The 51,790-nt window shown below is 67.4% G+C and carries 48 protein-coding genes and 1 pseudogene; 19 read left to right on the forward strand and 30 right to left on the reverse strand.

Translation table 11 applies throughout. From position 1 onward, the window contains the following. The coding region (locus DIE02_RS35730; protein WP_185702675.1) for a hypothetical protein at positions 1 to 345 on the forward strand (345 nt) is incomplete at its 5' end. 115 nt (positions 346 to 460) lie between these two features. Here DIE02_RS35730 and DIE02_RS32425 read toward each other — a convergent pair. The 7 genes from DIE02_RS32425 to phnS are packed head-to-tail and all read right to left on the reverse strand — an operon-like array spanning position 461 to position 7,752. After that, on the reverse strand, positions 461 to 1,012 hold the full coding sequence (locus DIE02_RS32425) for a phosphonate degradation HD-domain oxygenase (protein WP_124530193.1): 552 nt from the start codon (positions 1,010 to 1,012) through the stop codon (positions 461 to 463). A gap of 4 nt (positions 1,013 to 1,016) precedes the next feature. Beyond that, the gene (gene phnY, locus DIE02_RS32430; RefSeq protein ID WP_124530194.1) at positions 1,017 to 2,471 is read right to left on the reverse strand and encodes a phosphonoacetaldehyde dehydrogenase; all 1,455 of its coding nucleotides are present in this window, start codon (positions 2,469 to 2,471) and stop codon (positions 1,017 to 1,019) included. Then, positions 2,468 to 3,778 carry a phosphonoacetate hydrolase gene (gene phnA / locus DIE02_RS32435; RefSeq protein WP_124530195.1) on the reverse strand — a complete coding sequence of 437 codons (1,311 nt, stop codon included), beginning with the start codon at positions 3,776 to 3,778 and terminating at the stop codon, positions 2,468 to 2,470. Before phnA ends, phnY begins: the two co-directional genes overlap by 4 nt. Beyond that, positions 3,775 to 4,635, reverse strand: a complete 861-nt coding sequence (gene phnV, locus DIE02_RS32440; RefSeq protein ID WP_044845723.1) for a 2-aminoethylphosphonate ABC transport system, membrane component PhnV — start codon at positions 4,633 to 4,635, stop codon at positions 3,775 to 3,777. Before phnV ends, phnA begins: the two co-directional genes overlap by 4 nt. After that, the gene (locus DIE02_RS32445) at positions 4,625 to 5,545 is read right to left on the reverse strand and encodes a 2-aminoethylphosphonate ABC transporter permease subunit (RefSeq protein WP_124489363.1); all 921 of its coding nucleotides are present in this window, start codon (positions 5,543 to 5,545) and stop codon (positions 4,625 to 4,627) included. The genes phnV and DIE02_RS32445 overlap by 11 nt, the downstream gene beginning before the upstream one ends. Beyond that, positions 5,523 to 6,626 carry a 2-aminoethylphosphonate ABC transport system ATP-binding subunit PhnT gene (gene phnT / locus DIE02_RS32450; RefSeq protein ID WP_124530196.1) on the reverse strand — a complete coding sequence of 368 codons (1,104 nt, stop codon included), beginning with the start codon at positions 6,624 to 6,626 and terminating at the stop codon, positions 5,523 to 5,525. Before phnT ends, DIE02_RS32445 begins: the two co-directional genes overlap by 23 nt. A 34-nt stretch (positions 6,627 to 6,660) precedes the next feature. After that, a complete protein-coding gene (gene phnS, locus DIE02_RS32455) occupies positions 6,661 to 7,752 on the reverse strand; it encodes a 2-aminoethylphosphonate ABC transporter substrate-binding protein (protein ID WP_044845726.1) in 1,092 nt (363 codons plus the stop codon). A gap of 255 nt (positions 7,753 to 8,007) precedes the next feature. Here phnS and DIE02_RS32465 point away from each other — a divergent pair, with 255 nt between their 5' ends. Then, positions 8,008 to 9,117 carry a 2-aminoethylphosphonate--pyruvate transaminase gene (locus tag DIE02_RS32465; protein WP_124530198.1) on the forward strand — a complete coding sequence of 370 codons (1,110 nt, stop codon included), beginning with the start codon at positions 8,008 to 8,010 and terminating at the stop codon, positions 9,115 to 9,117. 102 nt (positions 9,118 to 9,219) lie between these two features. Here the strand turns inward: DIE02_RS32465 and DIE02_RS32470 are convergent, their stop codons facing one another. The 3 genes from DIE02_RS32470 to aroQ are packed head-to-tail and all read right to left on the reverse strand — an operon-like array spanning position 9,220 to position 11,908. Then, positions 9,220 to 10,560 (reverse strand): MFS transporter, encoded by a 1,341-nt coding sequence (locus tag DIE02_RS32470; RefSeq protein WP_124530199.1) that lies wholly within the window; start codon positions 10,558 to 10,560, stop codon positions 9,220 to 9,222. Between the two features lie 41 nt (positions 10,561 to 10,601). Further along, positions 10,602 to 11,456 carry a shikimate dehydrogenase gene (locus DIE02_RS32475; protein WP_124530200.1) on the reverse strand — a complete coding sequence of 285 codons (855 nt, stop codon included), beginning with the start codon at positions 11,454 to 11,456 and terminating at the stop codon, positions 10,602 to 10,604. Continuing rightward, positions 11,453 to 11,908 (reverse strand): type II 3-dehydroquinate dehydratase, encoded by a 456-nt coding sequence (gene aroQ, locus DIE02_RS32480; RefSeq protein ID WP_044845730.1) that lies wholly within the window; start codon positions 11,906 to 11,908, stop codon positions 11,453 to 11,455. The genes DIE02_RS32475 and aroQ overlap by 4 nt, the downstream gene beginning before the upstream one ends. Before the next feature lie 257 nt (positions 11,909 to 12,165). Here aroQ and DIE02_RS32485 point away from each other — a divergent pair, with 257 nt between their 5' ends. Together DIE02_RS32485 and DIE02_RS32490 are read left to right on the forward strand one after the other, a co-directional pair. After that, entirely contained in the window at positions 12,166 to 14,058 is a 1,893-nt protein-coding gene (locus DIE02_RS32485) for a bifunctional sugar phosphate isomerase/epimerase/4-hydroxyphenylpyruvate dioxygenase family protein (RefSeq protein WP_124530201.1), read from the forward strand. Positions 14,059 to 14,344: 286 nt separating this feature from the next. Next, positions 14,345 to 14,608, forward strand: coding sequence for a hypothetical protein (locus tag DIE02_RS32490; RefSeq protein ID WP_044845732.1), 264 nt, complete (start codon positions 14,345 to 14,347; stop codon positions 14,606 to 14,608). Between the two features lie 62 nt (positions 14,609 to 14,670). Here DIE02_RS32490 and DIE02_RS32495 read toward each other — a convergent pair whose 3' ends face one another. Beyond that, on the reverse strand, positions 14,671 to 15,465 hold the full coding sequence (locus tag DIE02_RS32495) for an AraC family transcriptional regulator (RefSeq protein ID WP_044845733.1): 795 nt from the start codon (positions 15,463 to 15,465) through the stop codon (positions 14,671 to 14,673). Between the two features lie 648 nt (positions 15,466 to 16,113). Between DIE02_RS32495 and DIE02_RS32505 the strand changes: the two genes are divergently transcribed. After that, positions 16,114 to 17,250, forward strand: coding sequence for a branched-chain amino acid ABC transporter substrate-binding protein (locus DIE02_RS32505; protein ID WP_044845855.1), 1,137 nt, complete (start codon positions 16,114 to 16,116; stop codon positions 17,248 to 17,250). Between the two features lie 321 nt (positions 17,251 to 17,571). Next, positions 17,572 to 18,882 (forward strand): MFS transporter, encoded by a 1,311-nt coding sequence (locus tag DIE02_RS32510; RefSeq protein WP_044845735.1) that lies wholly within the window; start codon positions 17,572 to 17,574, stop codon positions 18,880 to 18,882. Positions 18,883 to 19,008: 126 nt separating this feature from the next. On the opposite strand, the gene DIE02_RS32515 is transcribed toward DIE02_RS32510, so the two are convergent. The 4 genes from DIE02_RS32515 to garD all read right to left on the reverse strand — a co-directional run bounded on the left by DIE02_RS32515 (position 19,009) and on the right by garD (position 22,378). Next, positions 19,009 to 19,446: a DoxX family protein gene (locus tag DIE02_RS32515; protein ID WP_044845736.1), complete on the reverse strand. Its 438-nt coding sequence runs from the start codon at positions 19,444 to 19,446 to the stop codon at positions 19,009 to 19,011. A gap of 225 nt (positions 19,447 to 19,671) precedes the next feature. Beyond that, positions 19,672 to 20,127 carry an RbsD/FucU family protein gene (locus DIE02_RS32520; protein WP_124530203.1) on the reverse strand — a complete coding sequence of 152 codons (456 nt, stop codon included), beginning with the start codon at positions 20,125 to 20,127 and terminating at the stop codon, positions 19,672 to 19,674. 79 nt (positions 20,128 to 20,206) lie between these two features. Continuing rightward, complete coding sequence (locus DIE02_RS32525; protein WP_124530204.1) at positions 20,207 to 20,599, reverse strand: nuclear transport factor 2 family protein; 393 nt, start codon at positions 20,597 to 20,599, stop codon at positions 20,207 to 20,209. Positions 20,600 to 20,824: 225 nt separating this feature from the next. After that, positions 20,825 to 22,378 (reverse strand): galactarate dehydratase, encoded by a 1,554-nt coding sequence (garD, locus tag DIE02_RS32530; RefSeq protein ID WP_124530205.1) that lies wholly within the window; start codon positions 22,376 to 22,378, stop codon positions 20,825 to 20,827. A gap of 233 nt (positions 22,379 to 22,611) precedes the next feature. On the opposite strand from garD, the gene kdgD reads away from it, so the two are divergent. After that, positions 22,612 to 23,526: a 5-dehydro-4-deoxyglucarate dehydratase gene (kdgD, locus tag DIE02_RS32535; protein ID WP_124530206.1), complete on the forward strand. Its 915-nt coding sequence runs from the start codon at positions 22,612 to 22,614 to the stop codon at positions 23,524 to 23,526. A gap of 120 nt (positions 23,527 to 23,646) precedes the next feature. On the opposite strand, the gene DIE02_RS32540 is transcribed toward kdgD, so the two are convergent. Next, complete coding sequence (locus DIE02_RS32540) at positions 23,647 to 24,201, reverse strand: hypothetical protein (protein WP_044845741.1); 555 nt, start codon at positions 24,199 to 24,201, stop codon at positions 23,647 to 23,649. A gap of 289 nt (positions 24,202 to 24,490) precedes the next feature. Continuing rightward, positions 24,491 to 26,068: an aldehyde dehydrogenase (NADP(+)) gene (locus tag DIE02_RS32545; protein WP_124530207.1), complete on the reverse strand. Its 1,578-nt coding sequence runs from the start codon at positions 26,066 to 26,068 to the stop codon at positions 24,491 to 24,493. A 278-nt stretch (positions 26,069 to 26,346) separates the two neighbouring features. On the opposite strand from DIE02_RS32545, the pseudogene DIE02_RS32550 reads away from it, so the two are divergent. Then, positions 26,347 to 26,560: pseudogene (locus DIE02_RS32550) on the forward strand (MFS transporter); the annotation flags it as partial. A 132-nt stretch (positions 26,561 to 26,692) separates the two neighbouring features. Then, positions 26,693 to 27,541, forward strand: a complete 849-nt coding sequence (locus tag DIE02_RS32555; RefSeq protein WP_124489348.1) for a helix-turn-helix domain-containing protein — start codon at positions 26,693 to 26,695, stop codon at positions 27,539 to 27,541. A 6-nt stretch (positions 27,542 to 27,547) separates the two neighbouring features. Here the strand turns inward: DIE02_RS32555 and DIE02_RS32560 are convergent, their stop codons facing one another. Further along, entirely contained in the window at positions 27,548 to 28,174 is a 627-nt protein-coding gene (locus tag DIE02_RS32560) for a LysE family translocator (RefSeq protein ID WP_044845744.1), read from the reverse strand. A 174-nt stretch (positions 28,175 to 28,348) separates the two neighbouring features. Here DIE02_RS32560 and DIE02_RS32565 point away from each other — a divergent pair, with 174 nt between their 5' ends. Both DIE02_RS32565 and DIE02_RS32570 read left to right on the forward strand, forming a co-directional pair. Beyond that, a complete protein-coding gene (locus DIE02_RS32565) occupies positions 28,349 to 28,813 on the forward strand; it encodes an Lrp/AsnC family transcriptional regulator (RefSeq protein ID WP_044845745.1) in 465 nt (154 codons plus the stop codon). A 206-nt stretch (positions 28,814 to 29,019) separates the two neighbouring features. Then, positions 29,020 to 30,048 carry a hypothetical protein gene (locus tag DIE02_RS32570; RefSeq protein ID WP_124530208.1) on the forward strand — a complete coding sequence of 343 codons (1,029 nt, stop codon included), beginning with the start codon at positions 29,020 to 29,022 and terminating at the stop codon, positions 30,046 to 30,048. A gap of 166 nt (positions 30,049 to 30,214) precedes the next feature. Here DIE02_RS32570 and DIE02_RS32575 read toward each other — a convergent pair whose 3' ends face one another. From DIE02_RS32575 to DIE02_RS32600, 6 genes are read right to left on the reverse strand one after another with little or no spacing between them, the layout of a single operon-like run. Continuing rightward, on the reverse strand, positions 30,215 to 31,426 hold the full coding sequence (locus tag DIE02_RS32575) for an acyl-CoA dehydrogenase family protein (protein WP_124530209.1): 1,212 nt from the start codon (positions 31,424 to 31,426) through the stop codon (positions 30,215 to 30,217). After that, complete coding sequence (locus DIE02_RS32580) at positions 31,423 to 32,280, reverse strand: hypothetical protein (protein WP_124530210.1); 858 nt, start codon at positions 32,278 to 32,280, stop codon at positions 31,423 to 31,425. The genes DIE02_RS32575 and DIE02_RS32580 overlap by 4 nt, the downstream gene beginning before the upstream one ends. 53 nt (positions 32,281 to 32,333) lie before the next feature. Further along, a complete protein-coding gene (locus DIE02_RS32585) occupies positions 32,334 to 32,990 on the reverse strand; it encodes a methionine ABC transporter permease (protein WP_044845749.1) in 657 nt (218 codons plus the stop codon). Then, entirely contained in the window at positions 32,983 to 34,191 is a 1,209-nt protein-coding gene (locus DIE02_RS32590; protein WP_124530211.1) for a methionine ABC transporter ATP-binding protein, read from the reverse strand. The genes DIE02_RS32585 and DIE02_RS32590 overlap by 8 nt, the downstream gene beginning before the upstream one ends. 18 nt (positions 34,192 to 34,209) lie before the next feature. Further along, entirely contained in the window at positions 34,210 to 35,628 is a 1,419-nt protein-coding gene (locus tag DIE02_RS32595) for an LLM class flavin-dependent oxidoreductase (protein WP_124530212.1), read from the reverse strand. An 11-nt stretch (positions 35,629 to 35,639) separates the two neighbouring features. After that, the gene (locus DIE02_RS32600) at positions 35,640 to 36,470 is read right to left on the reverse strand and encodes a MetQ/NlpA family ABC transporter substrate-binding protein (protein ID WP_124530213.1); all 831 of its coding nucleotides are present in this window, start codon (positions 36,468 to 36,470) and stop codon (positions 35,640 to 35,642) included. 434 nt (positions 36,471 to 36,904) lie between these two features. On the opposite strand from DIE02_RS32600, the gene DIE02_RS32605 reads away from it, so the two are divergent. The 6 genes from DIE02_RS32605 (at position 36,905) to DIE02_RS32635 (ending at position 43,459) form a co-directional block, all read left to right on the forward strand. Further along, positions 36,905 to 38,269, forward strand: a complete 1,365-nt coding sequence (locus DIE02_RS32605; protein WP_124523783.1) for a 2-hydroxycarboxylate transporter family protein — start codon at positions 36,905 to 36,907, stop codon at positions 38,267 to 38,269. Between the two features lie 174 nt (positions 38,270 to 38,443). Continuing rightward, positions 38,444 to 40,330, forward strand: a complete 1,887-nt coding sequence (locus DIE02_RS32610) for an ATP-binding protein (protein WP_124530214.1) — start codon at positions 38,444 to 38,446, stop codon at positions 40,328 to 40,330. Next, positions 40,320 to 41,681 carry a sigma-54 dependent transcriptional regulator gene (locus tag DIE02_RS32615; RefSeq protein ID WP_124530215.1) on the forward strand — a complete coding sequence of 454 codons (1,362 nt, stop codon included), beginning with the start codon at positions 40,320 to 40,322 and terminating at the stop codon, positions 41,679 to 41,681. The genes DIE02_RS32610 and DIE02_RS32615 overlap by 11 nt, the downstream gene beginning before the upstream one ends. Before the next feature lie 25 nt (positions 41,682 to 41,706). Next, the gene (locus DIE02_RS32620) at positions 41,707 to 42,042 is read left to right on the forward strand and encodes a DUF3579 domain-containing protein (protein WP_124530216.1); all 336 of its coding nucleotides are present in this window, start codon (positions 41,707 to 41,709) and stop codon (positions 42,040 to 42,042) included. Between the two features lie 272 nt (positions 42,043 to 42,314). Further along, a complete protein-coding gene (locus DIE02_RS32630) occupies positions 42,315 to 42,611 on the forward strand; it encodes a hypothetical protein (RefSeq protein WP_124489338.1) in 297 nt (98 codons plus the stop codon). Further along, entirely contained in the window at positions 42,608 to 43,459 is an 852-nt protein-coding gene (locus tag DIE02_RS32635) for an alpha/beta fold hydrolase (RefSeq protein WP_124530217.1), read from the forward strand. The genes DIE02_RS32630 and DIE02_RS32635 overlap by 4 nt, the downstream gene beginning before the upstream one ends. Before the next feature lie 115 nt (positions 43,460 to 43,574). Here the strand turns inward: DIE02_RS32635 and DIE02_RS32640 are convergent, their stop codons facing one another. Then, positions 43,575 to 44,015, reverse strand: coding sequence for a PACE efflux transporter (locus DIE02_RS32640; protein WP_124530218.1), 441 nt, complete (start codon positions 44,013 to 44,015; stop codon positions 43,575 to 43,577). A gap of 98 nt (positions 44,016 to 44,113) precedes the next feature. Between DIE02_RS32640 and DIE02_RS32645 the strand changes: the two genes are divergently transcribed. Together DIE02_RS32645 and DIE02_RS32650 are read left to right on the forward strand one after the other, a co-directional pair. Beyond that, positions 44,114 to 45,004 carry a LysR family transcriptional regulator gene (locus tag DIE02_RS32645; RefSeq protein WP_124530219.1) on the forward strand — a complete coding sequence of 297 codons (891 nt, stop codon included), beginning with the start codon at positions 44,114 to 44,116 and terminating at the stop codon, positions 45,002 to 45,004. A 168-nt stretch (positions 45,005 to 45,172) separates the two neighbouring features. Further along, positions 45,173 to 46,090, forward strand: coding sequence for an AraC family transcriptional regulator (locus DIE02_RS32650; protein ID WP_124530220.1), 918 nt, complete (start codon positions 45,173 to 45,175; stop codon positions 46,088 to 46,090). Here the strand turns inward: DIE02_RS32650 and DIE02_RS32655 are convergent. From DIE02_RS32655 to DIE02_RS32675, 5 genes are all read right to left on the reverse strand, one after another. After that, complete coding sequence (locus DIE02_RS32655; protein WP_260441543.1) at positions 46,053 to 47,480, reverse strand: hypothetical protein; 1,428 nt, start codon at positions 47,478 to 47,480, stop codon at positions 46,053 to 46,055. The genes DIE02_RS32650 and DIE02_RS32655 overlap by 38 nt on opposite strands. Before the next feature lie 109 nt (positions 47,481 to 47,589). After that, positions 47,590 to 48,918, reverse strand: coding sequence for a DUF6765 family protein (locus DIE02_RS32660; RefSeq protein WP_260441544.1), 1,329 nt, complete (start codon positions 48,916 to 48,918; stop codon positions 47,590 to 47,592). 5 nt (positions 48,919 to 48,923) lie between these two features. Further along, a complete protein-coding gene (locus tag DIE02_RS32665) occupies positions 48,924 to 50,558 on the reverse strand; it encodes an LVIVD repeat-containing protein (protein ID WP_124530222.1) in 1,635 nt (544 codons plus the stop codon). A 46-nt stretch (positions 50,559 to 50,604) separates the two neighbouring features. Continuing rightward, positions 50,605 to 51,045 (reverse strand): hypothetical protein, encoded by a 441-nt coding sequence (locus tag DIE02_RS32670; protein ID WP_260441545.1) that lies wholly within the window; start codon positions 51,043 to 51,045, stop codon positions 50,605 to 50,607. A 253-nt stretch (positions 51,046 to 51,298) separates the two neighbouring features. After that, on the reverse strand, positions 51,299 to 51,790 hold a 492-nt coding region (locus tag DIE02_RS32675), incomplete at its 5' end, for a transposase (protein ID WP_148093147.1).

A 51,790-nucleotide genomic window follows, 5' to 3' on the forward strand; every position in this document is an offset into this window, starting at 1 on the left:
AATCACTTCATAAACCTGACTTACTTTAGTGTGAGACTCTTGATACTTTCGCTATCTGATCCGAAGATCAGCTCGCTGCCATCAAGCGCCCACACTTATCGGCTGTTAATTTTTAAAGAGCATTTCTGCGAGGACCCGGAGGCCTTCTCAGCAGCGCTGCGTTTTCAGCAGCAGAGAAGCGAGATTATGAACCGTCTTTTTCAGTTCGTCAACAACTTTTTAACTGCTTCGTTGCGACGGCTGGGGTTCAACTTCCTGCACCGCCGAGGCCGCTACGACCAGCCCGACAGCACCGCTTCCCTTCTTCTCCCGCGCCGCGTTTGCGTTAGCGCGAAAGAGGCGTGATTCTAAGCACCTGCCGGCAATCGCGCAAGGGGGTTTCGTGAAAAATATAAGGCCCCGCACGCTGCCGCGTGCGGGGCCTTATATTGCGGGGCCTTATATGGATGCAGCCGAATCGTCAGCTCACGCGCACCTGGCGCGCCACGATCTCCATATAGTGATCGAGATCCGGCGTCGCCTTGCCCTCTTCCTTGGCCGTATCGTCCCAGCGGCGCAGGCGTAACGCGTCTTCGGCGAACGGGCGCTGCAGGAATGCCACCGTCTCCGCTTCACTGAAGATGCCGCCCTGCAGCGCGAGGCTGCGCACCGAATCCGGCGACAGGCTCTCGAAGTAGCCGGCGTCCGTGCGGCACAGGCAACGCTTCGCGTCGACGTGCAGCCGGATCGGCTCCAGAACCGCGTCCGAAAACAGCGGCCGCAGGAACGGCAGCACGTAATACTGATGCAGGTCGTCGATCCCGCGCGCGCTCGGCGTCTCGCCCTGCCGATTCAGCAAATGCCCGAGGTCATGCAGGAACGCCGCCGCGACCAGCGCCTCGTCGGCGCCCGCCTCCTCCGCCAGCAAGCCGCTCTGCAACGCATGCTCCAGCTGCGTGACCGGTTCGCCGCTGTACGCGACATGGCCGTGCTCGCGATACAGTCCGTCGATCTCTTCCACCGTCAATGCCATCCGCTCACTCCCAAGGCAGCGAAAACGTCTTCAGGTTCGTGAAGCTCTTCATCGCTTCCTGAACGCCTTCCTTATAGCCGAGCCCCGAATCCTTGATCCCGCCGAACGGCGACAGCTCGATCCGGTAACCGGGCACCTCCCAGACATTCACCGTCCCGACGTTCAGCTCGTTCACGAACCGCACGACCGCGGCCGTACTGTCCGTACAGATACCCGACGACAGCCCGAACGCCGTGCCGTTGCTGATCCGGATCGCGTCGTCGATCGTGTCGAACGCGATGACGGGTGAAACGGGGCCGAAGGTCTCCTCGCGCACGAGCGTCATCGACGGATCGACGTTGTCGAGCACGGTCGGCGAATAGAGCGCACCGCGCCGCACGTTGCCGGTCAGCAGGCGCGCCCCCTGCGCGACCGCCTCGCCGACCCGGGCCTCGAACAGCCGCGCCGCGACGTCGTCGATCACCGTGCCCATTTCGTTTGCGGGATCGAACGGATCGCCGTACCTCCAGGCGCGCGTCTTCTCGACGAGCAGCTCGGTAAACGCCGGCGCGACCGAGCGCTGTACCAGGATCCGCTTGACGGCCGTGCAGCGCTGCCCCGAATTCCGGTACGAACCGAGCACGGCCAGCGATGCCGCACGTTCCAGATCGGCATCGTCGAGGACGATCAGCGGATCGTTGCCGCCCAGTTCCAGCACGATGCGCCGGTAGCCCGCCCGCGCGGCGATCGCCTTGCCGATCGATACGCCGCCCGTAAAGGTGATCAGCGATGCATGCGGATGCGTGACGAGTTCGTCCGCGATTTCGCGCGGGTCGCCGGTCAGCACCTGCAGCATCGGCTCCGGCAAACCGGCTTCATACAGCAGGTCCGCCAGATAAAACGCCGACAGCGGCACCTTCTCCGACGGCTTCACGATCACGCGGTTGTTGGTCGCAATCGCCGGCGCGATCTTGTGCGCGACCTGGTTCATCGGGTGATTGAACGGCGTGATCGCGACGATCACGCCGTCGAGCGGCTGGCGCTGCGAGAACACGCGGCGCGCCTTGCCGTGGGGCGTCAGGTCGCACGAGAAGCTCTGCGCGTCGTCGCGCAGCGCTTCGACCGAAGCAAACTTCAGCACGTCGGCAACGCGACCGATCTCGTAGCGCGAATCCTGTTTCGACAATCCCGACTCGAGCGTGATCAGGTCGGACGCCTCCTCGGCACGCTCGCGCAGCAGCGCGGCCGCGCGCTCGAGGATCTGCGAACGCTCGTAGCGCGTGAGCGCGGGCCGGTATGCCATCGCGTAGTCGAACGCGGCGCGCACATCGTCGACGCTCGCCAGCGGCGCCGTACCGACGCGCGTGCCGGTGTACGGATCGGCGACGTCGAGCACACGGTCGCGCGTCGCGCGCGTGCCGCACCAGCGCAGCGCCTCGGCGCGGAACGCGGGGTGATCCTGTCGGGGGTGAGCCATCATGTCGCGACCCGATTCAGCACGAAATCGAAGACGTCGAAGTTGCGCGGACGACGTGCAGGGTCGTCCCGCTCGATCCGACGGTTGAACAGCAACGGCACCTCCTGCTCGGACACGCCGCCGTGCGAACGCAGCGGCACGGTCAGGCCGGACAGGTCGTGTTCGCGCTCGCGCGTGCCGAGCGTCATGTCGCGCCGACCGATCACGACGAGATCCCCGATCCGGTCGGCCGGCAGTTCGAAGCGCGCGGCCGCTTCCGCGTTGTCGAGTACGAGCTCGACGCCGTCGAGCCCGCCGACGCGCCACATCGCTTCGATCCGGTCGACGCCGGGCGCCAGGTAGACGGTTGCGAACGAGCCGAGCGCGCCGTGGTGCACGACGTACGGATCGGTGATCGGCAGGATCACGCGTGCGGCCCGCGCACCGAACCAGCCGTCGAACGCATCCTGAAGATAGATCACGTTCGGGCGGCCCGTGGCCGGATCGTGCTTCGCGTTCATCCCGTGGTCGGCCGTGAGCCCGATCGCCCAGCCGAGCGCGTCGAGCTGCGTGAGATAGCCGTCCATCATTGCGTAGAACGCGTTCGCGCCGGCACTGCCCGGCTCGCACTTGTGCTGCACGTAGTCGGTGGTCGACAGGTACATCAGGTCGACCCGGCGCGTCTGCGCGAGCCGCACGCCGGCCGCGAACACGAATTCGGACAATGCCGCGCTGTACACGTCCGGCGACGGCAGGCCGACCCAGTCGAGCACGTCGACGATCCCGTTTTCCGCGAGATTCGCCTGCGCGGCCTTCTCGGCGGAAAAACAGATGCCGTTCATCTGCCAGCCGAGCAGCCGGCGCAGCTTGTCCTTCGCCGTGACGACGGCCACCCGCGCGCCGGCGTCGGACGCCGCCGCGAGCAGCGTGCCGGCCCGCAGGTAGGCCGGGTCGTTCATCATCACTTCGCCGCCGCGACCGCCGTCGGCGGCCGGATCCCAGAAGTAGTTGCCGCAGATCCCATGAACCGACGGCGGCACGCCGCAGACGATCGACAGGTTGTTCGGGTTGGTGAAGGTCGGCACGACGCAGTCGGCGCGCCACGCGGTGCCTTGCGCGATCATCCGGCCGATGAACGGCGCGACGCCCGCTTCCACCGCACGCTCGAGATAGTCGTACTCGCAGCCGTCGACGCAGATGACGACGGTCGGTTCGACCGGTAGCCGGTAGCGTCGGCCGTTGACGTCGACGGAACGTCCCGCGAGATCCGCCGAACCCTTGCCCGCGGCCGATTGCTCGCCGGGCTGTCGCAATGCGAACGCGGCGTTCATGATGCCGCCCGCTTGCCGCGCGGCACGCGCGCGGCGATCAGCAGCAGCGCCGCGAGCGACGCGCCGAGCATCAGCAGCGACAGCGCCGAGGCGGGCAGGTAATAGCCGCGCTCAACCTGGCCGATCACGACGATCGGCACGGTCGCGAAACCGGGCGGATAGACGGTCAGCGTCGCGCCGAGTTCGCCGAGCGACAGCGCGAAGCCGAGCGCGAGGCTCGCGCGCAGCGCCGGCACGAGCTGCGGCAGCAGCACGCGGCGCAGCACCATCGCGGGCGGTGCACCGAGGCTCGCCGCCGCTTCGCGCAGCACGGTCAGCTCCGGACGCAGCGCGGCGGCCGCGCAGCGATAGCAGAACGGCAGGATCAGCGCGAGCTGCACGAGCACGACGATCGCCGCGGAGCTCGACAGGTCGAGCGGCTTCTGGTGATACGCGATCAGCACCGCGAGCCCGAGCACGACGCTCGGCACGCCGTTCGGCACCATCACGAGCGCGTCGACGACCGCGCCGAGACCGCGCCGGTCGCGCCCCTCGAGTGCAAGCGCAAGCCACAGCCCGAGGATCGTGCCGATCGCCGACACGCCGAAGCCGATTTCGAGGCTCGTCAGCAGCGCGTCGTATTCCGGCGACCCGAGCCGCTCGAACCAGCGCAGGCTGTAGCCGGCCGGCAGGATCGTGCCCGACCACTGCGTCGACACGCTCGACAGCGCGACGACGATGACCGGCAGCACGAACAGCCAGAAGCAGGCGAACGCGGCCAGCGCGAGCGCGGCGCGCGACGCATGCTTGAGCAGCGTGTCGCTCCAGCCGATCCGATGACGCGGCACGGCTTGCCCGATATGGAATTCAGCGGACATCGTTCCCTCCCGTCGCACGCCGGTTCACCCGGCGATAAACCGTATAGAGCGCCAGCGACAGCGCGAGCATCACGACCGCGCCGGCCGACGCGGTCGGCAGGTCGAGGTCGACGGTCGCGCTGCTGTAGATCGCGACCGGCAGCGTGACGAGCCGCGCGCTGCCGAGCACGAGCAGGATCCCGAACTCGTTCAGCGTCAGCAGGAAACACAGCACCGTGCCGGCGGCGATGCCCGGCCACGCGATCGGCAGCACGACGCGGCGCGCGAGCATCCAGCCGGACGCTCCGAGGCTGCGCGCCGCTTCGATCAGGCGCAGGTCGAGCGTCGCGAACGACGCGAGCGTCGGCCGCACGACGAACGGCGTATAGAACACGGTCTGCGCGAGGATCACGCCGCCGATGCCGAACAGGAAGTCGAGCGGCGGGTTCTCGAGATGGAACAGGTGCTGCAGCGCGATGCTGATCGAGCCTTGCGAGCCGTACAGGAAGATCAAGGTGAACGCGACGAGGAACGACGGGAACGCGACGTACAGTTCCAGGAAGCGCGTGACGAGCGACGCGCCCGGGAACGGCTTGAAGAACAGCAGCGCGGCCAGCAGCACGCCGAGCACCGATGCGGTGCCGGCGCTCGCGAACAGCACGCCGACCGTCGTCAGCAGCACGTTGCGCGTATCGGGGTTGCCGAAGAAGGTCCGGTACGCTGCAAAGCTCAGCCCGTGATCGCCGGAGACGCTCAGCAGCACGAGCCGCACCAGCGGATAGACGACGAGCGGGCCGAGCACGACGATCGCGAGCGCGGCGAGGTGCAGGTCGCCCATGCGCTTGCGGCGCCGCGCGGCGGCGGCATGCGCGGCGGCCGACGCGAGCACGTGCGGCGGCAGGCCGGCTTCAGGGCTCGATAAGGACGACATCGTCTGCCTCGCAATGCAGGGACACGCGCGCACCGCGCTCGGGAGCCGCGCCGCGGCCGCGTTGCATCGTCACGCGCACGGGTTCGTCGGGCGCCGCGTCGATCATGACCGCGATCGACAGTTCCGCGCCCTGCCATTCGACCGACGACACCGTGCCGTGCAGGCCGCCCGCCGCGAGCGGCATCACGGTCAGCCGCTCGGGGCGCACGCACGCGACCTTGCCGCGCACGTCGTGACGCGGGTCGCCGAGCGGGAAGATCACGTGCGGCGGCAGCAGGTTGGCCGGGCCGAGATAGCGCGCGACGTAGCCGTCCCGCGGCGCGTCGTACAGCTGCTGCGGCGTGCCGAGTTGCGCGATGCGGCCGTCGCGCATCAGCAGCGCGCGGTCGGACAGCACGAGCGCGTCGTCGCGGTCGTGCGTCACGCAGACGACGGTCAGGTTCGGCAGGCGCTCGTGCAGCGCCTTCAGTTCGCTGCGCACCGACGCGCGCAGATTGGCGTCGAGCGCCGACAGCGGCTCGTCGAGCAGCAGCACGTCCGGCTCGATCACGAGCGCGCGCGCCAGCGCGACGCGCTGCTGCATCCCGCCGGACAGTTGCGCGGGCAGATGGTGGCCCGCGTCGCCGAGTTGCACGAGCTTCAGCGCGTCGGCGACGCGGCGCGTCACCTCCGGCGACGCCATGCCGCGTGCGCGCAGCCCGAATGCGACGTTCTCGAACACCGACAGGTGCGGGAACAGCGCGTAATTCTGGAACAGCAGACCGAGGTTGCGCTTGTGCGGCGGCGCATGGGTCAGGTCGCGTCCGGCCACGGTCAGCGTGCCGGTCAGGCCGTCGGCCTTCACGAACCCGGCGATGAAGCGCAGCAGCGTGGTCTTGCCGCAGCCGCTCTTGCCGAGCACGGTCAGAAATTCACCGGCGCCGATCGACAGCGACAGATCTTCCAGCACCGTGCGTGCGCCGTAGCGCACGCTGAGGTGCTCGATCTGCACGCCGCCCGGCGCGCCGGACCGCAGCGTTGCTTGCGGTTCGGCGGCGCCGAAAGCGCCGGGATGGGTCAGGGTGGTTTCCACCGGGTTCATCCTCTTGCTCACTAATACAGGCAGCTTGCGCCGATCACTTTGGCTTGACGACGTCGAGCTGCTTGCCCGAGCTGCCGATCACGTCCTTCTTCCAGCGCTCGATCCACACCGGCTTCTTCGCCATCACCTGGGTCCAGTCGACCGGGATCAGCTTCACGCCCGCGATCGCCTTCTTGACCGCCTCGCCGTTCTTGCCGGCCAGCGGCACGTCCGTGCGGCCCGGGATGCCGTACATGTCCGGCACCTTCGACTGCACGTCGGTCGACATCAGGTAGTCGATCAGCTTCTTGCCGGCGTCCTGGTTCGGGCCGCTCTTGATCAGGCCGATGCCGTACGGGAGCTGGAACGTGGTCGGCTGGTCGCCGTCCTTCGCCGCCAGGAAGATCGGCTTGACGGACAGCGCGCCGTGCTCGGCGTCGTCGAGGTCCATCTGCAGGTCGCCGTTCGCGACGCTGATCTCGTTACGCGACAGCAGCACATTCAGGTAGCCGGTGCCCTTCGTGTGGAACTTCACGCTCTGCGACAGCTTCGCGAGGTAGTCGAACGCCTTGTCCTCGCCCATCAGCGACGTCGTCAGGATCAGCACGGCCATCCCGTCGCCGGCGGTGGCCGGGTTCGAGTACGCGACCTTGCCCGCGTAGGCCGGCGACAGCAGGTCGGCAAACGTCTTCGGCTGGTTCTTCACGACGTCCGGGTTGATCGCGAACGAGAAGTAGTTGTTCACGAACGTCGCCCAGGTGCCGTCTTCCGCCTTCGCGATCGCCGGCACGTTCTTGTAGTTCACGCTCTGGTACGGCTGCAGCAGGCCCATCTGGCCGGCTTGCTGGATGAACGGCGGCAGCGTGACGATCACGTCCGCCTTCGGCGAATTCTTTTCGATGTTCGCGCGGTTGACGACCTCGCCGCTGCCCGCCGTCACGATGTTGACCTTGACGCCTTCTTTCTTCTCGAACGCCGGCAGCACATCGCGATAGAGGTTCTCGAGACCGTCCGCCGTATACAGCACGACCGCGTTCGCCGCGTGCGCGGGCATCGCGGCGCCTTGCAGCAGACCGGCGGCGCAGGCGGCCAGCGCGAGCTTGCGGAACGCGCCGGCAGCGGCGCGCGAGGAATTCTGCAGTGTCATCTCACTTCTCCGTAGGCGGAACACCAAACGACCGGGGCACGATCCGGCTCCTTTCAGTCGGACAGACCGACAACCGGCCCGTCTCGCTGCCGCGCTGCAGGTGGTCTCGCGCGGCAACCGAAGGATCACAGCGTTCGATGACAACGCCGTGACGTGTGCCACAATTTCCAAAAAATGACACATTTTGCCAATATCATGCAAGTCATTCAGAAATGCCGCCCTGGTGTTTCATCCGACCTTTGCTGGAGAAAAATCATGTCGGACCCGATTCTGCTCACGCCCGGCCCGCTCACCACGTCCGCCACAACACGCCACGCAATGCAACACGACTGGGGCTCGTGGGACGCCGCTTTCAATCAACTGACAGCGAGCGTCTGCGCGGATCTCGTCGCGATCGCGCGCGGCGGCGACGCATACGTGTGCGTGCCGATGCAAGGCAGCGGCACGTTTTCGGTCGAAGCCGCGCTCGGCACGCTGGTGCCGCGCGACGGCGTCGTGCTGGTGCCGGACAACGGCGCGTATTGCGCGCGCATTCTGAAGATCCTCGGCCGGCTCGGCATCGAGTCGATCGCGCTGCCGTTCGGCGAGAACGCGGCGGTCGACCCCGGCGCGGTCGAAGCCGCGTTCGCGCGCGAGCCGCGCATCACGCACGTCGCGCTGGTGCACCTGGAAACAAGTGCCGGCATCCTGAATCCGCTCGACGCGATCGCGGCCGTGTGCCGGCGGCACGGCAAGCGGCTGATCGTCGATGCGATGAGTTCGTTCGGCGCGCTGCCGGTCACGCTGGCGGACAGCGGGATCGACGCGCTGATTTCGGCGAGCGGCAAATGCCTGGAAGGCGTGCCGGGGATGGGGTTCGCGATCGTGCGGCGCGCTGCGCTCGACGCGTGCGAAGGCAACTCGCGGTCGCTCGCGCTCGACCTCCACGATCAGTACGCGTACCTGTGCAAGACGGGCCAGTGGCGCTTCACGCCGCCGACCCACGTGATCGCCGCGCTACGCTCCGCGCTCGACCAATACCTGGCCGAAGGCGGCCAGCCCGCGCGCGGTGCGCGCTATGCGGAAAACTGCCGGACGCTGGTCGAATCGATGCGTGCGCTCGGCTTCACGCCGTTCCTCGACGCCGGCGTGCAGGCGCCCGTGATCGTCACGTTCCATGCGCCCGACCATCCGGCCTACGATTTCCGCCGCTTCTACGACGCGGTGCGCGACGCGGGCTTCATCCTGTATCCGGGCAAGCTGACGCAACTCGAGACGTTCCGCGTCGGCTGCATCGGCGCGATCGATGCCGGCGACATCCGGCGGGCGGTCGCGGCGATCGCACAGGCGGTCGAATCGCTCGGGATCACGATGCGGCACGCGTGAGCGCGGCGGCCTGAACCGCTTCGCAGTCGCGAGCGGATACAAAAAAGCCCGGCGACCCGCAGGTCGCCGGGCGAACGCACCGAGAGTGCGTGGAGCCGGTGCTTACAGTTCGATCCGCTTGATGTCGCCGACGACGAAGATGTACGACAGCGCACCGATCAACGCGATCACGCCGATGAACACCAGCGCACCGACGAACGAGCCGGTCGACGCGACGATGAAGCCGACGACGAGCGGCGTGATGATGCCGGCCAGGTTCGCCGCGAAGTTGAAGATGCCGCCGGTCACGCCGAGCAGGCCGTCCGGCGCGATGTCGGACACGAGCGTCCAGCCGAGCGCGGCCATCCCCTGCGCGAAGAACGCGACCGACATGATCGCGATCACGGCTTCGTTGCTTTGCACGTAGTTCGCGAGAATGATCGTCGACGCGAGCAGCAGGCCGGCGATGATCGGCAGCTTGCGTGCGAGGTTCGCGGACTTGCCGCGGCGCAGCAACCAGTCGGAGAAGATGCCGCCGAACATCACGCCGACCGACGCGGCGATGAACGGCATGATCGCGAAGAAGCCGATCTTCAGCCAACCCATGTGGCGCTCGGTCGCGAGATAGGTCGGGAACCAGGTCAGGAAGAACACGAGCGTCGAGTTGCCGGCGAACTGGCCGAGGCAGATCCCCGCGAGCTGGCGCTTCTTCAGCAGCTGGCCGGCCATCGCCCAGCTGAACTTGGCCTGGGCGGGCTTGCCGCCCTTGTCGCCGTCCTTGCGCGCGCCGTGCACGAGACCGCCGCCCGCTTCGATGTACGCGAGTTCTTCCGAATTCGCGGCCGGATGGTTGCGCGGCTCGTGATAGAACTTCCACCAGACCAGGCCGAACACGATGCCGACCCCACCGACGACCCAGAACAGCGAACGCCAGCCGAACGCACCCATCAGCGCGAACAGCACGGGGCTGAAGAACGCGAGACCGATGTACTCGCCGACGGTGTAGGTGCCGGTCGCCATCGCACGTTCATTCTGCGGGAACCACGTCGCGACGACGCGGCTGTTGGTCGGGAAACACGGCGCTTCCGTCACGCCGAGGCCGAGCCGGCATGCGAGCAGCGTCCCGACGCCGGGCACGAAGCCCTGCAGGAGCGTGCACAGCGACCACAGCGTCATCGACCAGTAATAGGTGATCTTGCTGCCGAAGCGGTCGAGGAACAGGCCGCCGGGCACCTGCATCGCGACGTACGTCCACGAGAACGCGGAGAACATGATGCCCATCACGGCCGCGTTGATGCCGAGCTCCTTGGTGAGCTGCGGCGCAGCCACCCCCAGCACGGTACGGTCGAGATAGTTGATCATCGTGCCGATCGCGAGCAGCGCGAGGATCTTGTAGCGCGCCGAGGTCCGCCGGACCGTACCGGCCACCGCGGGCGCGGCGTTCGTGTGGGTGGTGTGCTGCATGGTTGTCTCCTGGTCTATTTTTCAGCTGGTCGCTAGAAGGGTCAGCGTGCGACGAGCGACTGAAAGTGTTCGAACATCCGTTCGTCGTCCGGCGTTCGTCCGGTGAAGATCTCGAACGCATCGACGGCCTGGTACACGGCCATCCCGCCGCCCGGCAGCGTCGCGCAGCCGGCCGCGCGCGCGGCGCGGATCAGCTCGGTTTCGAGCGGGAAATACACGATATCGGCGACCCACATACCCGCGCGGAGCAGCTCGGCCGGCAGCGGCAGGCCCGGATGCTTGGCCATGCCGGTCGGCGTGCAATGGATCAGGCCGGTCGCGGCCTGCATCGCGGCCGCGAGATCGCTGCCCGGCGTGACCCGGGCGGCCGGGAAGCGCTGCTGCAGTTCACCCGCGAGCGCGGTGGCGCGCGTGCCGTCGACGTCGAAGATCGTCAGGTCGGCGGCACCCATCTGCAGCGCCGCATGCGCGACGGCCGCACCCGCGCCGCCCGCGCCGAGCTGCACGACACGTTCGAGCGACGCATCGGGCAGCCCGCGGCGGAACGACTTCGCGAAACCCGACCAGTCGGTGTTGTGGCCGATCCGCTTGCCGTCTTTGAACAGCACGGTGTTGACCGCGCCGAGTGCGCGCGCGTCGTCCGACAGTGCGTCGAGGTGCTCGATCACGCGCTGCTTGCAAGGATGCGTGATGTTGAGCCCGTTGTAGCCCATCCGCTGCGCGGCATCGAGCAGTTCCGGCAGCGCGTCGGCGGTCACGCCGAGCACGTCCAGATCGATGCGCCGGTACACGTAGCCGAATCCCTGGCGGAAGCCTTCTTCCTCGTGCATCGCGGGCGACAGCGAACCGCCGATGCCCTGGCCGATCAGGCCGATCAGAAAAGACGGGCGGCTCATCGTGCGGCTCCTTGGGCAAAAATGGTCGACAGGCGCTGCAGCGCGAATACGTAGCCTTCGGTGCCGCAGCCGCAGATCACGGCTTCGGCCACCGCCGACACATAAGAGTGGTGACGGAATGCCTCGCGGCGATGCACGTTCGAGATATGCACCTCGATCACGGGTTTCGCGATCGCGGACAGCGCGTCGGCCAGCGCGACCGACGTGTGCGTGTAGGCGGCCGGGTTGATCACGATGCCGTGCGTGTCGTGACGCGCGGCATGCAGCCAGTCGATCAGCTGGTGCTCGGCGTTCGACTGGCGGAAATCGATCTCCAGCCCGAGCCCGTCGGCCGCCGTGCGGCAACGCTGCTCGAGGTCGGCGAGGGTTTCCGCGCCGTAGATATGGGGCTCGCGGGTCCCCAGCAGATTCAGGTTCGGGCCGTTCAGCACCAGCACCTTGTGCTTGCTCATGGTGTTTCTGCTCCTAAAACAGGGGCGAATCGCTAGTCGACTTCGCCCTCTGACGTCAAGATTTGGCGCTAGTGTGCGCTTGCGCAAGCGCAATGTCTTTTCGGGTTTTCGCTAATTTGTACCACCTAGTTAGTTTGTATAATTTCACTCACTCCCCTAGTAAATTCGGGATATGGCGCTCACCGGTAATTCAACGACTGGTTCATTCCGGCCCGATCCGGCCGACGCCACACCCCGCTCATCCGCAGGATTCGCCCATGCAGCGCTCGATCGCCACCGTGTCACTGTCCGGCACGCTCGCCGAGAAGCTCGCCGCCATCCAGGCCGCCGGCTTCGACGGTGTCGAAATCTTCGAGAACGACCTCGTCTACTTCGACGGATCGCCCGCCGACGTGCGGCGCATGGCCGCCGATCTCGGCCTCGACATCGTGCTGTTCCAGCCGTTTCGCGACTTCGAGGGAGTGAGCCCGGCCCAGCTCGCCCGCAATCTCGACCGCATCCGCCGCAAGTTCGACGTGATGCACGCGCTCGGCACCGACCGCATCCTGGTGTGCAGCAGCGTGTCGCCCGACACGATCGCGGACGACGCGCTGCTGGTCGACCAGCTCGGCGCGCTCGCCGAAGCCGCGCGGCAGGCGGGCGTGGTCGCCGCGTACGAGGCGCTCGCGTGGGGCCGCGTCGTGAACCGGTACGGCCATGCGTGGCGGCTCGTGAACGCGGTGAACAGCCCGCACCTCGGCCTCGCGCTCGACAGCTTCCATACGCTGTCGCTCGACGATTCGCCGGACGCGATCGCCGACATCCCGGGCGACCGGATCGCGTTCGTGCAGATCGCCGATGCGCCGAAGCTCGCGATGGACGTGCTCGAATGGAGCCGTCACTACCGCTCGTTCCCCGGCCAGGGCGACTTCGACCTCGCGCGCTTCACCGCCCGCGTGATCGAGTCCGGTTACAAGGGGCCGCTGTCGCTCGAGATCTTCAACGACGGCTTCCGCGCCGCGCCGACCGCGATCACGGCCGCCGACGGCCACCGCTCGCTGCTCTATCTGGAAGAACTGACGCGCGCGCGACTCGCGCAGGACGGCCGCGCGCCGGCCGCCGACCAGCCGCTGTTCGCGCCGCCGGCACCGCCCGCACACGTCGGATTCCAGTTCATCGAATTCGCGGTCGACGCGCAGGCGGCGGCCACCGTCGGCGAATGGCTCGGCCGGATGCGGTTCCGGCTCGCAGGCCGTCATCGGTCGAAGGACGTGACGCTGTTCCAGCACGGCGCAGCGTCGATCGTGCTGAACGCCGAGCGCGACTCGTTCGCCGACGCGTTCTTCCAGCAGCACGGGTTGTCGCTGTGTGCGTCGGCGTTGCGCGTCGACGATGCGAAAGTGGCATTCGAGCGCGCGGCCGGCTTCGGCTACGCGCCGTTTTCCGGGCGCGTCGGCCCGAACGAGCGCGTGCTGCCGGGCGTACAGGCGCCGGACGGCAGCCTCGAATACTTCGTCGACGAGACGCCGAACGCACCGACGCTGTATGAATCGGATTTCGTGCTGACCGACATCGACGGCCCAAGCGAGGTCGGCCCGCTGACGGGCATCGACCACGTCTGCCTCGCGCTGCCGGCCGACGCGCTCGACACGTGGATCCTGTTCTTCAAGACCGCCTTCGGCTTCGAGGCCGAGCGCAGCTGGCTCGTGCCCGATCCGTACGGCCTGATGCGCAGCCGCGCGGTGCGCAGCACGGACGGTTCGGTGCGGATCGCGCTGAATGCGTCGGTCGACCGTCATACGGCCGTCGCCGAATCGCTCGACCGCTATCACGGCACAGGGCTGAACCACGTCGCGTTCCGGACCGACGACATCGTGAAGACGGTCGCCGCGTTCGCGGCCGACGGCGTGCCGTTCCTGCGGATCCCGCCGAACTACTACGACGATCTGGCCGCGCGCTACGCGTTGCCGGACGAGCTGATCGACACGCTGAGCGCCCACCACCTGCTGTACGACCGCGACGAAAACGGCGGTGAATTCCTGCACGCGTATACCGAGCTGGTCGATAACCGCTTCTCGCTCGAAATCGTCGAGCGGCGCGGCGGCTACGACGGCTACGGCGCGGCCAACGCGGCCGTGCGGCTCGCCGCGCAGGCCCAGCGCAGGAAATAAGGGGGCAAGGGAATTTCGTCCAGGGGTCGAATCGAATCAGAAAAACACGACGACCCTGCGACGCGCGCCGCGCAACCGCACCATCGTGGTGAATCCCGCCGCGGCGCCCCGCCCGGCAAGGCCGGCCGCCGGCGGCCGGAAACGGCCGCCCGGCGGGCGTTACATCCGGTAACGCAGACCGCACCGCAGCATTCGCGCGGCCGCGGCCGTTTTAAGAATCGCTTAAGTCTCCGACGGCACCATCCGCAACCAGTACCCGATGGATACCCCGAAAAGGAGGACAGCGATGAGCGCCGTAGATACACCCGCGGGCCGCCCGGCCGCCCCCCCAGTGAAAAAGACGATGCTGCGCCGTTTGCTCAGCCATCATGAAATCGCGACGCTGCTCGTGCTGCTGCACGCGCCGATCGGCGCGAACGCCAAACCCGAATTGCCCGCGCTGCAGGAAGCCGGCCTCGTCGAGATGATCAAGCTCGATGCCGACACGGCGCCGAGCTTCCGGCTGACCGAAGACGGCACGGCCGTCCTGAAAGGGCTCGGCTACCGCTGAGCCGCCGCACGCCGAATCCCGTCCCGCCCCTTCAGATCCGCCGGCCCGGCCGGCGCGTCACTTCACCCTGCCCGGTCCTGCAGCATCAGCCGGTATTCCGTCGGCGTCACGCCGACCGTCGCCTTGAACTGGCGCGTGAACGCGCTGTGATCCGTATACCCGCATAGCGCCGCGACGTCGGTCACCTTGTCGTGCGTGACCAGCAGCGCCGTGGCCGCATCGAGCCGCGTCTTCAGCAGCACCTGGCGCGGCGTCAGGTGAAACACCTTGTGGAAGTAGCGCTCCAGCTGCGCGACCGACATCCCCGCCATCTGCGCGAGCTGCTTCAGGTTCAGCGGCTGCACGTAGTGATCCTGGATGTGCTGCACCACGTCGGCGAGCTTGCTGTAGGCTGGATGCGAGCCCTCGTGCGCCTTCAGGTCGCGCGAGATGCCCGCGAGGCCGACCACCTTGCCGGCCGCGTCGCGCAGCGGCTCCTTGCAGGTCAGGCACCAGCCCGGCTGGCGGCCCGGATACAGATGCAGCTCGAGCTGGTCCATCAGCTGCTGGCCCGCGGTGATCGTCGCCATGTCCTGCTCGAAATAGGTCTTGCCGAAGCGGCGCGGAAACACTTCGTCGGTCGTCTTGCCGAGCAGGTCGCGCTTGTCCTTGTAGCCGCAGCGCATCGCCAGCGTGCGGTTGACGAGCGCGTAGCGGCCGTTCGCGTCCTTCACGAAGAACGCGACGTCGGGCAGCGCATCGAACACCGGCTCGAGCAGGCGGAAGTGCGCGAGCATCGCGCCGAGATCGGCGTTGTCGGGCTGGTAGCGCAACGTATCGGACAGGCTCATGGGCGGTGCGGCAAGCAAGGTCGTCATCCCGGCATCTGCGAAGGGGGTGGCTGATGGCGTCGATTATAGGAGCGCCGTCTCGAACGCGTCGTGGCGATCGGGCGGCCCGGCGAATGGCGGCAAGCGCAACCCGCCGTCGCTCGGCACCGATCGGGCGATTCGCATGGGCCGGCAAGCACGTCATGCGCCGTGCGGTTGTGCGCGCAACCACTGCGCCGCACGCACGTCCGGCGGGCATGATTTCGCATCGGCACTTTGCGTGCGTCGCGCACGGCCGGCGCTGCCGACGCTATCGGCTCACCCCGCCGGCGCCGAGACTACGCGCGCCCGAACCCGCCATCCTAAAAATGCCGGCGTGTCGCGTCTTGGCGCGTTTGCGCACTCGTCATGACGATTTCAGCATATATCAGGGTTATCGACGATATGCCGAAATCGTCGCCGGCTGCGCTCCGAACGCGCAAGACGCGCGCATTTTCGCTACCTAGACTTCGATCAACGGTTACGAGACGACATCCCGCCGCCGCCGCGCACGCCGATTCCGGCACAACCCGCGCAGCGCATGGCACACCCCGCACGGCTTTCCGAAACGCCTGCAACCCGATACGTCTCGCCCGGTTTACCGCGCCGGCCGGCTGGCCGGCGGCGGCCCAACCATGCCATCAAGGGGAAGTGAAAGTGAAGCTGAAGGTATCGCACGTCGCGCTGGCTGCTGCCTGCGCACTGTCGGGCGCACACGCCATCGCCGCCGACGTCGTCAAGATCGGTTTCGCCGCACCGCTGACGGGGCCGCAGTCGAACTACGGCTCGGACATGCAGAAGGGCGTGCAACTCGCGATCGCCGATTTCAACGCGACGAATCCGACGATCGGCGGCAAGCCGGTCACGTTCCAGCTCGACTCGCAGGACGACCAGGCCGACCCGCGCACCGGCACGACGGTCGCGCAGCGGCTGATCGACGACAACGTCCGCGGGGTCATCGGCCACTTCAACTCGGGCACGAGCATTCCGGCGTCCGACCTGTACGATCGCGCGGGGCTGCCGCAGATCTCGATGGCGACGTCGCCGCAATACACGGCGCGCGGCTACAAGACGACCTACCGGCTGCTGACGAGCGATGCACAGGCCGGCCGCATCGTCGGCACGTATGCGGTGAAGACGCTGCACTTCAAGCGCATCGCGATCATCGACGACCGCACGGCCTACGGCCAGGGCATCGCCGACGAATTCGCGAAGGCCGTGCAGGCCGCGGGCGGCACGATCGTCAAGCGCGACTTCACGAACGACAAGGCGCTCGACTTCTCCGCGATCCTGACCAACCTGAAGGGCATCAACCCGGACGCGATCTTCTACGGCGGCGGCGATGCGCAGTCGTCGCCGATGATCCGCAAGATGCGCCAGCTCGGGATGAAGTCCGCCTTCGTGACCGGCGAGATGTCGCGCTCGCCGACGTTCCTGAAGGTCGGCGGCGACGCGGCCGAAGGCGCGATCGTCTACATGGGCGGGCTGCCGAAGGAAAAGATGCCGGGCTTCGCCGGCTACGCATCGCGCTACAAGGCACGCTTCAACGAAGACGTGATCACCTATTCGCCCTACTCGTACGACGGCACGATCGCGCTGCTCACCGCGATGAAGGACGCGAACTCGACCGACCCGAAGGTCTATACGCCGTATCTCGGCAAGGTGTCGATCAAGGGCGTGTCGGCCCCGAGCATCGCGTACGACGCGAAGGGCGACCTGAAGGATGCGCCGGTGACGATCTACAAGGTCGAGCACGGCGCGTTCAAGCCGGTCGACACGATCGCCGGCAACTGATCGCACAGACCCTGTCACACGCGGCGCGGCAAGCGGTTCTCCCGCCTGCCGCGCCGCGTGCGTTTCGGGCTCGACGAAGTTCGAAGCATGCCTCGGCGCAGCCCCGCGCGCGCGCATTTCGCGCTCCTGTAGAATCCCCCCACCCGCTTTGACGCTTCGTCTGCGTCGTGCCCCATCCCGGTGCGACGGTGCGTGTCACATGCCCCATCCGGCACTCGACGCACGCTCGACGACGCAGGCCGCGCCTTGCCAGTCCATGCCGATAGCGGGTTCTGGAGACGCAGCACCGACAACTACATTCGAAAACCGATCGTCCTGACCATGCAAGCTTCCGAATTGAGCGGCGTGCCTCGCGCCGCCGAACGCGCGCTCACGCGCAGCGACTACAAGACCCTTGGCCTTGCCGCACTCGGCGGCGCCCTCGAGTTCTACGACTTCATCATCTTCGTGTTTTTCGCACCCGCGATCGGGCAGCTGTTCTTCCCGCACGACATTCCCGACTGGCTGCGCCAGTTGCAGACGTTCGGCATCTTCGCGGCCGGCTATCTCGCGCGCCCGCTCGGCGGCGTGATCATGGCGCACTTCGGCGACCTGTTCGGCCGCAAGCGGATGTTTACGCTGAGCGTGCTGATGATGTCGGTGCCGACGCTGCTGATGGGCCTGCTGCCGACCTACGACTCGATCGGCATCCTCGCGCCGGTGTTGCTGCTGCTGTTCCGCGTGCTGCAGGGCGCGGCGGTCGGCGGCGAAGTGCCGGGCGCATGGGTGTTCGTGTCGGAACACGTGCCGTCGCGCCACATCGGCTATGCGTGCGGCACGCTGACCGCGGGCCTCACGGCCGGCATCCTGCTCGGCTCGCTGGTCGCCGCGGGCATCAACAGCCGTTACTCGGGCGCCGAAGTCACCGCGTTCGCGTGGCGCATTCCGTTCCTGCTCGGCGGCGTGTTCGGCCTGTTCTCCGTGTACCTGCGCCGCTGGCTGCACGAGACGCCGGTGTTCGCCGAGATGAAGGCGAAGAAGGCGCTCGCGGCCGAGATTCCGCTGAAGGCCGTGCTGCGCGACCACGGCCGCGCGGTGATCGTGTCGATGCTGCTCACGTGGATGCTGTCGGCGGCGATCGTCGTCGTGATCCTGATGACGCCCGCGCTGCTGCAGAAGCAGTTTCACCTGACGCCCGCGACCACGCTGTTCGCGAACAGCGTCGCGACGCTGTGCCTGACGGCCGGCTGCATCACCGCCGGCTCGCTCGCGGGCTGGATCGGCGCGAAGCGCGTGCTCGGCATTGGCGGCCTCGTGCTGGCCGCGTGCTATTACCTGCTGTTCGCGCAGGTCGCGGCCGACGCGTCGACGCTGCCGCTGTACTACGGAATCGCCGGCTTCATGGTCGGCACGATCGGCGCGGTGCCGTTCGTGATGGTCAAGAGCTTCCCGCCCGTCGTGCGCTTCTCGGGCATCTCGTTCTCGTACAACGTCGCGTATGCGATCTTCGGCGGCCTCACGCCGGTGATCGTGTCGCTGATGATGAAGTCGAATCCGCTCGCGCCGGTCGTGTACGTCGCGGCGATCTGCGTGCTCGGCGCGATCGCCGTGCAGTTCTCGAAGGATGCGAAGGACCCGAAGGACACGCGCTGAACGTCGGCGCGCACGCGCCCGCTGGATGAACAAAGGGCCGAATCCCGCGGCGTGCGGGATTCGGCCCTTTTGTTTGGGTTTCAGCGCGGCGACGTGCGCGCGTCGCGCCGTTCAACCGGGTTCAATTCAGCGCAGCGCGCCGTACGACGAACTCGGCCGGCGCAGCGCGTCGATGCTTGCGCCGCCGGCGCCGGTCACGAACAGCAGCAGGAAACCGCCGGCGATCGCGACGTTCTTCCAGAAGTGGATCACCATGTCGTGCTGGACCGCGGCGTCCGTCGCGTCCCAGAAATTGTGTCCGACCATCGCGGTCGCGATCGTATAGAACGCCATCAGCAACGCGAGCGGCTTCACCTTGTAGCCGACGATCAGCAGCAGGCCGCCGAGCGCCTCGATCGTGACGACGACCGGCCCCGTCACCTGCGGATAGGGCACGTTCAGCCCGTGCAGATAGCCGATGAAATCGCTGTAGCCGAGCAGCTTCATCACGCCGCCCCACAAGAACAACGCCGCCAGCGCCAGGCGCGCGAAAAAAATGACGCCGGAATCGACGGAACGCGTCATGCCTCTCTCCTCGTATGCAATTCGGCCGTCCGCACGAGGCGTGCCCGTGCGGTTCGGGGTCGCGCGGCCCTGCCGGGCCGGCGGCAAATGGGCCAGCATAGAGGGTCTTTCCGCGGTGTCCAAGAAAAAGGTTGTAGCAAATCTTTACACTGCGGCGGTCATTCAAGCGCGGCGGCACCGCGAAACACGGTGTTCGGCCCTGGCGGACAAATAACGGAACAGGCCCTAACCGGCGTCGCTCAACAGCACGCCTTTCTTGAAGATGAAACAGCCGTAGCCGCGCGTCTCGCCGGTGACGATCACCGCATACGCCTGCTGCGCGCGCTCGTAGAACGCGAAACGGTCAACGCCCATGAGCGGCACCGCGCGCCCTTCCGCACGATCGATCTCGGCCTGCACTTCGCGCTGCACGGGCGGCACCGCGGCCGGATCGCCGACGACTTCCATCCGCCAAGCGGGTGTGTCGACGAACGTGTCGAGCGGCAGCACCGACAGCACCGCGCGCGCGACACGCGCCGAGTCGGCGCCGTCGATGCGCAGCGCGCGGCCGACCACCGTGTGCCCGGCGACGGATTCCGCCGGAAAATTCGCATCGCAGATCACCACTTCATCGCCGTGGCCCATCGCGCGCAGCGCGTGCAGGACGTCGGCGTGCAACAGCGGATCGAGATTCTTCAACATGTGGGAAAGGCTCCGGGATCGGGAACGAATCGCATAACGTTACCCGATCCCGGCCGCCGCCGGGCATGCGTCGCTCGCATCACGACGCCGCGGCCGGCATTTCGTCGATGAAACCCGTGACCGACTTCAGGCGGCCCGACGCATCGACGGTGCCGAAGTCCGAACCTTTCACGACCGCCGCGCCGTCGGGCGACACGAGCGCCCACGAGAAGCGCAGGTGCTGGCCGAACCCGTCGACGTCGGTCGTGCGGCGAAAGCGATACGCGGGGAAACGCTCCTGCACCGCGGCGATCATCGTGTCGATGCCCGCATGGCCGTCGCCGGCCATCAGCGGATCGCGATAGGCCGCGTCGCTCGCGTAGGTCGCATCGATCAGCGCGCGCCGGCGTGCGACGTCGGGTTCGTTCCAGGCATCGAAATAGCGGTCGATCAGGTCGGCGTGAGCCGACTGGGCGGTTTCGGCGGTATTCATGGCGAGGCTCCTTGTGTCGATGGGGGGGACTATGTCGCAAACGTTTCGTGTTCGCGTGCCACCATCGTCGCCGGCCTCGCGTGGGTGGTCGATTACGTGCGAGGTAAGGAATTCGTGCCGGCCGCGGAAAATACGCATGCGCCGAACCGCGAACCCGCCGCCGCCATCAAAAACGGGCGCCCGAAGGCGCCCGCATCGCATCGTCTGCCGCCGTCGCGGCGCGCGTCAGGTCACCGGCGCCGGATTGAACAGCGTCAGCGCATTCGCGAGCTTCCATTGCTCGGCCCACGTGCGGCGCTTGCCGCTCGCGACGTCGAGCATCAGCCGGAACAGTTCCCAGCCCACGTCCTCGATCGACGCCGCGCCAGTGGCGATCTGCCCCGCGTCGAGATCCATCAGGTCGTGCCAGCGGCGCGCGAGATCGCTGCGCGTCGCGACCTTGATCACCGGCACCTGCGCAAGGCCGTACGGCGTGCCGCGCCCCGTCGTGAAAACGTGCAGGTTCATTCCCGCCGCGAGCTGCAGCGTGCCGCAGATGAAGTCGCTCGCGGGCGTCGCCGCGTACAGCAGCCCCTTCTGCCGCGCCCGGTCGCCGGGACGCACGACGCCCGCGATCGGCGCGCTGCCCGACTTCACGATCGAGCCCATCGCCTTCTCGACGATGTTCGACAGGCCGCCCTTCTTGTTGCCGGGCGTCGTGTTCGCGCTGCGGTCGACGCGGCCGCGCTGCAGGTAGCGGTCGTACCAGTCCATCTCGCGGATGATCTCGCGGGCGACGTCCTCGTTCGCCGCGCGCGACGTGAGCTGCGCGACGCCGTCGCGCACTTCGGTCACCTCCGAGAACATGATCGTGGCGCCCGCCCGCACGAGCAGGTCGGCCGCGAAGCCGACCGCCGGGTTCGCGGTGAGCCCCGAGAACGCGTCGCTGCCGCCGCACTGCACGCCGACGACGAGATCCGACGCCGGGCAGGTTTCGCGACGGCGGCGGTTCAGCCGCTCGAGATGCGATTCGGCCATCTTCATGATCGAGTCGATCATCGAGTTGAAGCCGACGTGCGCGGCGTCCTGCAGGCACACGACGCCGCCGTTGTCCGGCGCGCCGTCGGCCGCCACCGGAATCGAGCCCGGCGGCAGCAGGCGCTCGGGCTGCAGCTTCTCGCAGCCGAGGCTCACCGTCATCACCTCGCCGCCGAAGTTCGGATTCAGGCTGATGTTGCGCAGCGTGCGGATCGGAATGTCGGCATCGGGCGCATCGATCGCGACGCCGCAGCCGTATGTGTGCTCGAGCCCGACCACGTCGTCGACGTTCGGGTAACGCGGCAGCAGTTCGTCCTTGATCCGCTTCACCGCATGCTCGACGACGCCCGACACGCATTGCACGGTCGTCGTGATCGCGAGGATGTTGCGCGTGCCGACCGAGCCGTCGGCATTGCGGAAGCCCTCGAACGTATAGCCTTCGAGCGGCGCCAGCGGCGGCGCGGCACGCGTGGCGAGCGGCAGGTCGTCGAGCCCCGGCGGCTCGGGCATGCGCATCGTGCGCTCGTTGACCCAGCTGCCGCGGCGCAGCTCGACGAGCGCGTAGCCGATCACGACGTTGTAGCGGACGATCGGATCGCCGGCCGCGAGGTCGACCAGCGCGACCTTGTGCCCTTGCGGCACGCCTTCGCGCAGCGTCAGGCCGTCGGCGAACGTCGCGCCCTCGGGCAGGCCGCCGTCGTTGACGACGATCGCGACGTTGTCGTCCGGATGCACGCGGATATAAAGCGGGGAAGCAGTCATCGGAATTCCTGGGAGGCTACCGGTCAAATCGTTAGTCATCATATGACATTCAACACCAAGCCGCGATGCTGCGTAAACCCTTATCCGGAAAGACCCTATCTCTCGCCGGCCGGCAAACCGCTTGCGCCGCGCTTTTCCGCGTTGTACGATGACATACAACGACATCGCCAATATGGCCCGGATGCCGTACCCGACGAACCCATCAGCACTCGCGCTGGACGGACGACCCAACCATGACTTCACCGCAAGAACTCAAACAGATCATCTCCCACGGCCTGCTGTCGTTTCCGCTGACGGATTTCGACGCGGACGGCAGCTTCCGCCCGGCCACCTATGCCGAGCGTCTGGAATGGCTGGCGCCGTATGGCGCGACCGCGCTGTTCGCGGCCGGCGGCACCGGTGAATTCTTCTCGCTCACGCAGCGCGAGTATTCGGACGTGATCCGCGTCGCGACGGAAACCTGCAAGGGCAAGGTGCCGATTCTGGCCGGTGCCGGCGGTGCGACGCGCGTCGCGATCGAATACGCGCAGGAAGCCGAGCGCCTCGGCGCGAGCGGCGTGCTGCTGATGCCGCACTACCTGACCGAAGCCAGCCAGGAAGGCATCGCCGAGCACGTCGAGCAGGTGTGCCGCGCGCTGAAGATCGGCGTCGTGGTGTACAACCGCGCGAATTCGAAGCTGAATGCCGACATGCTCGAGCGCCTCGCCGATCGTTGCCCGAACCTGATCGGCTTCAAGGACGGCGTCGGCGAAATCGAGAGCATGGTCACGATCCGCCGCCGCCTCGGCGACCGCTTCGCGTACCTCGGCGGCCTGCCGACGGCCGAAGTCTACGCAGCCGCGTACAAGGCGCTCGGCGTGCCGGTGTACTCGTCGGCCGTGTTCAACTTCATCCCGAAGACGGCGATGGCATTCTACGAAGCGATCGCGAAGGACGACCACGCAACGGTCGGCCGCCTGCTCGACGAGTTCTTCCTGCCGTACCTGAAGATCCGCAACCGTCGCGCGGGCTACGCGGTCAGCATCGTGAAGGCGGGCGCGAAGCTCGTCGGCCACGACGCCGGCCCGGTGCGCGCGCCGCTCGTCGACCTCACCGACGCCGAAATGGCCGAACTCGACGTGCTGATCAAGAAGATGGGGGCGCAGTAAGCGGCGGGCTGACCAACGGCACGCGATCCAGTGCGTGCCGGCCCGCGCGGGACCGGCGGTTCCGCCCGGCGCCCCCCCTTTTCGACGGCCGCCCCGTGCTTCGCGGGTCGGCCGTTTTCATTACATCTGTGCGATGGTTCCGACGATCCGGTAGCGCAGGCTGCCGAGCCTGAGACGGGTCGCGGCGATATCGGTGCCGGCCGCCGACCGCCGGAAGCGCGTGTTCGGATCGTCGGCGAGAATCTGATCCAGCACGTCGGGATCCACGACCGCATCGAAAAACCGGCCGAGCGTGAGCGTCGCATACTGTTTCGCGGTCGCGAGCTGGCTGTTGGCCTGCATCAGCGCCTCGGTGCGCAGGCCCGGATCGCGTTCATCGATGCTGCGGCGATGCTTCAGCGCAAACACCAGCGCCTCCATGTCGAGCCGGAACCGCTTGACGGCCTGGCCGAACCCGAGCGAATGCGGATCGGCGCCGGTGACGGGCCGCCCCTGATTGATCGTCACGTCGAATTCACTGCCGCCCAGGTCGCGCTGCAATTCGAACAGCGCATTGGCCAGCACGCGCCCTTCGCTGGTCTCGCCGATCTGGGTGCGCACCGATTTCGCGACGTCGCCGATCGCTTTCCACAATCCGGCCGCGAACAGGTGGTCGCCACGCTTGCTGATATTCATCGGAGGGCTCCTTGTTGGTTTTTGTCGGTCTCTCAGGCTCGCCTGCGGACCGGCGGGTCCGAGGCCTCGCTAATGTAGGAGAAATTCCGGCGGCGTGGAAGCCGCCATCCATCTCGTCAAGGCGGCGCATCATGAGAAGCATCATTCGATGCCCCCCGCTCTCTAATCGAGCAAAACCGGCCCTCCATCAAAAAGGCGGCGGGGTACCCGTGGGCACCGTGCGCCGCCTTGTTTCAACCTTGCCGGAACGCGCCCCTCCCGGGACGCGGACTTCAGTCGTCCTGCGCCTTCACTCCGCCTTCCCGTCCCGCAGCCGCGGAATGTCGAGCGGATTGCGTTCCTGCAGCCCTTCGGGCAGCAAGTCGTCCGGGAAGTCCTGGTAGCACACGGGCCGCAGGAAACGGTCGATCGCGGTCGCGCCGACCGACGTGACGGCCGGGTTCGACGTCGCCGGGAACGGCCCGCCGTGCACCATCGCATCGCACACCTCGACGCCGGTCGGGTAGCCGTTGACGAGCAGGCGCCCGGCCTTGCGTTCGAGGATCGGCAGCAGGCGGCGCGCGAGCGGCTTGTCGTCGGCGTCCAGTTGCAGCGTGGCCGTCAGCTGGCCCTCCAGCGCGTCGAGCACGCGCGCGACTTCGTCGAGATCGCGGCAGCGCACGATCAGCGACGCCGGCCCGAACACCTCGTGGCCGAACGCCGGTTCGGCCAGGAACGCCTGCGCGGCGACTTCGTACAGCGCGCCGCCTGCCTGGCATTCGGTCTGCGCCGCCTCGCCCGCGCCGATTTCGCGCACGCCCGGCAGTTCGGCCAGCTTGCCGCGGCCGCTGCGATACGCGTCGGCGATGCCGCGCGTCAGCATCACGCCGGCCGGCTTCTTCGCGAGCGCCTGCGCGGCGACGGACTCGAAGCGATCGAGATCGGGGCCGTCGACCGCCAGCACGAGACCCGGGTTCGTGCAGAACTGGCCGGTGCCGAGCGTCAGCGAATCGACGAAGCCGGTCGCGATCGCGTCGCCGCGCGCGGCCAGCGCGGCCGGAAACAGCACGACCGGGTTGATGCTGCTCATTTCCGCATAGACGGGAATCGGTTGCGGGCGCGCGTTCGCGAGCTGCACGAGCGCCATGCCGCCCTGCCGCGACCCGGTGAAGCCGACGGCCTGGATCGCCGGATGGCTGACGAGCGCCGCGCCGATCACGCGGCCGGGGCCGATCAGCAGCGAGAACACGCCGGCCGGCATCCCGCATTTCGCCACCGCCGCGCGGATCGCGCGGCCGACCAGCTCGGACGTGCCGAGGTGCGCCTCATGGGCCTTCACGATCACCGGGCAGCCGGCCGCGAGTGCCGACGCGGTATCGCCGCCGGCCACCGAGAACGCGAGCGGGAAGTTGCTCGCGCCGAACACGGCGACGGGCCCGAGCCCGATCTTCTGCAGCCGCAGGTCCGAGCGCGGCAGCGGCGTGCGCGCGGGCTGCGCGGGATCGATCGACGCGGCGAGGAAGCGCCCGTCGCGCACGACGCGCGCGAACAGCCGGAGCTGGCCGACGGTGCGGCCGCGCTCGCCCTGCAGCCGCGCGACGGGCAGGCCCGTTTCGGCGTGCGCGCGTTCGATCAGCGCGTCGCCGAGTGCGACGATTTCGTCGGCGATCGCCTCGAGAAACGCCGCGCGGGCCGCGAGCGGCTGCGTGCGATACGCGTCGAAGGCGTCGCGCGCGAGTTCGCACGCGCGCTCGACATCGGCCTGCGTCGCGACGCCGAAGGCCGGCGCATCGATCGGCGCGCCCTTCGTCGGGTCGAACGCGCGCAGGGTACCGGCCGAGCCGGCCACCGCGTCGGCGCCGATCAGCATCTCTCCAGTCAGTTGCATGGGTGTGCTCCGTGGTTCGGAAATGGTTCGCTCATTGTAGCCCAACAGATATGATGTCTGCTGACGACATGACGATATTCCCGTTGCTCCACAGTTACTCGACCGCAGGCCACAAACCCTTATCCATTCGGCACAAGCAGGAAATTCTTGCCTCTCCTTCGGCCGTCCGAAGGGAAAACCCGAGGTGTCCGCGCGCCTTCGTTGCAGGTAAGTTTTGGCCCGTGTCATACGACGACATATATTAAGCATGCAATCGGCGCACCTCTAGATATCTTCCGATCAAACTCGCCGGCAGCGCGCGCGCCGCACCGCCGTGCGCTACTGGATCCGGGCGCCGCTGTCCGTCGTCACGACGCTCAACGATGCGGACCGCACGACGCCATCGGTCACCGGCATGCCGATCCGCAAGGCGTTCGGCATGATCCGGTGACGACGGGCCGGATCTTCCCGGCGCTCAGCCGGGCGTACGTGCTCGCGCAACTGCCGAGCGGCCGGTTCCCCGATTCGTCGATCGAGTTGCCCATCGGGCGCAGGCAGCGGGCAGCATCGGCGCTGCACACCGATCCGGAATGCTTACCTCGCAGGTAATGCCCGGCGCGCGCGGGATTGCCTATCATCTTCGTCATGAACTCGACCGCCACCCTCCAATCGCTGCCCCCGTCCGCCGGCCGCGCGTCCGGCATCGGCTCGCTGCTGCGCACCTGGCGTCAACGCCGCCGCCTGAGCCAGATGGCCCTCGCGCTGGAGGCCGAGGTGTCCGCGCGGCACCTGAGCTTCGTCGAATCGGGGCGCGCGCAGCCGAGCCGGGAGATGGTGCTGCATCTCGCCGAGCGCCTCGACGTGCCGCTGCGCGAGCGCAATGCGCTGCTCGTCGCGGCCGGCTATGCGCCGCTGTTTCGCGAGCGGCCGTTCTCCGATCCGCAGCTCGATGCAGCGCGCCAGGCGGTCGAAGCCGTGCTGCGCGGCCACGAGCCCTACCCGGCGCTCGCCGTGGATCGCCACTGGACGCTGCTCGCCGCGAACCGGATGCTCGGCGCGCTGGTCGCGCAGGCCGATCCGGCGCTCCTGCGGCCGCCCGTCAACGTGTTGCGGCTGAGCCTGCATCCCGACGGCCTCGCGCCGCGGATCGTCAACTGGCACGAGTGGCGCGCGCATATCCTGCACCGGCTGCAACGGCAGATCGACGCGAGCGGCGACCGAACGCTGCATGCGCTGCGCGACGAACTCGCGAACTATCCGGCACCGGCCGGCCAGCCCGCCGACACGCAGGCACGCGCCGACTACGCGGACATCGCGGTGCCGCTGCGGCTGCGCACGGCAGCCGGCGAACTGACGTTCTTCAGCACGACGACGGTGTTCGGCACGCCGGTCGACGTCACGCTGTCGGAGCTCGCGATCGAGGCGTTTTTCCCGGCGAATCCGGAGACGGCGGACGCGATGCGCGCGCTGGCGGACGCGTTGCCGGCGCAGTGAGCATCGTCAACGACGCTCGAACGCCAGCTTCACGCCCAATCCGAGCAGGACCGCGCCGCTCGCCCGGTGCATGCGGGTCAGGATGCGCGGATTGCGCCGGATCGACGTCGACAGCAGGCCGGCGAACAGCGCGACCGGCCCCTTGACGAGAAACGTCAGGCCGGCAAACGTCGTGCCGAGCACGAACAGCGACAGCATCGGATGCGCGGCGCCCGCGGGGACGAACTGCGGCAGGAACGCGAGATAGAACAGCGCGACCTTCGGATTCGACACGTTGGACAGCGCGCCTTGCGCGAACGTGCGCAACCCGGACGCCGGCGCGTCGCGACCGCTCGCGAGCGTCAGCTCGCCCGACGAACGCAGCAGCGTGATGCCGAGGTACAGCAGATACAGCGCGCCGATCATCTTCAACGCAGTGAACAGCCATTCGGATGCCTGAAGAAGCGCACCCAGCCCGAGCGTCGCGAGCATCGTATGCACGAGCAGCCCGACGCTGACGCCCGCCGCGGTCACGAGGCCCGCCCGCGTGCCGCCGGATAGCGTGCGCGACATCACGAGCACCATGTCCTGGCCCGGCGTCAGAATGATCAGAAGGGAAGTGGCCATGAACGGCAACCAGGCTACGTGCGGCATCGGAACTCTCCTGAAAGCGGCGCCAGGCGGGACGGGCGGGAATCGCGCGCGTCCGATGAGCCGGGCAGTCATCGGATTATCGGCAACTTGCCGTGGAGAATGGCTGCGAAGTCGGCTACTTTCGAGGCATGATTTGGCGTTATTCTCCAATATCGACTTCATCGGTAGTCAAAAATGCCAATCAAGCTGGATGCCATCGATCGGCGCATTCTGCGTGCGCTGCAACGGAACTCGAACCAGACGAACGCCGAACTCGCGCAGCAGGCCGGCCTCTCGCCCACGCCCTGCCTGCGCCGCGTTCACCTGCTGGAGGAACAGGGCGTGATCGACGCGTACGTCGCCCTGCTGAACCCGGCGGCCGTCGAGCTGCGGTTCACGGCCTTCGTGCGCGTCACGCTGGAACGCCAGGACAAGACGACCGTCGAGCGCTTCGCGCGCGAGATGGAGCAGGCGCCGGAAGTGCTCGAATGCCATCTGATGGCCGGCAGCTACGACTATCTGCTGCGCGTCATCGCGAAGGATCTCGACGACTATCAGCGCTTTCAGATGGAGACGCTCACGCAGATCGAAGGCGTACGCAACGTCGAAACCGAGATTCCGCTGAAGCGCATCAAGCAGACGGTGCGTCTGCCGATCTAGGCAGGCGGAAAGGCAACGGTGTGCGCACCGCTGCCTTCGGATCAGGCGTCAGAACACTACAATGACGTCCGTTCGTACAAGATCCTGAAATGTCGTTCGCCACCCGGGCCACGCCGGCGGCGGCACCCTTCACTTAACGATGCCGGCACGCCCCGGTCTACCGCGGCCATTCCAACAATGATTCCGCTCGGTCGTTCGCCTGTCTCATGATTCCCGCTCCGATTTTCTCCGGCACCTTCTTCATCGTTCTCGGCATTTCGTTTCTGGCGGCCGTCTCAGTCGTGCTCTGGATCGTTGCGCTGGTGCTGCTTCCGCCTGTACGGCGATCGTTTCGTGCATATCGGCGACGCTCCACCGCCATCTTCGCCGCCCTGTGCGTGACGAGCAGCTTCGTCGTCGCGATGGTGGCGATCGGGCTGCAGGCCGAGGCGAACATCAGGAAGGAAGAGACCGCGAAGCATCCCGCGCTCGTGAAGAGCGAGCGTCTGCTGGGCATCGACATGCCGCCCGGCACGCGGCTGTCGCTCTCGACTGCCGGCGACATGAACTCGATCGAGACAGTCGAGTTTCCGCACGCGGTCGATGTCTACGGCATTGCGGCCGTCGCGCTGACGGTCGGGACGGAATTCGACGATGAAGCGCCGCGCAACGACCGGGACCTCGCCACCCTCACCGCACTGACGCTCACCACCACCGGGCCCCGGACGATCGATGGTTGGACCTGCGGTTCGAAAGCGCCGCTGAAGATCGTGCTGCGCAACGATGCGCGGACCAGGACGCTCTGGTCATGCCACCTGGCCGACGGCAATCGCGTGGCCGGCGGTGTCGTACCCGCCGGGTCGCGCGTCATGAGAAGCACCACCACCTATGGGGACGGCATGCGCGACAACGACTATTGGGAGATCAGGGTCGCGGAAGGCGACGTGTTCGAAATGTCATCGCTACCGCTGCGTCACCCCGAACTGCGACTCGATCGGGAACGCAACGTTCTCGCGTTCGACTACGCGACGCTGGCGCGTGCGGCGAGCGTCGGTAACCTCACCTATCCGGCCGGCACCGAAGTCGCGTTCGGCGTGCGCGGGCTGCGCGAAGACTACCCCGGTGCGTGGCGCTTCAGGACACCCGGGCGCCAGCACGCGGTCGACAAGAACACGGGACCGATCGCCGATGGTGCGTCGGTCGTACAGGCGCCTTCGGGGAAGGTTTACGCGATCTTCCCGGGTCGTACCGACTGAATGCGCTGCGCCATCACCGGCTGGCGGCCGGGTGCGAGCGCAGCGGGATGGTGATTGCACGGTTCGCGAAGAAAGCCCGAAGTCCCGCAAGGACGCGGGCGCGGGCGTCGGCTATCGCCGGCAAGCCACACCGAGCGGCATGGCGACGCCGGACGGTTTGCCGACGCTACGTATAAAGCGACGCCTGCGGCAATTCCCCCGTCAGCGCGAACCGGCCGACGTCGCGCAGCCGATAGTCGAGCGGATCGTGCAGCGTATGCGTGCGCGCGTTGCGCCAGAAGCGGTCGAGGCCGTGCGACGCGGCCGTCGCACGTGCGCCGCACGTGTCGAACAGCGCCTCGCCGTTCTCGAGCGCCGCGCGCTGCGCGACGATCTTCGCGTCCGACACGGCGAGTGCCACCTCGGCCCGTTCGTCGGCCGTCAGCGCGTCATGCCGCGACCATGCGCGCTGCAACGCGACGGCCGCGCGGTCGGCGAGCGCCGCCGCCGCGACCGCCTGCACGCGCATGTCGCCGAAGCGCTGCAGCGTATAGGGATCGTCGCTCGCCTGCGCGACACCCGCGTTGATCCACGGCCGGCCGTGCTTCAGCACGTAGTCGCGCGCCTCGGCCAGCGCGCCTTCCGCGAGCCCGACGAACAGGTTCGTCAGCACGAGCTGCGACACCAGCGTGCGCAGCGTCGCGCGCGGCGTCGGCGGCGTCTCGGAGCGGTGCAGCACCTCGTCCGGCGCGAGCGTCACGCCGTCGAAGCGCACGCTGCCGCTGTCGGTCTGGCGCTGGCCGATCGGATCCCAGTCCTCGTGGACCGTGATCCCGTCACGATCGGTCGGCACCACGCCGAACACGGCGCGGCCCGTTTCCGGATCGTGCGCGGACACGGTCATCCGCTGCGAGCCGCGCGTGCCCGAACAGAAGCCCTTCACGCCGTCGAGCCGGTAGCCGCCGTCCGGCGTCGCGGTCGCCGCGAGCCGCGTGTCGAGCGGGTTGACCGCATTGCCCCACCACCAGCGATGCTCGACCGTGCCGCGCAGATAGCGTTCGCGCTGCGCCGCGCTGCCCCACACGTCGACGCTCACCACCTGCAGGATCTGGAACCCGACCAGATGCGCGAGCGCGCTGTCGACGCGCGCGATCCGCCGGATCGTGTCGTAGATCGCCGGCCACTCGGCTTCCTGTCCGCCGAATTCGCGCGGCACCGCGAGCGTCAGCAGGCCCGCGTCGGCGAGCCGCTGCTTTTCGTCGGCCGCGTGACCGCCCGCGCGGTCGCGCTCGGCAGCCGTCGCACGCAGCGCGTCGATCGCACGCGCCAGCGCATCGGCGTCGAGCGCGCGTGCGTCGGTTTCCGGCGCCAGCGTCGCCGGGCCGCGGGGATCGTTCATGCGACGGCTTCCTGTGCAACGGTTTCGTGCGCAACGATTTCGCCCGACAACGGCACCAGCGCGCCGAGCCGGCGGCCGGTCAGCCGCGACAGGATCTCGCGCCGCCAGTCGTCGTAGATCGCGCGGTATTCGGCGATATCCGCACCGAACACGTGCGCGGTGTGCGCGTATTCGTCATGCAGATAACCGTCGAGCCGCGCCTGGGTTTCCTCGTCGGCCGCGATCACGCGGTCGACCAGCGCGTCGCGCTCGGCGGGCGGCAGCGCGTTCAACGTGTCGAACCACCACTGGACGATCTGCACGCGATGCCACTCCTCGTCCGGACGGATCCGGTTCTCGCCGTGCTCGCGCATCGCGCCGTCGGCGATGCGGCCGGTCTTGCGCTGGATCCACAGCTTCGCGAGGATGTGCAACTCGTAGTGCCATTCGAACGCGAGAAAGCCCGCGACGTCGCGTACCGCGATGTCGCCGATGCGTTCCCAGTGCGCGGCGACGAGCCGCTCGACCTCCGGCAGCGGATCGCGGCCCGTCAGTTCGGTCACGCGCTCGCGCCCGATCACCGCGTGCGCGCCGTCGTCGCCGAGCTGGCGCGACAGGATCAGCTGGAAATGCGGGTCATCGCGAAACAGCGTGTCGATCGCCTTCGCGACGACCTGCACGATGAACAGGTCGTGCGACGCCATCTTCGTGTAGTAGTCGGCGACGGCGGCGAGCTCATCCGCGCCGTGCGGCTCGCGCGGTGGCGTCGCCAGTTTGTCAGGGAAGCCGGGGCGATGGCGTCGTGCGACGTCCAGAAACAGGGCTTCCTCGAATTGTCCGTTCCATTCGCGCGGCGCGCCGATGGGCAAGGTCATGGGTATCGTTCTCTCAGGGTCTCAATGAAAAGAGCCGGCGCTCGTGGCGCCGCTCAGGTACGCCGGGTCACGCGTCGGACCAGGCGGTCGCCCGTGATTTGCACGGCCGAAACGAGTGCGATCAGGATCACGATCACGGTCACCATGACGGTGGTGTCGAAACGCTGATAGCCATAACGGATCGCGAGATCGCCGAGCCCGCCCGCGCCGACTGCGCCCGCCATCGCGGTCGAGCCGATCAGCGCGACGACGGTGATCGTGAAACCGCCGAGCATGCCGGGCAACGCCTCCGGCAACAGCACGTGCCACACGATGTGGCGGCGTTTCGCGCCCATCGCGAGCGCGGCCTCGATCAGCCCGCGATCGACTTCGCGCAGGCTCACTTCCGCAATCCGCGCGAAGAATGGAATCGCCGCGATCGACAGCGGCACGACGGCCGCCCACACGCCGATCGTCGTGCCGATCAGCACGCGCGTGAACGGCAGCAGCGCGACGAGCAGGATGATGAACGGTGTCGAGCGGAACACGTTGACGAGCGCGCCGAGCACCGCGTTCAGGCCACGCCGCGCGTAAATGCCGCCGGGCGCGGTCGTCACCAGGATCACCGCGAGCGGGATGCCGATCAGCGCGGCGATCGCGGCCGACGCGGCGACCATCGACAGCGTGTCGCGGATCGCGTCGAGCAGTTCGGGCCACCAGAGTTCAAACATAGCCGAGCACCTCCGCATGATTCGCGTGGCGGCGCGCGCGTTCGAGCAACGCGGCGACCGCGCCGCCGCGTGCCGGCGGGTGGCCGGCGTCGTCCGCGCGCGGCGACGCCGCGATCACGAGGCGCCCCTGCGCATGCCCCTGAATGCGCTCGATCCCGCCGTGCAGGAAGCGCACCGAGCCGCCGAGCGCCGCCGCGAGCGCGCCGACGTCCGGCTCGCCGCCGCTTTCGCCGGTATAACGGACGTCCAGCACGACTTGCGCGCCGTCGGGCAGCGCGGCCAGCTCGGGCAACGGCTGCACGCGCGCGGCCAGTTCGGCCGGCAGGTCGTGCACGAGCGTGCTGAGCAGGGCGCGCGTCGCGCCGTGGCGCGGATCGCCGAACACGCGCCACACCGGGCCCGTTTCGACGACCTCGCCCTGTTCGATCACCGCGACCGTGTCGCACACCGCGCGGATCACTTCCATCTCGTGCGTGATCAGCACGATCGTCAGTCCGAGGCGGCGGTTGATGTCGGCGAGCAGCGCGAGGATCGATTGCGTCGTCTCGGGGTCGAGCGCCGACGTCGCCTCGTCGCACAGCAGCACCTCCGGGTCGTGCACCAGCGCCCGCGCGATGCCGACGCGCTGCTTCTGGCCGCCCGACAGGCTCGCGGGATACGCGTCGCGTTTCGCGGTCAGCCCGACGAGATCGAGCAGCGCCTCGGCCTTGCGCGTGCGCTCGGCCTTCGGCACGCCGGCGATCTTCAGCGGCAGCGCGACGTTCTCGAACACCGTCTTCGCCGACAGCAGGTTGAAATGCTGGAACACCATGCCGGTGCGACGCCGCAGCGCGACGAGCCCGTCCTCGTCGAGCGCGCCGACGTCGACGCCCTGCACGCGCACGCTGCCCGAACTCGGACGTTCGAGGCCGTTGACGAGCCGCAGCAGCGTCGACTTGCCGGCACCGCTGCGGCCGATGATGCCGAACACCTCGCCGCGCCGCACGTCGAGCGTCACGTCGCGCAGCGCGGCGGCCTGGCCGCGCGGCGTCGCGAACACCTTGCCGACGTGTGCGAACGACACGGCGGCGGCGCCGTCGGCCCGCGCGGCCGCTGCGTTACGCGAATCATGCGCGTCATGCACCTCATGCACGTCCGCACCCGCACCGGCGCGCACGGCCGATGCCTCGATGAAACCCAGCGTGTCGAACAATTGCGTCATCGCTTCGCTCCGTCACGTTCACGCATGCGCGGGATGCTTGGGTTCGGGCGCCGGCACGGCGGCCGGCCGGTGCTGCGCACCCGTGTGCCACGCGGGCAGCCGCGCGCCGGCGCCGAACAGCTTCTCGCGCAGCGTCGGCGCGGGATCGTAGTCTTCCTTGTAGATGCCGCGGTTCTGCAGCTCGGGCACGACCCAGTCGACGAAATCCTCGAACGACTCGGGCATCACGGTGCGCGTCAGGTTGAAACCGTCGATGCCCGTTTCGTCGATCCACGACTGCAGTTCGTCCGCGACTTGCGACGGCGAGCCGACGATCGGCGCATAGCGGCCGCCGAGCGACATCTGTTCGAGCATCCGGCGCACGGTCCACGTGCCGGTCGTGCTCTTGCGCGAGATCGCGTCGACGGCCGACTGGATCGAGTCGGTCTTCACGTACGAAATCGGCTCGTCGAGGCCGTACTTCGCGAAATCGATGCCGGTCGAGCTCGCGAAATGCGCGAGGCCGGCTTCCGGGCTCGCATAGCGCCGGTATTCGTCGAACTTCTCGCGCGCGAGCCGCTCGGTTTCGGCGGTCACGACGCTCACGCCCGCGAAAATCTTGATCGATGCGGGATCGCGCCCCTGCCGCGCGGCGGCTGCGCGAATATCCAGCGCCGCCGCGCGCGCCGCGGCCTTGCTCTGCCCGTTCACGAACACGCACTCCGCATGCCGCCCCGCGAACTCGACGCCGCGCGCGGACGAGCCGGCCTGGTACAGCACCGGCGTGCGCTGCAGCGACGGCTCGCTCAGGTGGATCGCGTCGACCGAATAGAACGGCCCGTCGTGCTTCACGCGCCGCACCTTGCCCGGCTGCGCGAACACGCGCGCCTGCGCGTCGCGGATCACCGCGTCGTCGTCCCAGCTCTGTTCCCACAGCTTGTAGACGACGTCCATGTAGTCGTCCGCGCGTTCGTAGCGGTCGTCGTGGCCGATCTGCTGTGCGAGGCCCATCCCGCGCGCGGCGCTGTCGAGATAGCCGGTCACGATGTTCCAGCCGATGCGCCCCTTCGTCAGGTGATCGAGCGTCGACATGCGGCGCGCGAACAGGTAAGGCGGCTCGTAGGTCAGGTTCGCGGTCACGCCGAAGCCGAGATGTTGCGTGACCTGCGCCATCGCGGGCACGAGCAGCAGCGGATCGTTGACGGGCACCTGCACCGATTCGCGCAGCGCGGCGTCCGGGCCGCCGCCGAACACGTCGTACACGCCGACGATGTCCGCGAGAAAGATCCCGTCGAACTTGCCGCGTTCGAGCGTCCTCGCGAGATCGGCCCAGTAGTCCAGATCGGTGTAGTGCGCGGAGCGGTCGCGCGGATGCGTCCACAACCCGTGGTTGATGTGCCCGACGCAGTTCATGTTGAACGCGTTGAGCAGGATCTTCTTGCGGTTCGCCGTCGTCATGCCTGCCTCCGTCACCACGCGATCGCGTACAGCGAGCCGAACGCGTCGTCGAGCGCACGGCGCACCGCCGGCGAATGCTGGTAGATCGCGATGAACTTGCGGATGCGCGCGTCGTTCACGCTCTCGGGCCGCACGACCCACTGGATCGCGAAGTTCTTGTTCTCGGTGCCGTCGAACAGCAGCGCGCTGTTCGGATCGGTCGTGCCGGCGAGCTTGATGAAGCTCGGATAGCCCTGCGCGAGGTCGACGTCGTCGAGCGAGCGCGCGAGCTGCGACGCTTCGAGCGGGATGATCTTCAGGTGTTTCGGGTTGGACACGATGTCGTGCGTCGTCGCGCGGTAGTCGGCGCCCGGCTTCAGCGTGATGAGGCCCGCGCGCTGCAGCAGCAGCAGCCCGCGCCCGCCGTTCACAGGATCGTTCGCGATCGCGACGCGCGCGCCGTCCTTCAGCTCGTCGAAGCGCTTCACCTTCTTCGAGTAGAGGCCGATCTTCATGATCGTGCCCGGCGCGATCGACACGAAGTTGTAACCGCCCTGCTTCTTCGCGTTCTCGAGAAACGGGATGTGCTGGAAGTAGTTGACGTCGATGTCCTTGTTCGCGAGCGCCGCGTTCGGCGTGTTCCAGTCGGTGAACTCGACGATCTTCACGTCGAGGCCCTGCTCCTTCGCCTCCTTCGCGGCAATCTTCAGCGCGTCGATCTGCGGGCTCGTCGAGATGCCGACCTTCAGCGGCGCGGTGTCGGCACGGGCGCCGTTCAGCATCAGGACGCCGAGCAGCGCGGCCGCCAGCAGGCGGGCCACGCGGCCGGAGGAAAAGCGGGCGGAAAAAACGGCATGCAGCATGGGAACCACTCTCCTGTCCAAAGACGGTATCGACGGATGAGCGGCGCCGCGGCGAACGCGCGAGCGTTCTCCGGACAGTCGTCGTCACATCGGAAAAAGATCAGCCGATGATAGAGAGCGGCAGGAAGGCGGTCTACGAAGCGATTGTGCGAAGAAAATCGCGTGCGGCGATATGGCGCCACGGCGCGCGTCCGATGCGCGGGCGGCCGCCCCGCCCGCCATCGGGCCGAAATCTCGGCCTGCCCGCCGGGCGAATTCCGAAATCTCGGCCAGCCGGGTGTTGCCATCCTTTCCCCAGACGAAACAAAATCCTTATAAATCAATGCCCTAAAAATATTCCGGCAGGCCGGAATGCTTGGCACGGGGGTTGCATTAAGAGACGCCACACGATGCCGCGTAGCAATGCGGGCATTCCAAACATCAGGAGACACGTCTTGCAGACCTCAATCCCCACCCAATCCCGTCCGGAGGCACTTGCCGAAGCCGGTCCCGCCACGCGCACACGCTTCTGGCCGGAAGGCTGGTGGAAGCTGATGGAAATCCGCATCGGCATCATCCCGCTGCCGGTCTACGTGATCCTGTTCGGGCTGATCGTCGGCTTCGCGGTGACGGGCAAGGTGCCCGGCGAGATCTCGATGGCGATCGCCGTGCTCGCGTTCTTCGGCTTCACCTGCGCGGAACTCGGCAAGCGCCTGCCGCTCTTGCGCAACATCGGCGCGGCCGCGATCTTCGCGACCTTCGTGCCGTCGGCGCTCACCTACTACCACGTGCTGCCGAAGCCGGTGCTGAACCTCACCGTCGAGTTCACGAAGTCGACCAACTTCCTGTACCTGTTCATCGCGTCGATCATCGTCGGCAGCATCCTGAGCATGGACCGGCGCGTGCTGATCCAGGGCTTCGTGAAGATCTTCATTCCGCTCGCCGCCGGTTCGGTCGCGGCCGCGATCGTCGGCACGGCGGTCGGCACCGCGCTCGGCCTCGGCGCGCGCCACACGCTGCTGTACATCGTCGTGCCGATCATGGCGGGCGGCGTCGGCGAAGGTGCGATTCCGCTGTCGATCGGCTATTCGGAACTGATGCACCTTCCGCAGGGCGAGATGTTCGCGATGGTGCTGCCGCCGGTGATGCTCGGCAGCCTGACCGCGATCATCCTGTCGGGCGCGCTCGACATGCTCGGCAAGCGCCTGCCGCACCTGACCGGCAACGGTCGCCTGCAGGTCGGCGAAAGCGGCGACATGACGCCGGAAAGCGAGGAGATCCGCGGCCACGTCGACGTCACGCACATCGCGGGCGCCGGCATCACGGCGATCACGCTGTACCTCGTCGGCCTGATGGCGCACAAGCTGTTCGGCCTGCCCGCGCCGGTCGCGATGCTGTTCCTCGCGGTGCTGGTGAAGCTCGCGCGCGCTGTGTCGCCGCCGCTGCAGGAAGGCGCGTTCGTCGTCTACAAGTTCTTCTCGACCGCCGTCACGTACCCGCTGCTGTTCGCGATCGGCGTCGCGATGACGCCGTGGGACAAGCTGACCGCCGCCTTCACGATCGTCAACGTCGTCACGATCGTGTCGACCGTCGCGACGCTGATGGGCACCGGTTTCGTGGTCGGCCGCCTGCTGAAGATGTACCCTATCGACACCGCAATCGTGAACGCCTGCCACAGCGGGCAAGGCGGCACCGGCGACGTCGCGATCCTGACCGCCGCGAACCGGATGCAGCTGATGCCGTTCGCGCAGATCGCCACGCGCATCGGCGGCGCGATCGTCGTCACCGTGACGCTGATCCTGGTCGCGCACTTCGGATGACGCGCCGCTGCGCGCACCGTCGCGCAGGCTGCTTCGCACGCGCCGCCGCCGGCTTTGCCGGCGCGCGGCGCGCGTCGTTGTGGCGGGGCGTTTGGGACGGCCGGAGTTGCGGACGGCCGGTCTCGGACGGCCGGTCTCGGACGGCCGGTCTCGGACGACCGGTTGCGGGCATCGATGAGGGCGAACGTGCAGAAGAGCTTCAAGGGAATCCCGTGGTGGGGCTGGGCGTCGGCCGCCGTGCTGTATGTCGGCGTGGCGGGCGCGGCGGTCGATTTCGCGTGGGAACGCGCGATCGACGCGCTCGAGGAAACCGGCGCGCACCGGCTCGACCTGTATGCGTCGAGCCTGAAGAGCGAACTCGGCCGCTTCGAGATCCTGCCCGGCCTGGTCGCCCGGCAAGACGGCGTGCGCGCGCTGCTGCGGGCCGCGCCGCAAGACCGGCCCGCGCTCGCGCACACGGTGGACACGTATCTCGAAGCCGTGAACCGCGACGCGGGCAGCGGCGCCGTCGACGTGATCGACCTGCGGGGCGAAGTGATCGCCGCCAGCAACTGGAACGAGACGATCAGCTTCGTCGGCACCAACGTGTCGTACCGGCCGTACTTCAAGGATGCCCTGGCGCACGGCAGCGGCCGCTTCTTCGGGATCGGCACCAACACCGGCGTGCCGGGCGTCTACTTCGCGAGCGCGGTGCGCGACGGTGGCGTGCCGATCGGCGCGGCGGCCGTGAAGATCAGCGTCGACCCGCTCGAATCCGCGTGGCGCGCGCCGGGCGTCGCCGCGATGGTGGTCGACGGCAACGGCGTGATCGTGATCTCGACCGAGCCGGCGTGGAAGTTCACCGCGCTGCGCCCGATCACCGCGCAGCAGCAGCGCGACATCCAGGCGTCGCGGCAATACGCGGGCCGCACGGTCGACATGCTGCCCTACCGCCACCTCGGCGACCGCAGCGCCGCCGCATGGTTCGGCACGTTCCCCGATCCGCGTCACGCCGGCCGCAGCACGCGCTATCTCGTGATGTCGCGGCCCGCGCCGCAGGCCGGTGATTCGCTGATGGTGCTGCTCGACATCGCCGGCGCGCGGCGCCAGCAGCAGACCGCGTTCGCGTTCGTCACCGGCGCGTTCCTGATCGCCGCGCTGCTGGCCGGCTACGCGATCCAGCGGCGCCGGGCGATCGTCGCGCGGCTGAACGCGCAGGATGCGCTGCGCCGCGCGAACGACCGGCTCGAGCTGACCGTCGCGCAACGCACGGCCGCGCTGACGGCGGCGAACGAGCGGATGCAGCGCGAGATCGTCGAGCGCGAGCGCACCGAGCAGCGGCTGCGCGATTCACAACAGGAAGTCGTGCACGCGGGCAAGCTCGCGGTGCTCGGGCAGATGGCCGCGGGCCTCACGCACGAGCTGAACCAGCCGCTCGTCGCGATCCGCACGCTGTGCGACAACGCGCGTACGTTCTTCGAGCGCGGCCAGCCGGCGCCGGCGTATGCGAATCTCGAACGGATCGGCAAGCTCGTCGACAGCATGGCCGTGCTCACCGGCGAGCTGAAGACCTTCGCGCGCAAACCCGACGTCGAGCGCGTCGCGGTGTCGCTGAACGAGGCCGTCGCGCATGCGCGCCTGATCTACGATGCGCGGATCCGCGACGAAGGCGTGCAGCTCGACGTGAACATCGCGCCCGGCACGACGGTGTCCGCGGAATCGAGCCAGTTGCAGCAGGTGATCGTGAACCTGCTCGGCAACGCACTCGACGCGGTGCACGACGCACCGGTGCGGCGCATCGTGATCGAAGCCGCCGGGCCGGACGACGCCGGCCGCGTGCGCTTCTCGGTAGCCGACAGCGGCGCGGGCATCGCGCCCGACGTGCTGCCGCACCTGTTCGAGCCGTTCGTCACGACCAAGCCGCGCGGCCAGGGCCTCGGGCTCGGCCTCGCGATCACGTCGCGCATCGTCGAGGCGTTCGGCGCGAAGATCGCCGCGACGAACCGCGACGAAGGCGGCGCGCAGTTCAGTATCGAATTCGCGGCGGCGACGCCGCAACAGAGGATAGAGCATGGAAGATGAGATTCGCGTGCTGGTCGTCGAGGACGATGAAAACGTCCGGATCGGCGTCGAGCAGGCCGTCGCGCTCGCCGGGTTCCCGGTCGACGCATTCGCTTCGGCCGCCGACGCGCTCGCGCACGTCGCGCCCGGCGCCCCCGTCGTGATCGTGTCGGACGTGCGGATGCCGGGCATCGACGGGCTGCAGCTGCTCGAACGCGTGATGGCCGTCGATGCGCAGATTCCGGTCGTGCTGATCAGCGGCCATGCCGACATTTCGACGGCCGTCGGCGCGATGCAGGACGGCGCGTACGATTTCATCGAGAAGCCGTTCTCGTCGGACGTGATCGCGGGGCGCGTCGCGCGCGCGGTCGAGAAGCGCCGCCTGACGCTCGAGGTGCAGGGGCTGCGCGCGGCGCTGAACAACTGGCAGGGCATCGAGGCGTTCGTGCTCGGCAAGTCGCCCGCGATGGCCGACGTGCGCAAGAAGATCCTGCGGCTCGCCGATACGTCGGTGTCGGTGCTGATCACCGGCGAGACCGGCACCGGCAAGGAACTGATCGCACGCAGCCTGCACGACTTCGGCGGCCGGCGCGACGCCCATTTCGTCGCGCTGAATTGCGGCGGCCTGCCCGAGCAGGTGTTCGAGAGCGAGCTGTTCGGCCATGAGGCCGGCGCATTCACCGGCGCGATCAAGAAGCGCATCGGCAAGATCGAATGGGCGCACGGCGGCACGCTGTTCCTCGACGAGATCGAGACGATGCCGATTCCGCTGCAGATCAAGATGTTGCGCGTGCTGCAGGAGCGCGTGGTCGAGCGGCTCGGCGCGAACGAGCTGATTCCGGTCGACTGCCGAGTGGTGGCCGCATCGAAGGCCGATCTCGCCGAACTCGCGGCCGACGGGCGCTTCCGCGCGGACTTGCTGTATCGGCTCAACGTCGCGCAGATCGAGCTGCCGCCCCTGCGCGAGCGGCGCGAGGACGTGCCGCTGCTGTTCGAGCATTTCGTGCTCGCTGCCGCACGGCGCTTCGGGCAGCCGGCGCCGGTCGTCACGGCTGCGCAGGTGTCCGAACTGATGACGCATGCATGGCCCGGCAACGTGCGCGAATTGCAGAACGTGGCCGATCGCTTCGTGCTCGGGTTGACCGGCGACAGCCTGCTGTCGTCCGGCGGCGCGCCGGCGGCCGGCGGCACGCTTGCCGAGCAGATGGCGTATTTCGAGCGGATGCTGATCGAAGACATGCTGCGGCGTCACAACGGCAACGTGGCGGACGCGAGCGTCGCGCTCGGCATGCCGAAGAAGACGCTTTATCACAAGCTGCGCAACCTGCGGATTCCCGCGCGCGGCGACGCGGCGGCCGACGGCGGCGAATGACGCGAACAAGGATACGCAGAACAGCATGGATCGCATCGAAGTCACGGAACACGGCCGCATCGACGGCCACCTGATCCGCGGCGTCACGCGCGCGCAGAAAACCTTCCGACCGAGCGACTGGCCTGAGCGCCTCGCGGGTGTCATCACGCTGTTCGTCGGCGAGCGGCGGCCCGGCTATCCGTGCGCACTGTCGCGGCTCGCGATGCCGGTCGTCGACGGCAACGTCAAATGCCTGTTCGTGTCGGACGAATTGCGCGACGTATGCGCCGACGCGTTCGACTTCGCGATGCAGTTCGCCGCCGACAACGACCTTCCGGTCGAGCTTCAGACCGCGCCCGCGCTGGTGGTGCGGAGCGCCTGAGCAAAAAGCGCGGTCACGCGATCGGCGCGCCCCTCATTGAACGTCTTGAGGCTCGCGACATATGTTTGGCCGTTTTCATGGCCGAGAATGAGGCCCCGCTACGATCGGGCGCCGCAGTCTCCTGGATCAGGCGCCACGCATTCGCTTTCTCGAACAACGCCCGGAAAGCATCAAGCGCCACGCGCGCCAGCATCGGGTTCGGCAGGGGTTTCGTATCGCACTCGCTTGGCCAAGTGAAATCACTTGGCCATGTTAAATAACATGGCCAAGTCATGACCATCGCCGGCGCGCCGCAAGCGTTGCTCGATTCGGCACCGCTTTCACTCGTCATTGTTGATGCCCGGCTCATTGTCCATGGCACCGGCCGAGACCTTCGCACATTCGGGGACGGAACATTAACGTACCCGATCCGTTACTCGACTCGTTCGCTGTCTCTCAGCCGGACAAGGGTTTTCAGCCGAGCCATCAATAAAATTGATCGTCACGATGAAAATTATGCGTTTTCCTTGCAGCTTGCCGTGAGGCATAGTTGCGACGTGATGACGCACCCATTGAGTTTTCAGTCATGAACATGCGAATCGAGCCTTCGGTGCTCGCGAACCCCGACCTGCAATTTGCGACGCTTTCGTCAGGCATCAGCCTGCCGTATGTCGAGCGGGGCAGCGGCGCGCCGATGGTGTTCGTGCACGGATCGTTGTGCGACTACCGTTACTGGGATCCGCAACTCGCGTCGCTGTCGGCCCACTACCGCTGCATCGCGCCGAGCCTGAGCCATTACTGGCCGGCCGTCGAGGCGGGCATCCAGGACGAGTTCAGCTGGCAGAACCACGTCGACGAGCTCGCCGAATTCATCGACGCGCTCGATCTCGGCCCCGTGCATCTCGTCGGCCACTCGCGTGGCGGCAGCGTCGCGTTCAACGTCGCGCGCCAGCATCCGCAGCTCGTCGACACGCTGACGCTCGCCGATCCCGGCGGCCCGCTGCAACAGCCGGGCGTGCGCGAAGCCGCGCTGCCGGCCGCCGCGATCGCCCTGCGCACGCAGGCCGTGAACCTGATCGGGCAAGGCGAAGTGGAAGCCGGCCTCGAGATGTTCGTCGACTCGGTGAGCCTGCCCGGCGCCTGGAAGAAGAGCACGTCGCGCTTTCGCACGATGGCGATCGACAACGCGAGCACGCTGCCGAAGCAGCTGCAGGATCCGCTGCCCGCGTATTCGCAGCACACGGCATCGGATATCGCGTGCCGCACGCTGCTGATCGACGGCCAGCGCAGCCCGAAGATGTTCCGCAACAACGTCGACACGCTGTCGCAGTGGATCGGCGATGCACAACGGCAGACCGTCGCCGGTGCATCGCACGGGATGAACACGGCGAGCCCCGCCGTGTTCAACCGCTACGTGCACGAGTTCGTCGCCGCGTAACGCTCGCGGGCGGCATTCGCTCCGCCCGTCACTTCCCGTCACTTCCCGTCACTTCCCGCCCCTTTCCTGAACGAAGCGATACGGGCTGCCCCGCATCGCTTCGCCCGCCTCCACGTCAGATGATCGGTTCGGGCTTGCGCGTCACCGCATCCGGCAACCCGAACACGCTGTCGAACGACCAGTTGTACGCGAACGTGAAGATCGGGAAGAACACGATCAGCACGGCGTCGTACAGGAACGCCTGCCACAGCGACACGCCGAGCCACCACGCGATCAGCGGAATCAGGAACGTCACGAGCGCGACCTGGAAACCGATCGCATGCACGACGCGCCGCGCGACGGTGCGCGTCGTTTCCGCACGCCGCCGCTCCCACGCCTCGAACCCCAGGTTGTACAGAAAATTGACGATGACGCCCGTCGTCGAGATCATCATGCCGAGCAGGCCGCTCGACGTCGCGCTCGCGCCGCTCAGCATGCCGAGCACCGACGACGCGACGAGGATGCCGAGCACCTCGAACATCACGACGTAGACTATGCGTCTCTTCCAACCTTGCATGACCCACCACCTTCATATCGAACAAGGTGGCGAGACTACAGCGGGCATTTCGCCGGCAAAAGTCAGGTCCTTTCAATTTTTCTGACAGGAAGCCACGCATGCTGACCAGCGACCACATCGACATGCTGCTGACCGTCATCGACAAAGGCTCGTTCTCGGCGGCCGCCCGTGCGCTCGGCCGCACGCCTTCGGCAGTCAGCATGGCGATCGCGAATCTCGAGGCCGAGCTGGACCTCGTGCTGTTCGACCGCGGCACGCGCGAGCCGACGCCGACCGCCGCGATGGCTGCGCTGCTGCCCGATGCACGGTCGATCGCCGAACGGCTGCAGGCGCTGCGCGCGCATGCGCAGCATCTGTCGGAAGGCGTCGAGGACACGCTGCGGCTCGGCCTCGCCGCGGAGCTCGACAGCGCGCCCGTTGCGCGTGCGCTGACGGCCGTCGCCGCGAAGTATCCGGCGCTTGCGATCAGCATCGTCACCGCGCCACAGGACGCGATCGTCGACGCATTGCATCGCGGCGCCGTCGATCTCTGCGTCGCGTACGGCGGGCTCGATCTTCATCCGCAGGAACAGATCCACGCGCTGTGGACCGAGACGCTGATCGCCGTCGCCGCGCCCGGTCATCCGTCGATCGCCGAAGCCGCGCATCCCGAGGCGATCGAGCGCTTGTCGGGGTTCCGGCAGATCGTGATCGCCGACCCGGAACGGCCGCTCACCGATGTGCGGCCAGTAATCGGCAACCGCACGTGGAAGGTGACCGACATGGCGACCGCGATCGCGCTCGTGAAGGCCGGGCACGGTTGGGCGAACCTGCCCGAATCGCTGATCGGCCGGTATGTCGCCGACGGCGAACTCGCGCCGCTCGTGTTCGCGAACATCCGCAACGGGCTGCCGCTGCCCGTGTATCTGCGGCGACCGAAGCACACGGGGCTCGGCAAGGCGGCGAGCGAGTTGGTGCGTGCGCTGCGCTCGGCAGCCGACCCTACCTGATCGTCGCGGCAGCAGCCGGCACATCGCGTGCCGCCGGCCGATCGCGACGTCGAAGCACGCGCGGCGCGAGGTAAGAATCGAGTAAGCATCGCGACCTACAGTGTGTTCGTTCGAGCGAACCGCTCGCCAGATCAGACGATAGGAGAACGCGTGGTCAGCCGCCCAGCCATGAGGGACGTCTGCACGATTGCGCCGAACGGAAGCCGCGTCAGCTGGCATCCGCCGCAGAAGTGGAGACGGCAGCCCGTCGCCCCGTCGCGCGCGGCCGTCGCGATCGAGCACTACATCGCGGGCGCCACCGAAGTCGTCGATCTGGAGACGACCGGCCCGATCCTCGGCATGTACCTGCAGGCACCGACGACGCTCGAGTTGCGCACGAGCGGCGGCCGGTGGGCAGCGACGCGCATCCGCGGGCCGCTCGCCTATGCGCCGCCCGGATTCTCGTTTTCCGGCCGATGGTCCAGCGAAATCGAATGGCTCAGTGTTCACTTCGACTCGGCCTGGCTGTCGCGAACGGGGCTTCAGTCCGACCTGTGGTTCGCGTCGGCGGCGCTGCGGATGGACGTGATCGACGACCTGCTCACGCAGATCGTCCGCAGCCTCCACGAAGACGCCGTCGCGGGGATGCCGCAGGGCCCGACCTACGCGGAAGCACTCGGGGCCGCCGCGTTGCACCGGATGCTGCATCTGGAAGCGCGGCCGCACGCGAAGCAATATGCGCACGAGGCGATGATGCGCCGGGCCGGCGAGTACATCCGGGACAATTTCCAGAGCCCGCTGACGCTGACGACAGTGGCCGATGCGGTCGGCTACCCGGGCGATCTTTATTCGTTCATCCGGAGTTTCAGGAAGGCCAACGGGCTGACGCCGCATCAGTACATCATCGAAAGCCGCCTGCAAGCCGCCCGCCGCCTGATCGAGCACGGCCGCTGCGACGTGACGGAAGCCGCGCTCGACTGCGGCTTCTCGTCGGCGAGCCACTTTTCGGCGACGTTCCGCAAGCGCTGGGGCGTGTCGCCGTCCGAACTCAAGCCGCGTGCCGCGGCCGTTACGCCAACGGAAGCGACAGAATCCACAGGCCGCTGATCGTCAGTGCGATCGTCAAGGCCAGCAGCGGCAACTGGCCGACGATCGCGCGACCGGCCGGATTGCCGCTGCGCAGCGCGATCGCGTGCGTAAGCATCACACTCAGGATATGTCCGGCGAGAATCAGGAGGACTTGCGCATGCCAGATGTATCCGACGTTGATAAGCGCCTGTGCAGCCGACACCTGATCATCCGCGGCCGCGACCGGCAACAGCGTCCAGCCGAACCCGAGCGGATCGGATAGAAGCCGGACGATCTGCCGCCCCTGGTCCCGGAACAGCGTGAAGTAGTGGCAGACGTTATAGAAGAACGAGATCGGCAGCAAAATCAGACAGAACTGCTGCGAAAAGACCGCCCCATCCGATGACGACCGCGAACTGATCGCACCCAGCGCGCAGCACCCGCGGAACAGCAGGTAATACGCGACGCCGACGGCCGCGAACGCGAGCCATTGCCACGTCAGCAGGATCTCCGCGGACCATGCATAGCTTTTCCCGAGCGACGGAAGCAGATCGACGACGTGCGGATAGATGCGGCGCCAGAAGAACGCGTTCCACGTAGCCGTGTCGCGCAACCCGTCGTAGGCCGTCGACGACAGCATGAACGACAGAAACGCGACGATGCTGGTATCCGCCGGTGCGCGCGACAGGTCGGCAAGCGGGTTTCGCGGTTCGACGATCACGCGCTGGCCGCCCGTCGTGCGCCATTTCAGCGGCGACAGTTTCGCGCACAACCTGCACAGCAAGCCGAACGTATCGCAGTGGACGAGCCACCGCTCGCGCCCGAAGCACCATGCGCCGATCAGCGCGTACACAGCATACGCAATGAGAAACACGCTCGCATCCCGAGGCCGTGCGGCCCCGAACAGTTCCAGCGCGATGAGCGCGATATAGCCGCCCAGCGCGGGCCATGACGCGAGGCGTGGCGGATAGCGATAGCGCCCGCGTTCCATCGCAGGGAAACGGCGCGCGGCGATTCGCAGCAGCAGCGCAAACGGGTTGGACAATGCGTAGACGTCGCCCAGTATCGCGCTGGCATAGACCGAACCCAGATAGAACCAGAGCCAGAAACCCGACATCGCGAGGTTCAGGAACGGGTTCGCAGTTCCCGCGATGCCAGCGACGATCAGGAGCGCGACGAATGCTGCACTCAGGATTTGCCCTGTTTTCACGATCGCAGCCGGGATTCGCAGCGCGTGTACGCGTGTTCCCGGATGCCATCCCGGATCGGGAACACGCGTGCCGGACGCAAACGCCAGGATCATGAACGAAACCATCAGCGTGCCGGTGGCCGCATACGCATACAGCCACAACGGAACCGGTAAGTAGTACGGAATGTTCCAGGCATGCGCGCTCGCGTCAGCCGGCATGATGAACATGACAAGCGACAAAGGCGACGCTGCCAGCCACCTCTTCGTGCCCGATGCAGCTCCTTCGAAGCGGTTCCTCGCGCGCGCCGCGCCGTATGCAATATCTTCCGGCATTTCAAGATCTTCCCGCTCAATAATCAGCAGACGAAATCCATCCCGTCACCTTCCAGCCCGAACCGTCGCGCTTCTCCGACACGATACCCACGGTGTCGTATGGTGCGTCGAGCAACTTGATCAGTGCCACGGCACGCTTGGTTCCGTCGCTCGAACGCGCTAGCGGAAACACCAGGAAAGGCAGGACCGGCGACGGCTTTTCCCCTTCCACGATCAGCGGCAGCACGGCGTCGTTCAATGACTTGAACACCTCGAACGATGCCCGGTTGCGCGCAGCAGCGTACGACTGCGCTGCCGAACGCTGCGCGCCGCCAGCCGCGAGACAGGCACCGTGATCCCTCAGTCGCCATCCGACGAGCGCGTTGACCAGCGCAGCGTCGGGCGGGTGCCCGCGTTCGGCGAAAAGAGCGGGCAGCCAGCGCGTGTCGACCGGCGACGTCGTGACCCAGTCGCTGAAAAAGCGCGTGTAGAAATCGACGAGATCACGATCGATGCCGGCCTGCACCGTCGGCGACAGCGGCGGCGGCAGGTCGCGCCGCCCGTGCCATCTGACGGCTTTCCACACGGGACCGTCCGGCAGGCTGATGCCGTCGAGAAACGACGTATCCGCGACGCCGTTCGCAACGAACCAGTCCGACTTGGCCCGCTTCGTTCTCGCATCGACGAAGCCGGCAAGCCGCGGCCGCACCTGATCCCACGGCGTCGCACGCCGGGTTGCGCCATCGATCTTAGGATACCTGATCATCTGCTGATAGGTCGCTTTCGCCATTTCCTCCACGTCGGCGGAACGACGCCAGGTGAGCTCCGCCGCATGACTCGACGGCGCGCCTTGATCGAGCGGTGCCGCCATTGCCAGGCCGGCATCGCATTCGATCCCGTCGCGATGCCACGCCGGGACGGAAGGCGTGCCGCGATGGGCCCACGAATCCTGCCACGCATGGAGTGCGCGGCCGAATTCGCCGAGCATGAACGCGGCCTTGCCGCCGCCGGCCTTGCCGAGCGCCGCGTCGACCGGCGCCAGCGCGGCCTGCCCGCCGGGCACGACGGTTCTGGCCTGCGCATCGGCCGGCACGCTGCGCGCGCCCGGATAGTGCCGGACCTGCGCATCGACGGCATCCGGGACGAACCGCGACAGGCACGCGTACTGCAGCGGCGACGTCATGTACTCGATCGAACCCGCGTCGATACGCTGATCCGCGAGCGCGATCGCTTCCGCGTCGCGCGGCGCGAAACCGGCCTGCTGCGCCAGCCACAGCGTGAGGCCGAAATGCACGTCGGCCTCGAAGCCGGCACAGGTCAGCGGCATCGCGAGTGCGATCGCGCACGCCAGCAGGCAACGGCTCACGCGCGTCAATTGCCGATCCCCGATGCTTTCGTGCTTTGCGGGAACGGCCAGCTGCCGTTCTCGAACGACAGGACCAGCATGCCGTTGTCCTGGCACGCGGTGGTCAGCAGATGCCGGTCGAAGTCGAAATCGAGGCGCGCCGCGCACCAGTCCGGCCCGCCTGCGCGGTACTGGCCGAACATGAGATGCGCGGAGCCCGCGCCCGGCGACTTCGCGGACGCCGGGTTGTAGTACGCGATCTCCTTCGGCTTCGACGGGTCGCGAATGTCGAAGACGCGAATGCCGGAATTGAAGTAGCTGCACGCGAGCGCGGTCGCGTTCTGCCGGTTGTCGACACTGCAGTAGTGCGCGCCGTACGTGAACGTGTTCAGGCCCACGACATCGGGAATGACCTTGCTGCAGTTCGCGATCGCGTGCGTTTCGAGCCGGAGTTCCGACACCAGCCGCGGCGCCGCTTCGTCGGACATGTCGTAGATGTGCCCCATCGGGAACGGCGCCATGCCGGCATTGCATGCGGCCTTGACGGCCGTTGCACCCGGATCCTGAATCCCGCCGGCCCCGCCCTCGTCGACTTCGATCAGATACGGTTTTCCCGCCACCGAGAACGAGATCGTATGTTGTGCGATGCTGCCGTCCCGTACCGGCACCGTCGCGATCCGGTGCATCCGCGCATTCGGGCGCCGGCTCTGTACTTCGCTGGTGTCGACGACGAAGAAACCGTTGTCGCCGCTCGCGTTCGCGTCGTTCAGCGGCGGTGCGCTCATGCCGACCGCCGGGCCGCCGTTCCCCGACGCGACGAAGTACGCGCGGGTCCCGTCCTCGCTCACCGACAGGCCGTGCGAAAACGAGCCCATGCCCAGCTCCGCGAGGCTGATGGCGGAGATCATCTTCGGCCGGGTCGGTACGGTCAGGTCGATTGCGTAATAGGACTTCGTGAACGCCCCGCCGACGTAGTACGTCAGTCCGTCCGGCGAGAATCCGCCTTCGTGACCCAGCGGCGCGGTCGCCGCGACGACGCCGCCGTCCGTGCCGGTGCCGACCGGCACGCTGGCCAGCAACTGCGGCCGTGTGCAGTCCGAAGCAACGTCGTACAGGTCGATCTCCGGACCGCCAGCGCCGCCCAGTCCGTTGTCGGCGGCCAGAATTCCGCGCGCGACGTTCACGCGCAGCGATTCCCACGGATCGATCATCGACGTGGACGTCAGCGAACTCACCCGCATCGGTTGCGCCGGATCGGTGATGTCGATCACCGGCACGCCGGGATTCACGCGCGGCGGCGCGTCGGGATTGTTGAACTGCGCGCTTGCGCCCATCGTTGCGTGGTAGAAGCAGGTCTGGCCTTTTCGGTCGGTATACGTCGCGGCGGACCACGACGCGCCTTCGCCCTGCACCTGGCCGACGCGCTTCAGGTTGCAGTTGAAGCCGCCGAAGCCGGCCTGCCGAAGCGCGGCCGGCACCTGCCCCTGCAGCGCGGTCTCGAGCGCATCGCCCGGACTGCAGCTCGGCACGCGCGGCACGACATAGTCGGCGACGGATACGCCGGGTGCGGCCGCCGGCGTGTCGTCGGCTTCTCCGCCGCAGCCGGCCAGCATGAACATGCCGAGCGACAGCGCGATCGCTGCGCGAATCGGTAATTGCATCGTTGTCTCCTTCCGTGTTGTTTGTCGTGATGGAATAACGGTGCGGTCACGGCCGCGGGTAGATCTCGATCACGGCGACTTCGATCGGGTCGCCTGTCCGGCTGTGGAAATGCAGCGAGAAACGCCCGGTGATGCCGACCGGAACGATGTCCATCGACTGCTCGCGGCCGGACGCGCACACCGCGAGCGCGCCCGGGATTTCGTGCGCCATCAGGACGCCCGCTTCCTTCGAATGCACGTCGATATGCGCGGGCACGCCGTCGCGAATCGCGAGCACGGGCCGCGCCCACGGCGGCCGGGCCCGATCGACGTCGACGCTGAAGCGCTGCGGCAGCACGACCGCCGGCGCGGCGCGCGACACATACCGCGCAATGCCGTATGCAAGCAGCAGCGTCAATCCGATCGCCATCCAGGCAAGCGCGCGGCTTCGCCTGAACCGCCGTCCCGCGTCGATGCTCGTCACGGGCTCCATGAGTGCTCGCGCCATCCGATATGGCTCCATCAGGTCATCCGCGAACGACGCGGAATCGATATCGATGGATGGTAGTGACGGCCCCCGCGGCGAGATATCGGCTTATTGCAGACTGTCGGGAAATTGCGTAGCGAGTAACCCGAGTAGGCGGCGCGGCGCTCCGCACCGCCGCATTCGTCAACGCTCGGCCGGATAGACCGTTAGTTGCAACTGCCGCCGTTGCGCACGCGCCGGAGCAAGCGCCGAGGCCGACCGCCAATAAAAAGGTTCATCGAGGATTACCCGGGAACGCGGCGCGAATCTTGAGGAAGAAGTATTCGTCGTCGCGGTACCCGTAAGCTCGACGCTTGATGACCTTGATGGTGTTGTTGATGCCTTCAACGATGCTGGTATTGAGCGGATGGCGGCAGCGAGTCACGATGCCGTGCCAGTAGCCCTGCAGACGCTCGGCGAACTTTTGCAGGGCCGCGATCCCACTTTGCTGAGCCTGCTCGAACCATTGTTCCCAAGCCTTTTGCGCCCAGGCCGGCTTTCGGTAGAACCAGAGCCGCTTGAGCTCGTCGCGTAACACGTAGACGCATAACAGCGCCTGATTGGCCGCCAGCAATTCCTTCAGGTGCACGGCCTGATCCGGTTTGAGGTTGTGGCGATTACGCAGCAACAGCCAGCGGCTGGACTTCAGAACCTTGCGGGCTGGCTTGTCATGTCGGAGTTGATTGGCCTGATCGACCCGCACCCGATCGATTACTTCGCGGCCGTA

It is taken from the genome of Burkholderia sp. Bp8991 (genome assembly GCF_003853795.1).
Classification (GTDB): Bacteria; Pseudomonadota; Gammaproteobacteria; order Burkholderiales; family Burkholderiaceae; genus Burkholderia.

Excerpts from the sequence above, each read along its gene's own strand:
- DIE02_RS32560 (WP_044845744.1), bottom strand. The coding sequence starts at position 28,174 with ATGCCGCACGTAGCCTGGTTGCCGTTCATGGCCACTTCCCTTCTGATC.
- DIE02_RS32465 (WP_124530198.1), top strand. The coding sequence starts at position 8,008 with ATGTCGGACCCGATTCTGCTCACGCCCGGCCCGCTCACCACGTCCGCC.
- DIE02_RS32580 (WP_124530210.1), bottom strand. The coding sequence starts at position 32,280 with ATGACCTTGCCCATCGGCGCGCCGCGCGAATGGAACGGACAATTCGAG.
- DIE02_RS32520 (WP_124530203.1), bottom strand. The coding sequence starts at position 20,127 with ATGTTGAAGAATCTCGATCCGCTGTTGCACGCCGACGTCCTGCACGCG.
- DIE02_RS32510 (WP_044845735.1), top strand. The coding sequence starts at position 17,572 with ATGCAAGCTTCCGAATTGAGCGGCGTGCCTCGCGCCGCCGAACGCGCG.
- DIE02_RS32620 (WP_124530216.1), top strand. The coding sequence starts at position 41,707 with ATGGATCGCATCGAAGTCACGGAACACGGCCGCATCGACGGCCACCTG.
- phnT (WP_124530196.1), bottom strand. The coding sequence starts at position 6,626 with ATGAACCCGGTGGAAACCACCCTGACCCATCCCGGCGCTTTCGGCGCC.
- DIE02_RS32570 (WP_124530208.1), top strand. The coding sequence starts at position 29,020 with ATGATTCCCGCTCCGATTTTCTCCGGCACCTTCTTCATCGTTCTCGGC.
- DIE02_RS32565 (WP_044845745.1), top strand. The coding sequence starts at position 28,349 with ATGCCAATCAAGCTGGATGCCATCGATCGGCGCATTCTGCGTGCGCTG.
- DIE02_RS32555 (WP_124489348.1), top strand. The coding sequence starts at position 26,693 with ATGAACTCGACCGCCACCCTCCAATCGCTGCCCCCGTCCGCCGGCCGC.
- DIE02_RS32610 (WP_124530214.1), top strand. The coding sequence starts at position 38,444 with ATGAGGGCGAACGTGCAGAAGAGCTTCAAGGGAATCCCGTGGTGGGGC.
- DIE02_RS32495 (WP_044845733.1), bottom strand. The coding sequence starts at position 15,465 with ATGACGACCTTGCTTGCCGCACCGCCCATGAGCCTGTCCGATACGTTG.
- phnV (WP_044845723.1), bottom strand. The coding sequence starts at position 4,635 with ATGTCCGCTGAATTCCATATCGGGCAAGCCGTGCCGCGTCATCGGATC.
- DIE02_RS32585 (WP_044845749.1), bottom strand. The coding sequence starts at position 32,990 with ATGTTTGAACTCTGGTGGCCCGAACTGCTCGACGCGATCCGCGACACG.
- phnY (WP_124530194.1), bottom strand. The coding sequence starts at position 2,471 with ATGATGGCTCACCCCCGACAGGATCACCCCGCGTTCCGCGCCGAGGCG.
- DIE02_RS32635 (WP_124530217.1), top strand. The coding sequence starts at position 42,608 with ATGAACATGCGAATCGAGCCTTCGGTGCTCGCGAACCCCGACCTGCAA.
- DIE02_RS32630 (WP_124489338.1), top strand. The coding sequence starts at position 42,315 with ATGACCATCGCCGGCGCGCCGCAAGCGTTGCTCGATTCGGCACCGCTT.
- kdgD (WP_124530206.1), top strand. The coding sequence starts at position 22,612 with ATGACTTCACCGCAAGAACTCAAACAGATCATCTCCCACGGCCTGCTG.
- DIE02_RS32670 (WP_260441545.1), bottom strand. The coding sequence starts at position 51,045 with ATGGCGCGAGCACTCATGGAGCCCGTGACGAGCATCGACGCGGGACGG.
- phnS (WP_044845726.1), bottom strand. The coding sequence starts at position 7,752 with ATGACACTGCAGAATTCCTCGCGCGCCGCTGCCGGCGCGTTCCGCAAG.
- DIE02_RS32600 (WP_124530213.1), bottom strand. The coding sequence starts at position 36,470 with ATGCTGCATGCCGTTTTTTCCGCCCGCTTTTCCTCCGGCCGCGTGGCC.
- DIE02_RS32470 (WP_124530199.1), bottom strand. The coding sequence starts at position 10,560 with ATGCAGCACACCACCCACACGAACGCCGCGCCCGCGGTGGCCGGTACG.
- DIE02_RS32540 (WP_044845741.1), bottom strand. The coding sequence starts at position 24,201 with ATGAATATCAGCAAGCGTGGCGACCACCTGTTCGCGGCCGGATTGTGG.
- DIE02_RS32590 (WP_124530211.1), bottom strand. The coding sequence starts at position 34,191 with ATGACGCAATTGTTCGACACGCTGGGTTTCATCGAGGCATCGGCCGTG.
- DIE02_RS32595 (WP_124530212.1), bottom strand. The coding sequence starts at position 35,628 with ATGACGACGGCGAACCGCAAGAAGATCCTGCTCAACGCGTTCAACATG.
- phnA (WP_124530195.1), bottom strand. The coding sequence starts at position 3,778 with ATGAACGCCGCGTTCGCATTGCGACAGCCCGGCGAGCAATCGGCCGCG.
- DIE02_RS32485 (WP_124530201.1), top strand. The coding sequence starts at position 12,166 with ATGCAGCGCTCGATCGCCACCGTGTCACTGTCCGGCACGCTCGCCGAG.
- DIE02_RS32490 (WP_044845732.1), top strand. The coding sequence starts at position 14,345 with ATGAGCGCCGTAGATACACCCGCGGGCCGCCCGGCCGCCCCCCCAGTG.
- DIE02_RS32645 (WP_124530219.1), top strand. The coding sequence starts at position 44,114 with ATGCTGACCAGCGACCACATCGACATGCTGCTGACCGTCATCGACAAA.
- DIE02_RS32475 (WP_124530200.1), bottom strand. The coding sequence starts at position 11,456 with ATGAGCCGCCCGTCTTTTCTGATCGGCCTGATCGGCCAGGGCATCGGC.
- DIE02_RS32615 (WP_124530215.1), top strand. The coding sequence starts at position 40,320 with ATGGAAGATGAGATTCGCGTGCTGGTCGTCGAGGACGATGAAAACGTC.
- DIE02_RS32445 (WP_124489363.1), bottom strand. The coding sequence starts at position 5,545 with ATGTCGTCCTTATCGAGCCCTGAAGCCGGCCTGCCGCCGCACGTGCTC.
- DIE02_RS32515 (WP_044845736.1), bottom strand. The coding sequence starts at position 19,446 with ATGACGCGTTCCGTCGATTCCGGCGTCATTTTTTTCGCGCGCCTGGCG.
- garD (WP_124530205.1), bottom strand. The coding sequence starts at position 22,378 with ATGACTGCTTCCCCGCTTTATATCCGCGTGCATCCGGACGACAACGTC.
- aroQ (WP_044845730.1), bottom strand. The coding sequence starts at position 11,908 with ATGAGCAAGCACAAGGTGCTGGTGCTGAACGGCCCGAACCTGAATCTG.
- DIE02_RS32665 (WP_124530222.1), bottom strand. The coding sequence starts at position 50,558 with ATGCAATTACCGATTCGCGCAGCGATCGCGCTGTCGCTCGGCATGTTC.
- DIE02_RS32525 (WP_124530204.1), bottom strand. The coding sequence starts at position 20,599 with ATGAATACCGCCGAAACCGCCCAGTCGGCTCACGCCGACCTGATCGAC.
- DIE02_RS32545 (WP_124530207.1), bottom strand. The coding sequence starts at position 26,068 with ATGCAACTGACTGGAGAGATGCTGATCGGCGCCGACGCGGTGGCCGGC.
- DIE02_RS32425 (WP_124530193.1), bottom strand. The coding sequence starts at position 1,012 with ATGGCATTGACGGTGGAAGAGATCGACGGACTGTATCGCGAGCACGGC.
- DIE02_RS32575 (WP_124530209.1), bottom strand. The coding sequence starts at position 31,426 with ATGAACGATCCCCGCGGCCCGGCGACGCTGGCGCCGGAAACCGACGCA.
- DIE02_RS32640 (WP_124530218.1), bottom strand. The coding sequence starts at position 44,015 with ATGCAAGGTTGGAAGAGACGCATAGTCTACGTCGTGATGTTCGAGGTG.
- DIE02_RS32650 (WP_124530220.1), top strand. The coding sequence starts at position 45,173 with ATGAGGGACGTCTGCACGATTGCGCCGAACGGAAGCCGCGTCAGCTGG.